Annotated in this window: 48 protein-coding genes, 2 pseudogenes and 1 riboswitch (1 of these 51 running past the window's edge); of the genes and pseudogenes, 36 read left to right on the top strand and 14 right to left on the bottom strand. The window is 37.7% G+C overall.

From position 1 onward, the window contains the following. The 10 genes and pseudogenes from Q1A47_RS02760 to Q1A47_RS02715 form a co-directional block, all read left to right on the top strand. A protein-coding gene (locus Q1A47_RS02760; RefSeq protein ID WP_026682313.1) for a carbohydrate ABC transporter permease crosses the window boundary here: on the top strand, positions 1 to 703 show its 3' portion. It extends 119 nt beyond the left edge of the window; only the last 703 of its 822 coding nucleotides appear in the window; its start codon lies beyond the left edge, outside the window; its stop codon occupies positions 701 to 703. 81 nt (positions 704 to 784) lie between these two features. Further along, positions 785 to 1,867, top strand: a complete 1,083-nt coding sequence (locus tag Q1A47_RS02755; RefSeq protein WP_166530122.1) for a Gfo/Idh/MocA family protein — start codon at positions 785 to 787, stop codon at positions 1,865 to 1,867. A 15-nt stretch (positions 1,868 to 1,882) separates the two neighbouring features. After that, on the top strand, positions 1,883 to 2,899 hold the full coding sequence (locus Q1A47_RS02750; RefSeq protein WP_246484635.1) for a Gfo/Idh/MocA family protein: 1,017 nt from the start codon (positions 1,883 to 1,885) through the stop codon (positions 2,897 to 2,899). 51 nt (positions 2,900 to 2,950) lie between these two features. Further along, positions 2,951 to 3,673 (top strand): ThuA domain-containing protein, encoded by a 723-nt coding sequence (locus tag Q1A47_RS02745; RefSeq protein ID WP_166530123.1) that lies wholly within the window; start codon positions 2,951 to 2,953, stop codon positions 3,671 to 3,673. 7 nt (positions 3,674 to 3,680) lie between these two features. Beyond that, positions 3,681 to 4,637 (top strand): annotated as a pseudogene (locus tag Q1A47_RS02740) (Gfo/Idh/MocA family oxidoreductase). Between the two features lie 21 nt (positions 4,638 to 4,658). Beyond that, positions 4,659 to 5,699: a Gfo/Idh/MocA family protein gene (locus Q1A47_RS02735; RefSeq protein WP_166530124.1), complete on the top strand. Its 1,041-nt coding sequence runs from the start codon at positions 4,659 to 4,661 to the stop codon at positions 5,697 to 5,699. 18 nt (positions 5,700 to 5,717) lie between these two features. Further along, on the top strand, positions 5,718 to 6,686 hold the full coding sequence (locus Q1A47_RS02730; RefSeq protein WP_166530125.1) for a sugar phosphate isomerase/epimerase: 969 nt from the start codon (positions 5,718 to 5,720) through the stop codon (positions 6,684 to 6,686). Positions 6,687 to 6,903: 217 nt separating this feature from the next. Continuing rightward, positions 6,904 to 7,161 (top strand): hypothetical protein, encoded by a 258-nt coding sequence (locus tag Q1A47_RS02725; RefSeq protein WP_051388398.1) that lies wholly within the window; start codon positions 6,904 to 6,906, stop codon positions 7,159 to 7,161. A 392-nt stretch (positions 7,162 to 7,553) separates the two neighbouring features. Then, complete coding sequence (locus Q1A47_RS02720) at positions 7,554 to 8,741, top strand: pyridoxal phosphate-dependent aminotransferase (RefSeq protein WP_121603840.1); 1,188 nt, start codon at positions 7,554 to 7,556, stop codon at positions 8,739 to 8,741. A 199-nt stretch (positions 8,742 to 8,940) separates the two neighbouring features. Further along, positions 8,941 to 9,135: an alpha/beta-type small acid-soluble spore protein gene (locus Q1A47_RS02715; RefSeq protein ID WP_026682321.1), complete on the top strand. Its 195-nt coding sequence runs from the start codon at positions 8,941 to 8,943 to the stop codon at positions 9,133 to 9,135. Positions 9,136 to 9,228: 93 nt separating this feature from the next. On the opposite strand, the gene Q1A47_RS02710 is transcribed toward Q1A47_RS02715, so the two are convergent. Then, the gene (locus Q1A47_RS02710) at positions 9,229 to 9,630 is read right to left on the bottom strand and encodes a secondary thiamine-phosphate synthase enzyme YjbQ (RefSeq protein WP_026682093.1); all 402 of its coding nucleotides are present in this window, start codon (positions 9,628 to 9,630) and stop codon (positions 9,229 to 9,231) included. Positions 9,631 to 10,050: 420 nt separating this feature from the next. After that, on the bottom strand, positions 10,051 to 10,776 hold the full coding sequence (locus Q1A47_RS02705) for a GntR family transcriptional regulator (RefSeq protein WP_026682092.1): 726 nt from the start codon (positions 10,774 to 10,776) through the stop codon (positions 10,051 to 10,053). A gap of 903 nt (positions 10,777 to 11,679) precedes the next feature. Between Q1A47_RS02705 and Q1A47_RS02700 the strand changes: the two genes are divergently transcribed. The 5 genes from Q1A47_RS02700 to Q1A47_RS02680 all read left to right on the top strand — a co-directional run bounded on the left by Q1A47_RS02700 (position 11,680) and on the right by Q1A47_RS02680 (position 18,155). Beyond that, entirely contained in the window at positions 11,680 to 12,960 is a 1,281-nt protein-coding gene (locus Q1A47_RS02700; protein ID WP_051388370.1) for an ABC transporter substrate-binding protein, read from the top strand. Between the two features lie 324 nt (positions 12,961 to 13,284). Continuing rightward, a complete protein-coding gene (locus Q1A47_RS02695) occupies positions 13,285 to 14,151 on the top strand; it encodes a carbohydrate ABC transporter permease (RefSeq protein ID WP_026682090.1) in 867 nt (288 codons plus the stop codon). Between the two features lie 70 nt (positions 14,152 to 14,221). Next, on the top strand, positions 14,222 to 15,103 hold the full coding sequence (locus Q1A47_RS02690; RefSeq protein ID WP_026682089.1) for a carbohydrate ABC transporter permease: 882 nt from the start codon (positions 14,222 to 14,224) through the stop codon (positions 15,101 to 15,103). Between the two features lie 98 nt (positions 15,104 to 15,201). After that, entirely contained in the window at positions 15,202 to 17,100 is a 1,899-nt protein-coding gene (locus Q1A47_RS02685; protein ID WP_026682088.1) for a beta-N-acetylhexosaminidase, read from the top strand. A 20-nt stretch (positions 17,101 to 17,120) separates the two neighbouring features. Beyond that, positions 17,121 to 18,155 (top strand): lactonase family protein, encoded by a 1,035-nt coding sequence (locus Q1A47_RS02680; RefSeq protein WP_051388369.1) that lies wholly within the window; start codon positions 17,121 to 17,123, stop codon positions 18,153 to 18,155. Positions 18,156 to 18,630: 475 nt separating this feature from the next. Here Q1A47_RS02680 and Q1A47_RS02675 read toward each other — a convergent pair whose 3' ends face one another. Next, positions 18,631 to 19,284, bottom strand: coding sequence for a hypothetical protein (locus tag Q1A47_RS02675; protein ID WP_026682087.1), 654 nt, complete (start codon positions 19,282 to 19,284; stop codon positions 18,631 to 18,633). A gap of 248 nt (positions 19,285 to 19,532) precedes the next feature. Beyond that, positions 19,533 to 20,378, bottom strand: coding sequence for a lytic polysaccharide monooxygenase (locus tag Q1A47_RS02670; RefSeq protein ID WP_166530126.1), 846 nt, complete (start codon positions 20,376 to 20,378; stop codon positions 19,533 to 19,535). 414 nt (positions 20,379 to 20,792) lie between these two features. Between Q1A47_RS02670 and Q1A47_RS02665 the strand changes: the two genes are divergently transcribed. The 4 genes from Q1A47_RS02665 to Q1A47_RS02650 all read left to right on the top strand — a co-directional run bounded on the left by Q1A47_RS02665 (position 20,793) and on the right by Q1A47_RS02650 (position 25,271). Further along, complete coding sequence (locus Q1A47_RS02665; RefSeq protein WP_026682086.1) at positions 20,793 to 21,728, top strand: sugar ABC transporter permease; 936 nt, start codon at positions 20,793 to 20,795, stop codon at positions 21,726 to 21,728. Positions 21,729 to 21,756: 28 nt separating this feature from the next. Continuing rightward, a complete protein-coding gene (locus tag Q1A47_RS02660; protein WP_026682085.1) occupies positions 21,757 to 22,656 on the top strand; it encodes a carbohydrate ABC transporter permease in 900 nt (299 codons plus the stop codon). Positions 22,657 to 22,719: 63 nt separating this feature from the next. Beyond that, positions 22,720 to 24,357 carry an extracellular solute-binding protein gene (locus Q1A47_RS02655; RefSeq protein ID WP_299630337.1) on the top strand — a complete coding sequence of 546 codons (1,638 nt, stop codon included), beginning with the start codon at positions 22,720 to 22,722 and terminating at the stop codon, positions 24,355 to 24,357. Positions 24,358 to 24,575: 218 nt separating this feature from the next. Then, complete coding sequence (locus Q1A47_RS02650; protein ID WP_166530127.1) at positions 24,576 to 25,271, top strand: YesL family protein; 696 nt, start codon at positions 24,576 to 24,578, stop codon at positions 25,269 to 25,271. Between the two features lie 83 nt (positions 25,272 to 25,354). On the opposite strand, the gene Q1A47_RS02645 is transcribed toward Q1A47_RS02650, so the two are convergent. The 6 genes from Q1A47_RS02645 to Q1A47_RS02620 form a co-directional block, all read right to left on the bottom strand. Continuing rightward, positions 25,355 to 26,371 carry a sugar kinase gene (locus Q1A47_RS02645; RefSeq protein WP_166530142.1) on the bottom strand — a complete coding sequence of 339 codons (1,017 nt, stop codon included), beginning with the start codon at positions 26,369 to 26,371 and terminating at the stop codon, positions 25,355 to 25,357. Further along, the gene (locus tag Q1A47_RS02640; protein ID WP_026682081.1) at positions 26,364 to 27,119 is read right to left on the bottom strand and encodes a 2-dehydro-3-deoxy-phosphogluconate aldolase; all 756 of its coding nucleotides are present in this window, start codon (positions 27,117 to 27,119) and stop codon (positions 26,364 to 26,366) included. The genes Q1A47_RS02645 and Q1A47_RS02640 overlap by 8 nt, the downstream gene beginning before the upstream one ends. Before the next feature lies 1 nt (position 27,120). Next, positions 27,121 to 28,224, bottom strand: coding sequence for a DgaE family pyridoxal phosphate-dependent ammonia lyase (locus Q1A47_RS02635; protein ID WP_026682080.1), 1,104 nt, complete (start codon positions 28,222 to 28,224; stop codon positions 27,121 to 27,123). Continuing rightward, positions 28,202 to 29,302, bottom strand: a complete 1,101-nt coding sequence (locus tag Q1A47_RS02630; protein ID WP_026682079.1) for an amidohydrolase/deacetylase family metallohydrolase — start codon at positions 29,300 to 29,302, stop codon at positions 28,202 to 28,204. The genes Q1A47_RS02635 and Q1A47_RS02630 overlap by 23 nt, the downstream gene beginning before the upstream one ends. 343 nt (positions 29,303 to 29,645) lie before the next feature. Next, a complete protein-coding gene (locus Q1A47_RS02625; RefSeq protein WP_026682078.1) occupies positions 29,646 to 30,710 on the bottom strand; it encodes a LysM peptidoglycan-binding domain-containing protein in 1,065 nt (354 codons plus the stop codon). A gap of 416 nt (positions 30,711 to 31,126) precedes the next feature. Continuing rightward, positions 31,127 to 31,297, bottom strand: a complete 171-nt coding sequence (locus Q1A47_RS02620) for a hypothetical protein (protein ID WP_299630317.1) — start codon at positions 31,295 to 31,297, stop codon at positions 31,127 to 31,129. Positions 31,298 to 31,362: 65 nt separating this feature from the next. On the opposite strand from Q1A47_RS02620, the gene Q1A47_RS02615 reads away from it, so the two are divergent. The 9 genes from Q1A47_RS02615 to Q1A47_RS02575 all read left to right on the top strand — a co-directional run bounded on the left by Q1A47_RS02615 (position 31,363) and on the right by Q1A47_RS02575 (position 43,672). Continuing rightward, a complete protein-coding gene (locus Q1A47_RS02615; RefSeq protein WP_166530128.1) occupies positions 31,363 to 32,022 on the top strand; it encodes a response regulator transcription factor in 660 nt (219 codons plus the stop codon). A gap of 240 nt (positions 32,023 to 32,262) precedes the next feature. Further along, positions 32,263 to 32,781, top strand: a complete 519-nt coding sequence (locus Q1A47_RS02610; protein WP_205389020.1) for a LuxR C-terminal-related transcriptional regulator — start codon at positions 32,263 to 32,265, stop codon at positions 32,779 to 32,781. 324 nt (positions 32,782 to 33,105) lie between these two features. Next, positions 33,106 to 33,435 carry a DUF3870 domain-containing protein gene (locus Q1A47_RS02605; RefSeq protein ID WP_166530130.1) on the top strand — a complete coding sequence of 110 codons (330 nt, stop codon included), beginning with the start codon at positions 33,106 to 33,108 and terminating at the stop codon, positions 33,433 to 33,435. 213 nt (positions 33,436 to 33,648) lie between these two features. Beyond that, positions 33,649 to 34,809, top strand: coding sequence for a DUF819 domain-containing protein (locus tag Q1A47_RS02600; RefSeq protein WP_166530131.1), 1,161 nt, complete (start codon positions 33,649 to 33,651; stop codon positions 34,807 to 34,809). A 100-nt stretch (positions 34,810 to 34,909) separates the two neighbouring features. After that, on the top strand, positions 34,910 to 35,980 hold the full coding sequence (locus Q1A47_RS02595; RefSeq protein ID WP_166530132.1) for a dipeptide epimerase: 1,071 nt from the start codon (positions 34,910 to 34,912) through the stop codon (positions 35,978 to 35,980). A 30-nt stretch (positions 35,981 to 36,010) separates the two neighbouring features. Next, positions 36,011 to 37,057: a C40 family peptidase gene (locus Q1A47_RS02590; protein ID WP_240455780.1), complete on the top strand. Its 1,047-nt coding sequence runs from the start codon at positions 36,011 to 36,013 to the stop codon at positions 37,055 to 37,057. A 532-nt stretch (positions 37,058 to 37,589) separates the two neighbouring features. Next, on the top strand, positions 37,590 to 40,871 hold the full coding sequence (locus Q1A47_RS02585) for a TIM-barrel domain-containing protein (protein WP_166530133.1): 3,282 nt from the start codon (positions 37,590 to 37,592) through the stop codon (positions 40,869 to 40,871). A 268-nt stretch (positions 40,872 to 41,139) separates the two neighbouring features. Continuing rightward, complete coding sequence (gene codB, locus Q1A47_RS02580; RefSeq protein ID WP_026682443.1) at positions 41,140 to 42,405, top strand: cytosine permease; 1,266 nt, start codon at positions 41,140 to 41,142, stop codon at positions 42,403 to 42,405. Position 42,406: 1 nt separating this feature from the next. Further along, positions 42,407 to 43,672: a cytosine deaminase gene (locus Q1A47_RS02575; RefSeq protein WP_166530134.1), complete on the top strand. Its 1,266-nt coding sequence runs from the start codon at positions 42,407 to 42,409 to the stop codon at positions 43,670 to 43,672. Between the two features lie 109 nt (positions 43,673 to 43,781). On the opposite strand, the pseudogene Q1A47_RS02570 reads toward Q1A47_RS02575, so the two are convergent. Continuing rightward, positions 43,782 to 44,078, bottom strand: a pseudogene (locus Q1A47_RS02570) (IS3 family transposase); the annotation flags it as partial. 387 nt (positions 44,079 to 44,465) lie between these two features. Between Q1A47_RS02570 and Q1A47_RS02565 the strand changes: the two are divergent. The 6 genes from Q1A47_RS02565 (at position 44,466) to Q1A47_RS02540 (ending at position 50,066) form a co-directional block, all read left to right on the top strand. Then, a complete protein-coding gene (locus Q1A47_RS02565) occupies positions 44,466 to 46,016 on the top strand; it encodes a BCCT family transporter (protein WP_026682441.1) in 1,551 nt (516 codons plus the stop codon). 143 nt (positions 46,017 to 46,159) lie between these two features. After that, positions 46,160 to 46,271, top strand: a riboswitch (TPP riboswitch). 101 nt (positions 46,272 to 46,372) lie between these two features. Next, positions 46,373 to 46,987 (top strand): thiamine phosphate synthase, encoded by a 615-nt coding sequence (locus tag Q1A47_RS02560; RefSeq protein ID WP_026682440.1) that lies wholly within the window; start codon positions 46,373 to 46,375, stop codon positions 46,985 to 46,987. After that, complete coding sequence (gene thiO, locus Q1A47_RS02555; protein ID WP_121603824.1) at positions 46,971 to 48,122, top strand: glycine oxidase ThiO; 1,152 nt, start codon at positions 46,971 to 46,973, stop codon at positions 48,120 to 48,122. The genes Q1A47_RS02560 and thiO overlap by 17 nt, the downstream gene beginning before the upstream one ends. Then, positions 48,082 to 48,282 carry a sulfur carrier protein ThiS gene (gene thiS / locus Q1A47_RS02550; RefSeq protein WP_166530136.1) on the top strand — a complete coding sequence of 67 codons (201 nt, stop codon included), beginning with the start codon at positions 48,082 to 48,084 and terminating at the stop codon, positions 48,280 to 48,282. The genes thiO and thiS overlap by 41 nt, the downstream gene beginning before the upstream one ends. 3 nt (positions 48,283 to 48,285) lie before the next feature. Further along, a complete protein-coding gene (locus tag Q1A47_RS02545; protein WP_121603822.1) occupies positions 48,286 to 49,050 on the top strand; it encodes a thiazole synthase in 765 nt (254 codons plus the stop codon). Further along, positions 49,050 to 50,066, top strand: coding sequence for a ThiF family adenylyltransferase (locus tag Q1A47_RS02540; protein WP_166530143.1), 1,017 nt, complete (start codon positions 49,050 to 49,052; stop codon positions 50,064 to 50,066). The genes Q1A47_RS02545 and Q1A47_RS02540 overlap by 1 nt, the downstream gene beginning before the upstream one ends. 367 nt (positions 50,067 to 50,433) lie before the next feature. Here the strand turns inward: Q1A47_RS02540 and Q1A47_RS02535 are convergent, their stop codons facing one another. From Q1A47_RS02535 to Q1A47_RS02525, 3 genes are all read right to left on the bottom strand, one after another. Further along, complete coding sequence (locus Q1A47_RS02535; RefSeq protein ID WP_026682436.1) at positions 50,434 to 51,156, bottom strand: 3-ketoacyl-ACP reductase; 723 nt, start codon at positions 51,154 to 51,156, stop codon at positions 50,434 to 50,436. Positions 51,157 to 51,420: 264 nt separating this feature from the next. Continuing rightward, positions 51,421 to 52,617 carry a cytochrome P450 gene (locus tag Q1A47_RS02530; RefSeq protein ID WP_026682435.1) on the bottom strand — a complete coding sequence of 399 codons (1,197 nt, stop codon included), beginning with the start codon at positions 52,615 to 52,617 and terminating at the stop codon, positions 51,421 to 51,423. A gap of 77 nt (positions 52,618 to 52,694) precedes the next feature. Continuing rightward, positions 52,695 to 54,089, bottom strand: a complete 1,395-nt coding sequence (locus Q1A47_RS02525) for a hypothetical protein (RefSeq protein ID WP_166530137.1) — start codon at positions 54,087 to 54,089, stop codon at positions 52,695 to 52,697. A gap of 450 nt (positions 54,090 to 54,539) precedes the next feature. Here Q1A47_RS02525 and hpaB point away from each other — a divergent pair, with 450 nt between their 5' ends. Together hpaB and Q1A47_RS02515 are read left to right on the top strand one after the other, a co-directional pair. Continuing rightward, positions 54,540 to 56,012, top strand: coding sequence for a 4-hydroxyphenylacetate 3-monooxygenase, oxygenase component (gene hpaB, locus Q1A47_RS02520; protein ID WP_166530138.1), 1,473 nt, complete (start codon positions 54,540 to 54,542; stop codon positions 56,010 to 56,012). Between the two features lie 529 nt (positions 56,013 to 56,541). Then, on the top strand, positions 56,542 to 57,426 hold the full coding sequence (locus tag Q1A47_RS02515; protein ID WP_166530139.1) for an aminoglycoside phosphotransferase family protein: 885 nt from the start codon (positions 56,542 to 56,544) through the stop codon (positions 57,424 to 57,426). Positions 57,427 to 57,671: the final 245 nt, after the last annotated feature.

Here is a 57,671-nt window from a genome sequence, read left to right as displayed (position 1 = left end):
CTCATTTAAATGGTTTACTACTGATCCATCACTATCATCGTACGAGGCTGCATTGACGAATCGACCGTTATTACGCTATATGCTAAATAGTTTTGTGGTATCGATACTAACTACTTTATTATCCTTGGTATTTGCATCCTTTACCGCCTATGCAGTAACACGATTACCAATTAAAGGTAAGGGATTAATTTTAGGGCTTGTATTGGCGGCATCAATGTTTCCGCAAATAGCGATCATTTCACCAATGTTTAATTTGGTTACAGGTTTAGGATTACGTAATAGCTATCTAGGGCTAGTTATACCGTATATTACGATAAGCCTACCACTATCCATTTGGATTTTATCGACTTTTTTCCAGAAAATACCTTATGAGTTAGAAGAGTCAGCCAAGCTGGACGGTGCTAGCCCATTCCAGACGTTTCGAAAGATAATCTTTCCTTTAGCAGCTCCTGGTGTATTTACAACGGGTATTTTAGTTTTTATTGCTGCATGGAATGAATACTTATTTGCATTAACTATAAATAGTGATGATGTATGGCGTACAGTTCCAGTTGGGATATCCATGTACCAGAGTCAATTCTCTATTCCGTGGGGGGATATTTCAGCAGCTACTGTTATTGTTACCATACCAATTGTAATAATTGTGCTCCTTTTCCAAAGAAGAATCGTTTCCGGGTTAACATCTGGTTCGGTAAAAGAATAAACAGTGTAATGTCAATATAGAAACAATCATTTACTAGGCAATATACATGGAATTCGCTACTAAATATAAAGGGTGATCAATATGATGGAAAAACTACGTGTTGCAATAATCGGCTGTGGAGGAATTGCTTTTGGTAAGCACTTACCAAGTCTATCAAGAATTAGTGAGGTTGAATTAATAGCATTTTGCGATTCAAAAAAGGAAAAAGCCCAGAAGGCGGCCGATCAGTATGGCGTTGCTAATGCCATGATATATGAGCATTATAAGGAGCTTTTAGCTAACGAATCTATCGACGTCGTTCATGTGTGTACACCGAATATCTCTCATGCAGAAATTACGATAGCTGCTTTAAATGCTGGGAAGCATGTCATGTGTGAAAAACCAATGGCAAAGTCAACGGAGGAAGCAAAAGCAATGTTGGCTACTGCAGAGAAGTCAAATAAAAAACTTACGATTGGCTATAACAATCGTTTTCGTCAGGATAGTCAGTATTTGCGACAGGTTTGTCAGCGTGGCGATTTAGGGAACATCTATTTTGCAAAAGCACATGCAATTCGCAGGCGTGCTGTTCCAACCTGGGGCGTGTTTTTAGATGGTGAAAAGCAGGGTGGTGGACCATTAATTGATATTGGTACACATGCATTGGATTTAACCCTTTGGATGATGGACAATTATGAACCTAAAGCTGTAATGGGAGCAACACATCATCAGTTAGGTAAGAAAGAAAATGCAGCTAATCCTTGGGGGGCATGGGATCCAAAAGACTTTACAGTTGAGGATTCAGCGTTTGGATTTATTACGATGAAGAATGGAGCTACAATCATTCTGGAATCTAGCTGGGCACTAAATTCATTAGACGTTGATGAAGCCAAATGTTCATTAAGTGGAACGGATGGTGGTGCAGACATGAAGGATGGATTACGTATTAATGGAGAAGAATTTGGTAAGTTGTATACAACAAATGTAGATTTAGATGCTGGAGGTGTCGCTTTCTATGATGGAGAAACAGAAAGTGCAGCTGATTTAGAAGCACGCCTTTGGATTGATGCAATTATGCAGGATAACGAACCGATTGTAAAACCGAAGGAAGCTTTAGTGGTAACCCAAATACTAGAAGCAATCTATCAATCTGCCAAAACTGGTAAGGCTGTATATTTTGATTAATAGTGAAGGAGGTAGATGACAATCATCCAAGTAGCATTATTGAGTAGATGGCATGTTCACGCGGACGACTACGCGCGTGAAGCAAAGGATAATAAAGCATTAAATATTCAAATGGTCTGGGATGAAGATACAGCAAGAGGTGAGCAATGGGCAAGGGAGTTAGGTGTACCATTCGAAGCGGATTTGGATTGTGTCTGTGCAAATCCATCCATTGATGCTGTTATCGTAACGACACCGACTCATAGACATAAAGAAATACTTATAAAGGCAGCTAAGCATAAAAAGCATATATTTACTGAAAAAGTACTAGCATTAACGGTAAAAGACTGTGAAGCAATTCTAGAAGCTGTCGAAGAGCAAGGCGTTGAAGTGATGCTTTCACTTCCTAGACTTGTAGAAAAAGAGTTTTTGTATGCTGAGAAAGCGCTTGAGCAAGGCTGGCTTGGGAAGCTATCAATGATTCGCTGTCGTCTTGCACATAATGGTGGTGTTATTTATGAAGGAGAAGATCGTGGCTGGCTCCCAGAACGATTTTTCAGAAAGGAACAGACAGGTGGAGGGGCTTTAATAGATCTCGGAGCACATCCCATTTATTTAATGAATCGTTTAGCAGGAGAGGCAGAAGCTCTTTATGCACGTTTACAACAGCAGGAGAGTGATCAAGTGGATGATACAGCTGTCGTCACGGTCGAGTATACGTCTGGAGCATTGGGAGTTATTGAAACGAGTTTTCTTTCACATGGCAGCCCATTTCAATTGGAATTATATGGTACAGAGGGAACTTTACTGGCAGAAGAGGGAGAAGTGAAAATAAAAAGCATGCATGTAAATGAAAATAATTGGACGTTAATGGATGAGCCAATGACTGATAAGCCAAGACCATTGGAGCAATGGGTACAAGCAATTAAAGAACAAAAACAACCAAGCATTACGAAGGATGATTTTATAAAACTTACGTTAATAAATGAAGCATCTGTTCGATCACATCAAGAAGGAAGGCGAATTATAATTAACAAAATGTTAACAAAATAATGGTGACATAAGAATTAAAAAACTTAATAGGCGAAGGGGATATACTACAAGATGAAAATCACAGTTTGGAACGAATTTCGTCATGAACAGGAAAATCCAATAGTTGAAGCGATTTACCCCAAGGGTATTCATCATACTATTGCCCGGTTTTTAACGGAAGCAGGTTTTAAGACACAAACAGCTACACTAGATCAACCAGAACATGGCTTAACAAATGAAGTACTAGACAAAACGGATGTTTTGGTCTGGTGGGGACATAAAGCACATGAGGAGGTTGAAGAAGCGATTGCAGAACAGGTAAAGACACGTGTTCTAGAGGGAATGGGGCTAATTGTTTTACATTCCGGACATTTTTCAAAGGTATTTAAAAAGCTAATGGGAACAACTTGTGATTTGAAATGGCGTGAAGCAGATGATAAAGAGCGGCTTTGGGTAGTAGATCCAAGTCATTCAATTACGGAGGGTGTTGGCGAATATGTAGAACTCGAGAAGGAAGAAATGTATGGAGAGCACTTCGATATACCTGCGCCAGATGAATTGGTTTTTGTCAGCTGGTTTGAGGGAGGAGAGGTTTTCCGTAGTGGGGCTACATTTAAACGAGGGCAAGGGAAAATCTTCTACTTTCGACCAGGACACGAAACGTATCCAACCTATCATAATCAAGAAATCCAACGAATTATTACTAATGGTGTGAAATGGGCCGCGAGTCCCAAAAGTAAAAAGCCAACGTATGGTAATAAACAACCGTTAGAAGAAATTTCCAAGAAAGGATAGATTGGAAATGGCATCGTTACGTGTTGCGGTGATTGGCTGTGGAAGTATTGCTAGACATAGACATTTAGTAGAATATCAAGCCAACGATCAAATCGAAATTGTTGCTGTCTGTGATATCATTCATGAGCGAGTTCAAGAGATAGCAATAGACTTTCAAGCGAATGCTTATACAAATTACCAAGAACTGTTGGAGAAAGAGAAGCCCTGTATCTATTGCAGCTTTGGAGGCTGTCATGTGTTATGTGAGAAGCCAATGGCAACAAGCCGAGAAGAGGCGCAATAAATGATTGCTACTGCGAGTAAATATGGTAAAAAGTTAATGATTGGTCATAATCAACGATTTGTACCTTCTCACCAGAAAGCAAAAGAAATTATTGAAAACGGTGAGTTAGGAAAGATATATAGCTTCCGAACGACATTTGATCATGGCGGACCAGAAGGTTGGAGTATCGATGGGAAAGCGAGCTGGTTCTTCCAAAAAGATCAAGCTTTCATTGGAGCAATGGGTGTACATAAGGCAGATTTAATTCGTTATCTTCTTGGCGAAGAAATTAGAGAAGTAGCTGCCTTTGTGGAGACAAATGCTAAAACGGAGACGGATGTTGATGATAATTCTGTATGTATTCTAAAAACGGAAAGCGGCATTATCGGAACAGCAAGCTGGGCTTTATGTTTCAAAAGAGGATAATGCGACAACGTTTTATGGTGAAAAAGGCATCATGCGTTTAGAAGCTGATTCGAACTATTGTTTTATTGTACATTATGTAAATGGAGAAGTAACCAAGCATGATTTGGGTGTATTCAATCTAATGAAGCAGGTGGGCAAACCTCAACTCATGTAATGGATCACTTTGTAGGTTCGATTCTTAATGACACAGAACCTCTTATTAATGGCGAAGAAGGACTCAAGTCACTTGACGTAATGTTGACAGCTTTAGAATCTAGTAAAACCAAACAATATTAGAAAAATATAGGAAGGTAAGTTATGGATAAATTACAAGTAGGTTTGATTGGTGTAGGCGGAATCGCCCAAAGTAGACATATTCCAGCGTTTCAAGAATTACAAGAAAGCGTGGAGTTGGTTGCCGTACAAGATGTTAATCAAGAGCGAGCTTTAGAAGTAGCAGCAGCTTATTCGATACCACAAACGTTTGCGCAATATCATGAATTATTCACTGTTGTGGATGCAGTTGTCATTTGTACACCGAATAAGTTTCATGCAGAAATTGCAGTGGCCGCATTGGAAGCAGGTGTTCATGTACTATGTGAAAAGCCGATGGCGATGACGACGGCTGAGTGTGAGCGAATGGTAGAAGCTGCAGATAAAGCAGATAAACAGTTGGCCATCGCTTATCATTATCGGCATACAGATTCAGCACAGCTTGCGAAACAGGCAGTTTTACAGCAGCAAATTGGCGATCCATTGGTAACAAGGGTTCAAGCATTGCGAAGAAGAAAGGTACCTGGTTGGGGGGTTTTTACCAACAAAGAATTACAAGGTGGAGGTAGCTTAATTGATTATGGCTGTCATTTGCTAGATTTAGCAATCTGGTTATTAGGAGATCCGAGGCCTGTCGAGGTTATGGGTACAACATACAATCGATTAAGTAAACTACCGAATCAACTTAACGATTGGGGCAGCTTTGATCATGAAACCTTTAATGTCGATGACCATGTATCTGGCTATATTACCTTTGAAAATGGCATTTCCATGTTATTAGAGTGTTCATGGTCAGCCAATATTAAAGAAGATACAAAGCATCTAAGTATTTCTGGAGTAGATGGGGGGCTAAGTGTCTATCCGTTTGAATTGTATCAACCAAGGCTTGGAACATTTATGAAGAGCGATGCTGAGGTAGAACATAATGAAACTAAGGCTGGCTTTGCTCAAGCAGAAAACTTCGTTAATAGCTGCTTAGGGAAAGCGGAATTAGTAGTAATACCTGAACAGGCATTAAAGGTAACGAAAATTATCGATGCTATTTATCAAAGTAGTAAAACTGGAAGCAGCGTGAAATTAACATAAGAAAGGGTGGAGTGACAAATGAAACTAGGCGTATTTACTGTATTATTTGCAGAAAAATCGTTTGTAGAAATGCTTGATTATGTCGAAGCATCAGGGCTTGAAGCAGTTGAAATTGGAACAGGCGGCAACCCTGGAGCAGCACATTGTAATGTCGACGAACTATTAGCAAGTGAAGAGAAACGAAAAGCATACTTAGATAAAATTCATTCAAGAGGTTTAACGATTAGTGCATTTAGTTGTCACGATAATCCAGTCTCTCCAAATAAGAATTATGCACAATCCTCTCATAATACCTTTATGAAAACGGTGAAATTAGCGGAGCTTATGAATGTGCCAGTTGTTAATACGTTCTCTGGCACACCAGGTTCCAACGAGGAATCGAAATATCCGAATTGGCCCGTTACACCATGGCCAAACGAATATTCAGATATACTCAAATGGCAATGGGAGAAAAAATTGATTCCTTACTGGAAAGAAGCAGGTCAATTTGCCAAGGATCATGGTGTGAAAATCGGCCTTGAATTACATGCAGGCTTTCTAGTGCATACTCCGTATACGATGCTTAAATTAAGAGAAGCGACAAACGATGCTGTCGGTGCTAATCTAGATCCAAGCCATTTGTGGTGGCAAGGAATCGATCCTGTTGCTGCAATAAAAATTTTAGGAAAAGAAAATGCAATTCATCACTTTCATGCAAAAGATACGTATATTGATCAAGATAATGTTAATATGTATGGGCTTACCGATATGCAGCCATACGCAAGTGTCCAAAGTCGTGCCTGGACTTTTCGCTCTGTCGGCTATGGTCATAGTGAAAAAGAATGGTCCGACATCATTAGTGCGTTACGTACGTATGGGTATGATTATGTAATTAGCATTGAGCATGAAGATCCAATCATGTCCATTGATGAAGGCTTTCAAGCAGCTGTAAAGAACTTAAAAAGGGTAACGATTAAAGAAGCGCCCACCGAGATGTGGTGGGTGTAGTGCGAACAGCCTCACAGCATAGTTGCTGTGGGGTTGTTTGTAGTTGAATAATGATGAAGTTCACAGGGAAAACGCCGAAGTTCACAATTTGAATATTTTTTTCAAAAAGGTAGAATGAAGGTAATACACTGTTGTTTACCCCACATATAACTGACAGTAGGATTCCTAATAATTGAAGTTTCACATCTAATCGTTGTAAAAGAAGGGGGAAATGAAGATGATAGCTGATGGTTTATGGAGTATCATTCCATTTGTAATGCTGATAGCAGGTTTCGTTATTATAAGAAATCGTAAGAGGGCAGGAGTGACAGGGATGAAGACTGCTCTTACGCCTATTTGCTTGTTATTATCCGCATGTATCAATTATGTAGCATACGTGTTTCAGCTAATGGGGATTGCTAGCTGGGGAATTTCCATACTTTTATTAGTACTTGCCGCTTATTTTACGAAACACTTACCAAATGTCCAAACATAAAGAGAAAAAACTAATTGTAATTTGTCATCGGTTAAAACAATATCCGTGAGCTAGGTACTAAATAGATTTAAGCTTTGCTAATGTTTGCAAATCGAGATTAAATTTTTTCTCAAAAAGAAGCCAATGGTCATAAGGATGAAAATGGGTAAAATGATATCTCTTAATATGGTAAGAAATTCTCCCATGCTACTAGCCTCCAATTGCTGCTCATTTAGGAATTATATGTATGAACAAGATTAGTTTTCTCCAACGATAACCTTTCCTGACAATACAAAGAGTTTAAAACATATTTTCTTACTTTTTTATTCTAGTTGTCAATCTATTTTGAAAGATCTTTACAATTCTTCGTACAATAGCTAACATGTATAAAATAGTATGTTCATGCTGAGGGGATGAAGAACGTGCAAAGCTTTACTTATTCAAATACATTAAAACGGTTGCCGCGTCAATTCTTTGCCCATCTTGTGCAGAAGGTTGAGCGGTTAACAGAACAAGGTCATGATGTAATTAATCTAGGTCAAGGAAACCCAGATTTACCTACTCCTATTCATGTTGTCAAGGAATTACAAGAGGCAGCTGAAAATCCTTTGTATCATCAATATTCACCATTTAGAGGCCAATTTTTTCTAAAAGAAGCTATTTCCCAATATTATAGACGTGAATATAATATAAACCTTGACCCAAATACTGAAGTAGCTATTTTGTTTGGGGCTAAAGCTGGTCTAGTAGAAATAAGCCAATGTCTACTTAATCCTGGTGATTTAGCTTTACTACCAGATCCAGGTTATCCAGATTATATGTCAGGTATAGCATTAGCTGATGCAAAGATAGCGTTAATGCCATTACTAGTAGAGAACCATTTTCTACCGGATTATTCTAAAATTTGCAGGAGGAAATGGGAACAGGCAAAGCTGATGTTTTTAAATTATCCGAATAACCCAACGGCAGCACTCGCTAGCAAAGCATTTTTTGATGAAACAGTTGCTGTTGCAAAAAGATACCATACATGTGTTGTTCACGATTTTGCCTATGGAGCAATGGGATTTGATGGGAAAAAGCCTCAAAGCTTCCTGCAATCTAAAGGAGCAAAGGATGTTGGCATAGAAGTGTATACCTTGTCAAAGACGTATAACATGGCAGGATGGCGAGTAGGCTTTGCTGTTGGAAATCATTCTGTTGTCGAAGGTCTTAATCTCATTCAAGATCATTTGTATGTCAGTATATTTGGTGCAATACAGAAAGCTGCTGAAGAAGCATTGCTTGGAGATCAGTCTGCAGTAGTCAAGCTTGTCAAAACGTATGAACATCGTCGAAATGTCTTTGTAAGCAAACTCCAAGAGATTGGTTGGAGGGTAGAACCTTCGAAAGGAACCTTTTTCGCCTGGTTACCCGTTCCAGAGGGCTTTACATCCGAGTCTTTTGCCGATCTCTTGTTAGAAGAGGCGCATGTTGCGGTAGCTCCAGGGAACGGTTTTGGAAATAGAGGAGAAGGTTATATTCGGGTTGGATTGCTTGTAACTGAGCAACGTCTGGTAGAAGCCGTGGAGAGAATTGGTAAACTCAAACTATTTACAAAGTAGGATTGACAAACAGAGCCAATTTATAATTATTGAGCTTTGTTAAGCAATGGGAGATGACGGCAAAGTAGAACCTTAAAAAAGTAGTAAAACGAACGGAGGTATGGGAAAAGTTAAAAAATGTGTAATTTCCTAAAAAAATCACATAGTAAGAGAGAACAGTCTTATACTGTTCTACTACTTTCCCTAGGAGTGAATTCCAATGGCAGAAAATCGTAATAAGCTAGTAGTACCAAGTGCACAAAATGCGGTGGATGCGTTGAAATATGAAATCGCAAATGAGCAGCATGTTGAGCTTGGAGCTGACACAACTGCACGTGAGAATGGATCCGTAGGGGGCGAAATGGTGAAGCGAATGATAAAAATCGCTGAACAAGATCTCGCTAATCGAAAGTAGTTATATGAAAAAAGGAGGACACTTTTAAGGTCCTCCTTTTTCAGCTTTGGTTTTCTTATGGTACTCCTTAATTATAAGTCATAAGTGTCCTATTCAGCAGGAGATTACCTTTGCATGTAATCTTCTTTGGCGAGGACCATCAAATTCACAAAAATAAACTCCTTGCCATGTACCAAGGACAAGGTCTCCATTTTCAATAATTAGTGTTTGTGCGTGCCCTAAAGTACTTGTTTTTAAATGAGCAGCAGTATTTCCTTCAACATGTTTATCTTGAACGTGATTCCATGGATAAATTTCATCCAAGCGCATTAGCATATCCGACTTCACATCTGGGTCTGCATTTTCATTTACTGTAATTCCGGCTGTTGTATGCATGGACTGTACAACTAAAATTCCATCTCTTATATTATTTTCACCAACCCAGCTTTTTAATTGGGCAGTAATATCGATCATCTCCGAATGTTTTTTGGAAGCAATAGAAAATATTGTATTCATGATACATCATCCTTTCCTTCTTGTTTATAAGTATTATTACGTGAATAGAAGAGGAAAATGAAATAAAAAAAGCGGAAGCACCCGATTAGAAATGTAGTGACCGGAGCGAGTCAACGGAAATAAAGGAATCACGGTGAGCTTGCGAGCCGATGATGACTTATCATAGGACGATTCATGAATTTGCATCGTATCTGGGTGCTGAGCTGGACGCGGGTCAATACGCCCATAATTATCCACATGGGCAAATTTTATTTGAGTTCCTAGACTATAAAAAATATCTTGATAAAATCCGTCGCAGTCATGCCTTATTAGAAAGAATTTAGTGGTCGATATAGAACAGCCCTTTCTGAAGATGAACAAAAGACTACTCTACGTAGACTCCTCGAAAAGAAAGAACGCTTTGTCTGTTCCTCTATAAAACTAATGTCTAACGAGATCAATCATAAATTTGTATCGATCTGCACGGTAAGAGGACTTCACAACTTCTAATGTATGCTTGTTCTCTAAATTAGTCGTTCGTTGCATTAAAAGAATAGGTGCGTTTTTTTCTATTTGTAAATGCGTTACTTCCTCCTCTGTGGCAATAGCTGCTTCGATGACTTGAAAACCGTCCGTGATTTTTAATTGTAAGTTATTCTCAATATACTGATATAGTGAATGCTGAACAATATCTTCCGTAATACCCATTACTAAATTTGCTGGGATATAGGTACGCTCTAATGCCATCGGAATATCTTCAGCTAGCCGAATTCGTTTGATTTCATAGACAGGTGCATATTCCGGAATATTCAACTGTGATGCAAGTTCATTGTTGGCAGGAACAATTTCAAAATGAAGAAGCTTACTGCTCGTTTGCATGCCTCTTGCTCGCATTTCCTCCGTAAAACTCGTAAGGCCATGAAGCTTTTGTTCAAATTTTGGACCCATGACAAAAGTGCCCTTACCTTTAATTCGATAAAGAAGCTGATCATTTACGAGATTAGTAATGGCCTGTCTTACTGTCATTCGACTAATATTATATGTTTCAGCAAATTCACGTTCGGACGGTAGTACATCACCTGGTTTTAAATCATTATTTTCAATTTGTTGCTTAATATATTCCTCCAACTGATGATAGATCGGGATGGGGGAGTTTTTATTAATCATTTTAAGATCTCCTTGAAATCTATATTTACATTTAATATTGAATATATGTAAACAAGTATGGTTTTATTAGGGTTTTCCTCCATTTTGGAGAGTGTCCTAAGCGAGCTATATTGGACGCTCTTTTAACGGAAGTTATTTTTCATGTTTCTTTAGATGGGTAATGTTACTTAGCTTTTTAGGCATATATTTTTAGAATAGCACCCAATTATATAGTTGTCTAGCGAAGTTGTTGTTTTTAATAGAAAATTATAAATAATTAAAGCGTTTATAAAAATATATTGGTATATGTACCTATATAAATAATTTAGGACGTAGTGAATCAAGTCAATGGAGGCAAAATTTCTTCATATATACGGAATTTCTGCACTCATTTTTACGGAAAATCATAAATTCAGTTGACGATTACTATTCATTGGAGTCCTTTATCATGGGTAATAGTTACTGCAAAACTAAAAATTGTACGGAACCAATTTTGCATCGACTTTCAAGAGTTCGCTTTACATAAAGCAGTTAGTTGTTTTGATTAGGTATTGAGCTGGTAATTAAGCTGATCATAATAAATGGTGCTAGTAAAATGATATAACAAACTTATTTGAATAGATGATAACGATTATTTTTTATCCCGCATATAACTGGCAGTAAGCCCCTCGCTTCAAGCAATAAAGAGAAAGCAATCTGGATAAGTGTGGGGTGGACTGCCAGTAAATGTCCGATTGGTTTCAGGGCCTTAGGCCATACCCTCGTGGTACTAACCATCCGTAGAAGATAAATAAGACTCTCAACTAATTGAAATTCCACTTTATAAATATTGACATTTTTCAGAAAACTGGTACTATCGGTATAGACAACTAAATGTTACTTTAGTTGTATTATTTGTAATAACAAAACAAGGGGGAAATCATGTTGGAAAAAAGGAGTATTTGTTTTTTACTATTTGTTATGTCAATCTGCGTACTACTTCTTGCTGCTTGTACCGGTGATGAAAATACTGATTCATCAGGGGAATCAAACGGTAAAGAAGCCAACGCAGAGGAAGATGTTGAATTAAGAGTTGTTACTACAATGGCAGGTACCGATCCAGCAGGAGAAGTATTCGAGAAGCTTTTAGAAGAGTTTAAAGCTGATAATGAGCATGTTTCGATTATTAATGAATCGCAATCTGCTGATGCAGGAACGATACGTACTAAAGTAAATACTGATTTTACGTCAAATAATGAACCAGATCTTATGTTTTATTTTAATACAGTAGATGCTGAAGGAATTATTGAAGCTGGTAAAGTAGTGAATTTGGAAGAGGCTGAAGGTGTTGATCTTTCAAATTATGATTCCATGCTAGAACAGCAACGTCGTGAAGATGGGAATATTTACGCTGCACCACAAACTGGATTTTATGAAGGATTATTTGTAAATAAGAAGTTATTTGAGGAACATGGTGTTGAACTACCAACCACATGGGAGAAATATGAAGAGGCAATTAAGAAATTTGCAGAGACAGATATTATTCCAGTAGCCGCATCTACCGAAGATTCTTATTATGTAGTTGAACATTATGCACTAGCAGCAGGTGGAATTGAAAATTATAACGCGAGCTTGGCTGATCAAAATGTTGCATGGGCAGAAGGCTTGGATAAGATTGGGGAACATGCTGAAATGGGAGCATTCCCAGAGGACGCAGGTACAATTGACTTATCCATCGCTGCCAGCCTATTTCATCAGGAACAAGCTGCGATGCTTTTCGAAGGATCATGGGCTTGGGGGGCAATGCCTGAGGAGATTGCTGAAAATATAGCTGTATTACCAATGCCGGTATATGGTGATGGAGGCTCTACTGGTGATGTTGTAGGTGGTGCTTCACAGGGATGGTTCATCAGTACCAAGGCTTATGAAGATGATAAAAAGCGTGATGCAGTTGTTGAGCTTTTTAACTTCTTAACATCTGAGGAAAATATTGTACGAATTGCAGAAGCTACTGGACAGGTTCCTGCGAAGGGAGCATTAACAGATCTACCAGAAAATATCGCTGCAGGTCATAAAATGGTAGAGGAGGCGAATGCAGTTGCTTCACCAATTAATGATAGGATTTTACCTGAAGCATTTACGCATATTCGTACAAGTGTACCACAAATTGTTAGCGGTGAGAAAACAGGTAAACACGTTCTGGAGGAGGCTGCTGCTCTAGAGTAAATAATCAAAATGTTTGAATAGAAGCAGCAACTGTTTAGTTCCAGTAGTAAGTGGATATATACTGACGATAAAGAAAGCGCTGTCTGTGGAAAGGGAGTATATTTCAAATGGCCAGGAAGAGGGTCTGGGGCGAAGCAAAAATAGTTAACCCAAAAGCCGAATTTTGATACGAAACGCAGTATTTTGCTGGAGCCATGATAGAACCTGTTTCAAGTAAACAAATAATCCGAATTGATTCAGGTGAAATCGTTCGGATTATTATGTGAATAAAAAACACATTTGTCTCAGCCTCCTCCTGCAAATAAAATCAAAAAGGGGTTTATTATGAAGGGTGATAGATTAGTTATATTTCTTTTTTTAGCACCTGCTTTTTTAATTTCAGCAATCTTTTTGTATTATCCTTTTTTTGAAAATATTGTTCAAAGTTTTTATAACACCGATGGTTTTTTTAATTCTAAATTTATCGGTTGGGATAACTACAAAAGACTTTTTGAAGATGAGATTGCAATTGGTGCAACGTTAAATTCATTAGAATTAATGCTGTATGTAGCTGTTTTCCAGGTAGGTATTGCTTTGGTATTAGCTGTAATGGTTGACTCCATAAAACACGGTGTTCGTTTCTTTCGTACAACCTTCTTCTTTCCAATCGTTATTTCTGGTGCTGCTATCGGGCTACTATTCACATTAATTTATAATCATCGAAATGGATTACTTAATGAAATATTAGTGAGATTAGGGTTTGATAGAGTGCTTTGGCTTACAGAACAATCTTCGCTTTATATGGTTGCTATTCCTACAATTTGGAGTTATGTAGGGTTTTACTTTTTAATCATATTAACAGCAATTGAAAAAATTCCAGATGATTACTACGAAGCAGCGAAGCTGGAAGGTATAACAGGTTTTCAACGAATGACCAAATTAACGATTCCACTTATCGTCAGTGACTTAAAAACATGTCTAGTACTAGCGATTACAGGTGCTCTGAAGATATTTGAACTAGTTTATATTATTACAAGAGGAGGACCAGCAAGATCCTCCGAGGTACTGGGTACATATATGTATCAAAAAGCCTTTAATGATGGTGCAATTGGTTACGGAGCAACATTAGCGGTGCTGATGGTCGTAATTGGGCTTTCTCTAGCATTTTTAACAAACAAGCTTTTGGGTAATAAAGATGAAGTAACATATTAAAGATGCTTAACAGGTATAAATTAGCAATGATTTTTTGAACCTTATTAATTAGAAAAAGAGGTGAAAAGATTTGCGTACAGAAGTTAATAGACTTACATTTTGGGAAAAATTTCAAGGTCGATTCTTTTCAAAATCGAAGTATGGAAAACTTTTTATATACACCATTCTTATTATATGGTCGATTTCAACCATCTTCCCACTAGTCTGGGTATTTTTAAACTCCTTTAAACCATCAAGAGAAATCATTACAGATACATTTAAACTACCAACTGATCCAACATTGCAGAATTATATCAATGCATTTGATACAATAGATATCGGTAGAAGTTATCTGAATAGTTTTATTATGTCTGGTTCAGTTGTTTTTTTTGTATTATTCTTTGGTGGATTAGCAGCCTTCGTAATGGCTCGATTAAGCTTCCGGTTACGCGGGGCATTACAGACGATATTAGTTATGAGTCTATTAATTCCAGCATTTGCAACTATCGTGCCCGTTTATCGGATGATGATAGATTTAGAGCTTGTTAATACGCACTTGGCATTGATTATTCCGCAAACAGCAGGAAATCTTCCGTTTGCTATCTTGGTCATTAGTGGCTATATGGCTACCATACCTAAAGAATTAGAAGAAGCTTCATTAATGGATGGTTGCAGTCGCTGGAAGATGTTTACGAAAGTGTTCTTACCTGTTTCGCTCCCGATATTTGGTACAGTAGGGACCTTCGTCTTTTTATGGTCATACAATGATTTGTTCACATCTCTTGTATTAGTTGAACAAGAACATGTTCGGCCAATTGTTGTATTGCTATCACATGTTAGCTCTCAGTATGGGACAGATTATGGATTAATGACAGCTGCTATAGCTATGACAGTAGTCCCAGTCATTATCTTTTACTTATTTGCACAAAAAACAATTGAAAAAGGTGCAACCTCAGGTGCAGTAAAAGGATAAACGTAGGATTACACGGACACTTTGGCACATATAATCTCTAACTAAGTTATAAATTTAGATGTTAGCATATTCTATAATGGAAATTGGAGGAATTAGTTATGAAGCTAATGCTGAAAGGCGCTACAAATAATCTGTTATCTGCAATAAAAGAATTACAATCAGATTTGAATTTTGAATTAGCAGAAGATGGTATCCCTATTTTAATTAAACAAGCTGATAAAGGGTTGTCAGTTTCATTAAAGAATGGTCAAGGGGAAATTGTCTATGATAAGAAAGCGGCTTTCTTCAGAGGATTAGGCTTGTTGTTAGAGAACTATGCTCGGTCAAAAACATTCCATATTGAAGAGGATGCACAGTTTGAAACTATTGGTCCAATGTTTGACCTATCACGAAACGCAGTAATGAAACCAGAACGATTTGAGGATATGCTTCGTAAGCTAGCACTAATGGGCTTTAATTCTGCAATGCTATACATGGAGGATGTATATGAAATTGAAAGCCAACCATATTTCGGCTATATGAGGGGAAGGTATTCTCTAGATCAATTAAACCAGCTGGATGATTATGCCCATCAATTTGGTATTGAGCTTATACCATGTATTCAAACACTTGCTCATTTAGAGGAATTTTTAAAATGGAGTGATGCAAGTGGATTAAAGGATACGCGCGGTGTACTGTTAGTTGAAAGTGAAGCTACCTATACATTTGTTAGAGACATGATAGAGTCAGTAACGAAGCCTTTCCGAAGTAAGCGAATTCATATTGGTATGGATGAAGCAGAAGAACTTGGGAGAGGCGTGTATCTAAATAAATTCGGACATAAAGATAGATTGGAATTAATGACTAGTCACCTGAATAGAGTGCTTGAAATTGTGGACGAAAATGGACTGATGCCAATGATGTGGAGTGATATGTTCATGAAGCTTGCCTCTAAAACGGGGGATGCCCATTATGATTTAATGACTGAAATTCCTGATGAAATAATTGAAGCAACACCGAAGAATGTTACCCTCATGTATTGGGATTATGCACATACGAAGAAGGAAGAATATCTGGCAATGATGAAAAAGCACAAAGCATTCGGAAGGAAGCCTGCCTTTGCAGGTGGAATATGGGTTTGGAATACATTTGCCACAAATTATGGCTTGTCTCTTGGGGCAAGTGATGCGGCATTACAGGCTTGTAAACAAGAGGGTATTCAAGACGTATTTGTAACGCTATGGGGAGATGACGGTTATGAAAATAATTATTTTTCAGCAATGTTAGGGTTACAATTATATGCTGAGCATGCGTATGCACGAACGTTGGATAGAAGCAAGCTTCATGATCGGGTGAAGTTTTGCACCGGTATTGATGCAGAGACTTACCTACTATTAAATGAGCTTGATGCCATACCTGGTGTAGATTCAAATAATAAGGAACAAACGAATCCATCAAAATTTTTACTATGGCAAGATGTATTATTGGGTTTATTTGATAAACATGTGGAAGGACTTGATTTATATTCCCACTACAAAGCATTAGCAAACAAGATACGTGTATCAAGAGATGGAAATAATGCGTTGGATTATATTTTTGATGTCCCAGAAAAGTTGGCTGAATTGTTGAGTGTGAAAGCAACGATCGGTGTACAATTAAAAGCAGCCTATGATAGAGGGGATAACAAAGAATTAAAGCATATTGCAGATCAGGTACTTCCTGAAATAATAGATAAAGCAGAGGTGTTACGTTTGGCCCATCGTAAACAATGGCTACATATGCATAAGCCGTTTGGCTGGGAAGTAATTGATATTCGCTACGGTGGCTTAAAGTCAAGGCTGGAAACTGCTATTTATCGAATTAATGAGTATGTAAGTGGAGAAATCGATTTTATTGACGAATTGGAACAAAAAAGATTGTATTATCATGACATTGAAAACTCTACAGGCTTAGGATGGTCAAGTTATTATTATCGGATGGCATCACCTAATGTATTCTTTCACGTACTGCCAATTTAAGGATAGAAGGAGGGATACATATGGAAACTAGTTCTCGAGCTTATCACGTATATGTAGGTACTTATGGCACTGAACATGATCATTCCTTACACGTACTATCCCTGCAAACAAGTAATCTAAATTTAAGATATTTGTCAGCTGTTAAAGGGATAAGGAATCCTTCCTACCTTACTGTAAATAGCACGCAAGATGTAGTATATGCTTGCAGTGAAGTAGAGGATGGTGAAGTGGTTTCGTATCGTATAAATGAAGCTGATCATAAGCTAACCGAACAAAGCAGACAGAAAACAGCTGGAAATGGTCCGTGTTATGTAACATTGAGTACAGACGAAACGCATTTATTAACCGTGAATTATGGTGAAGGAACTACTACTGTACATCAGGTATTAAAAGATGGCTCGCTGGGTCTTTTAACGGATAAAGTAGTCTATAAGCAAGGTTCCCATCCGCATACCATTATGTCTATTCCGAAGTCGAAGAAATATGTTGTAACGGATTTAGGTCTAGATAGGCTCTATCTCTATGAATTTAATGAACAGCAAGGTAAACTGATACTACTATATGATTTAAAAGCCAATGCTAAATCAGGGCCGAGACATATAGCGATTGCGGACAGTCATCGGAAAATATATGTTGTCAATGAATTTAATTCAAAAGTTGCGGTCTATCAATATGATGCTTCCATTACTAAGCTAGAGCTTATCCAAGAAGTTCGGACGATTCCGAAAAGCTTTGAAGGTGTTAATTATGCTGCAGATATTCACATTTCTCATGATATGTCCTATTTATATGTTTCTAATCGCGGTCATCACAGTATTGGTATTTGTAAAATAGATAGTAACGGATTATTAACAGATGCTATCTGTGTATCCTCAATAGGTGAATGGCCTCGTAATTTTACATTGATACCGAATGAAAATTTGCTCTTGGTAGCAAATGAGCATTCTAATACAATCGTACTTATGAAGCTCGGGAGAGATGGAATTCCAACGTATACAGGAATTGAGTATCCGATTAAATCACCAGTTTGTTTGAAAGCTTTACCTACTATTTAAGATGCGAACTTAAAGAAAAGAGAAGAGGATATAAAAACTTCGAGCTACTATCCGAGGATACGGGTTTAACCTCTGGATAGTAGCTCTTCGTAAGTGCTTTGTTAGACAAAGTTAAATGGAATCATGTAATTTGCATAGCTTTAGAGCATGATTTAGCATAAATGAAGAGATTGAGAGATAGCGAGACAAATAATATTAAAACCTATACTTTCTAATTGACGGCGATCTCTTGGCTCAGCTAACATTGCTACCATGATGCACTTAGACGAATGCGGCCTTGGATTCACAAATTATTCCTACTCTATACCGCATAACTGGCAGTAATCCCGTACCTCAAGGAATAAAGTGAAAGCAATATGGATAAGAGGTGGTATCCACTGCCAGTAAATGTCCGATTGGTTTCAGGGCCTTTAGGTCATACCCTTGTGGTACTAACCATCCGTGGGAGTAACAAAACCCACCACGGATGGAAGCTTCACTTTATCTTATCTAATTGCTTAATGAAAGCTTTGGCATTTTTACTGTTCTGAGCATCCTTACGTATTACTGCAATTTTGGTGTTTTTTTGAATGGCTAAATTGGTGAACAATGAATGGTTGGTTACATCTATGCCATATGGGTGTTCTTTCGTATCATTCTCCTTTTGATAAAATAATAGTTGGGCAGATGCTGAAAGCTCTAATTGATCTAGAGAAAGAAACGGTCCATCTTCTACAAAACGATGAAAGTAATTGAGGTCAAATATGTAAATATCTGGTTTATTTGCTTCGATTGCAATCTGACCTTTTTGGAAGTTTGCCATGTCTTCTGCTGAATTTACTTCCTTTGGTGTTTGCACTAGGTTAATATGTATGCTTTCCCAATTAGGGAATATATGTTGAATTTCGTGCTTTAGGGGAGAAAGGTTCTCTTCTTGATAGCTTCCAAAGAACATGATGTCTATATCTGCTGGTAGTTGATCTGCTGCATTCGATTTGGCAATCTGCTTTTCTATAATAGTGTAGCCTAATGAACTTATAAGAAGGAGTAAGAATACAGAAAATATGGTGTGGTATTTATAATGATACAGAAAGTTTTCCATACGTTCGCTAACTGTTTCTCGTGTTGGGTCTTGTTTCTTGTTATTCATAAGCAACGATCCTTTTTTTAATAGATTGCTGTGCTAGTTGCTCCTGTGATATTATTTCAATCATTGTAACATCGTTTATTTTCTTTATTTCTTCACATACTTAGGAAAATGATGAATGTCAGTTTATCTGGGACTTCCCTCACTCGTACTAAGGAAGGAAATTGTCTCCAGATAACTAAAAGCAACATTCATCTGTCTTGAAAAGACCCTCCTTCCACATGAAGAAGAGCCTATTTTCAGTTCTTATCCTATTTTAAAATTGTTCCTAATGAATAGAAATAAGGGAGAAAATTGCTGTTGTTGTTAGTTGATGCAGTACCTTGACTAACTAGCTTCCAAACTCCAGCTTCACCAGGTGTTTCACCACGTGTCCACCACTTCGCCTCGTAAATAGCACCGTTATAGGTAACTTGATCACCACCTAAATAAGCAGTATTAGGATCCCAAGCTGGAATATCACCCGGATCAGGATTATTTGGGTCACCTGGTTCAACATAATCCCCGTCAAAATTTGCATCAATTACATTATAAAAAGCATTTGCTGTGTCGGCCACTTCCCAATAGGCTAAAATAACATGATATCCAGTGCGATCTGGAATTACACAATCATGATTAACGGTAATTGGCGGGCGTTCTCCATTATCATTAATAGAACAGAATAGCTCAAAGTCAGAACGCTCTAAAGGGTCATTTGGGTCCCAACCTTCTTTCGTAATATAGTAATCCCACTTATCTGTTGCATGTGCTGCTGTTAACGTCCACTCAAAAGTAAATGGACCGCTCGTCATAGGAACCTTTGCCCATCGATCCTCTGTTTGCGCATCTAGCTCATAAAAAATGTTTGCACTAGCAATTTTTCCGTCAGGTGGTCCTCCTTCTGGAAAATTCCCAGGTGCTTCAAGGCTTTGTGGTTCATAGATAATTGCTCCACAATCGTAATTGGCTCCGTCTGCGCATAATAAATTTCTGCTTTCTGGATTGTTTACATATCCATGAGCAGAGACAGAGCTGGCAAATGCAATGGAGCAAATTAACATAACGAATGCCCCAAATGTAAGCTTAATCGATTTCGGAATAAATGTGAGCGAATTCATTATACTCCTCCTAAAACTGATTTATGCGAAAAGTATATTGGGAATTTGGAATGAATATTGCTTTGAAAGGTATAGACAACTGTAACTTAATAAAGCAGTACTACTCCCCCTTCCTTTATACAATTGTTATAACTTTTCGCTAATATAGATTATACATCACTACAAATAAATATCAACAGAAAATTAAGAATTAACCGATAATTAGTAAATTATACCCTGCTTATGTAAAAAAATTATATAAAATAGTGATTATATACCAACTTTTAGTAAATGGATTTGTATTATAGTTGTTATATTTTTAAAAGAAATAATAAAAAAAATATTGAAAATATTAAAAAATACTGGTATAGTCATCTTATCAAATGATAGCGCTTTCTTTAATTAGGGGGGATGTTCTACGTGCGAGCTGAGAGTATGCATAGGAGGCAATTTAAAGGAAACCAGCGCCTTGTAACTCGATACTTTAGGCAATTTGATCTGCAAATGATGGTTATTCCGGGGCTATTGTTTATCTTTATTTTTAATTATATTCCGATGTATGGAGTGTTAATGGCTTTTCAAGATTATAATATCTTTGAAGGAATGGCTGGCAGTGAATGGGTAGGATTTAAGCATTTTGAACGCTTTTTTGAGGATCCGCGTTTTCTGGAAATCATGAGAAATACTATCGTTCTCAGTGTTCTTAAAATACTTATCTGTTTCCCTGCACCAATTATTCTAGCATTAATGTTAAATGAAGTAAGACATATGATGTTTAAGCGGGCAGTACAAACCATCACCTACCTTCCACACTTCTTATCATGGGTTATTGTTGCTGGGTTCGCTACTTCTATATTAGCAACAGATAATGGAAGTTTAAACATGGCACTAGAAAAAATAAACCTCATTGATAAACCAATCAACTTTCTATCTATCCCAGAGTATTTTTGGACAATCATTATAAGCACTAATTTATGGAAGTCCATTGGCTTCGCTTCCATTGTCTATTTAGCTGCAGTTGCTGGAGTTGATCAGCAATTATATGAGGCTGCTTCCTTAGATGGAGCTAGCAAATGGAAGCAGATTTTCTTAATAACGATACCATCCATTATGCCAGTAATTGTAATCTTCTTTATTTTAGAAATAGGTAACCTATTAAATGCTGGATTTGAAGATTTATTGCTACTAGGTTCGAATCCCGTCTTACGAGAAGTATCTGATGTTATTGATACATATGTATATCGGGTTGGAATTAGTGATGGTCTCTATTCCTATGCTGCTGCAATAGGATTATTTAAAGCTGTAATTAGTGTTGGATTATTAACATTAGCAAATCAACTTGCACGTAAGAGTGGTAACAGTCTATGGTAAGCGCAAGTGGAAAGTGGGAGCATACAGCATGTTGAAATTAACGTTTGGTGATCGTTTTATGGTAATAATGATATATATTTTTTTAACATTACTAGCTTTTGTGACGTTTTATCCATTTTGGAATTCATTAGTTATTTCTTTCAATAATGGTCAGGACACTATGCTAGGAGGAGTAACTTTTTGGCCTCGTGATTTTACTTTAGATAATTATGAAATTGTCTTTCAGGATAAACGGTTGGTGAATGCGTTTATGATCTCTGTGGCTAGAACTGTTGTTGGTACGATATTATCTGTGCTTGCAACAGCTATGCTAGCTTATGGACTTTCCAAAAAGGAACTAGTAGGAAGAAAATATTTTATGGTTTTTTGTATTGTAACGATGTTTTTTAGCGGTGGTTTAATACCAACATTTTTACTAGTGAGAGGCATTGGTCTTATGGATTCGTTTTGGGTAATGATTATTCCATCATTAATATTAGTTTGGAATATGATTATCTTTAGGACCTTTTTTCAACAGTTACCGAAGGGTTTAGAGGAATCTGCGAAAATAGATGGAGCTGGATATTGGGGAATATTCTTCCGCATCGTACTGCCTTTATCTGGGCCTGTAATTGCTACTTTGTCCTTATTTACGGCAGTTTTTCATTGGAATGATTGGTTTTTTCCGAGTATCTATATTACGTCAGAGAATTTGATTCCAATTCAAACGTTATTACAAAAAGTATTAAATTCAAATACTGTTAGTTCGCAAATGAGTCAAATAGATGCAGGTGCAGCTGCACATATGGGTAAGGCAGCTAACACGGTAACAGGTAAATCCTTGTCAATGGCAGTAATGATGGTAGCTACTTTACCGATTATCATGGTTTATCCATTTGTGCAAAAGTATTTCGTTAAAGGTGTTTTGATAGGGTCATTAAAGGAATAGGGAACATCTTATTTAAAGCATTTGCTTTGAAGATAAATTTTTGTAAATAAGGAGGATGAAAAAGTGATATCATCAAGAAAAATTTGGATTATGATAATGGTATTATGCTTTGTACCTATCATTATATCGGGCTGTAAAGACAAAGAATCTAATGTCGAAGCCGATACAGGAGGGAAAGAAAAACACGGAAACGATGAATTATTTAAGTTAGGTGAAGAACCATTGGAAATTACGATGTTTGGTAATTATGATTGGTATACGATGCCACCCTGGGGAGAAGATGTAGCGACAAAATGGATTAAAGAAGATAAAAAGGTGGATATAACTGCGATTGATGGTGGGGGAAATGCGGCACAGCGACTTAGTACGATGATAGCAAGTAATGACCTTCCAGATTTTATATGGTTGGATAAAGGAACAGATGTAGAACGATTACGTAAAGGAGGAGCTCTGGTTCCACTCGATCCTTACTTAGATAAATATACAAATTTGCAAGAGTGGTTCGGAGAATCTGGTATCAACATGCTTCGTTCTGAAGATGGAAAATTATATCAATATCCAAATTGGTATAATGCAAAACCATTTGGTAATGCGGGTTATGTAGTTAATAAAGGGATTTATGAAGAACTAGGCTCGCCACCTCTTGAAACGACAGAAGATTTATATAATTATTTAAAGCAAGTAAAAGAAAATTATCCAAATATAACACCATTCGAAACGGATGTAGAAGGACAGGGAATTAATGTTTTATATTCAGCATTTGCAGAAAATCAGTCTCCAGCTAATATTAGAATAAATGCTGTTCCTGAGGGAGATAAGCTAACATCTATTTTTACGAATGAGGAATATGTCGAATCACTACAATACGCCAGTAAGCTTTATCGGGAAGGACTTATTACACAAGATGCATTAACACAGGATCGCGACATGGTTACAGAGAAAGTATCGAGTGGTAGAGTTGCTGTATATGCATCTGCTAGTCCTACGGATTTAGCGCGGCCTGGTCATTACAATTTACAGGAAGAAGACTCGGATGATGGCTATTTTATGGTTTGGCCGATCGCAAAAGCGGGGTTGAACAAAGATAATATCTATCCGGGGGCTTATGACATGATGGGATGGAATGTAAGTGTCATTACGAAAAGTGCTGAAGATCCAGAAGCAGTATTTGCGTTTTTGGATTGGTTAACAGGACCAGAAGGGCAATCAGTGCTTATTTTTGGACCAGAAGGAAAGTACTGGGATGGTTTTGATGAAGAAGGATACCCTCAATTTACAGAAAAGTATGTAAGTGACCCAGAAGGTGCTGGGAAAATAGAAGAAGATACATTAAACTTCCAATGGAATGGAAATTCAAATTTTCTAGACACCGCAAAAGCTAAGTTTACAGAGACATTACCTCAGGAAGATCGTAATTGGACGACGCATTGGCAAAATGAAATTACGTGGAAAACACAATATGATGCAACTGCTTATTTAGGAATTGATCCATTACCGGAAACCACCGAGGGCCAGATTCAACAAAGTGTTGGGGAAATTGCTGAAGTGGCAAGAGCGGAAGCACTAAATGCGAAAAGTGATGAAGAAGTTATCAAGATATTGGAAGAGGCAGAGAAGAGTGCACAAAGCGTAGGTTATGCTGATTTACTAGCATACAAGACTAAGGAATGGCAAAAAAACTTAGAAACACTAGGCAAATAACATATTATGTAGCTGTCATTATGCAAAGGGGAACCAATCGGATATTTACTGGCAGTTATATGCGGGATAAATTACTTGATTGCTATCGGAAGTTATTATAGAACTTCTAGTCCACGGGTTAAATGCTTCGTTGATTGCAGATAGGTAATATTTAGTTGAGATAGGAGCTGACTCCTTTGGTGCCAGCTCCTATAAGAATAAACGGAGTGTGAAGAAACATGATGCTAACTGGAAGGCTAGAATCGCTTTATAATATATTTGACTGGCTGATGAAGTTCATGACAACGAATATCATATGGGTTCTCTTTAATTTTCCAATTGCCTACGCTATCTTAAGTATGGTTTTTGCGAAGACACAAGAGGAGGTATATTTGCTAGCTATTACAATATTGGCTCTGTTCCCTTTTGTTTTTTTTCCAGCAACTACTGCAATGTTTGCCGTAGTAAGGGAATGGGTGATGAAACGAGAAAAGAAAGGATTCATAAGAGCATACTGGAATTTTTATAAGGAAAATTATATTCGTAGTCTTTTAGGTGGTGTGTTCTTTACAATTACTTGGGTTGTGTGGTTACTTAACTATCATTTAGCAGCGGTTGAAATTGGATCTGGCTTATTTTATTTTTTCATAGCCATTACTATTTTTATTGTTGCTTTTACTAGTTATTTTTTTGCTGATACCGTTCATTTTGAAGTGAGCATCATTTATTCAATTCGTAAAGCATTATTTATGGCGATTTTCCATTTACCCTATACAATAGCAGCTGCAGGAGCTGTTAGTATTTTATTGTATATCATCTATCAAATTCATCCATTATTTTTAGTACTCTTCTCAGGGCCTGCTATTGCGTACGTATATTTCTTTGCTTTTTATCAAATATTTTTAAAAGCACAGGCGGCAACCGAAAGTCAATAAAATACGAATATCGTTTCAATAGAACTAGTATTTTTAATACGTATTCATTTCTCATTTGTTACTAGTCTTTATTCTTACTATTATCATCGTCTTACGTCTGTACTACACGTTTTCATTGCTTGGAGTACTTCTTTTTCTGTTGCTCTTGGTGTATCGCCAACAGTTGTATGAGCAAGAATCGCTGATGCTACTGCAAAATCTACAATGTCCTGATTACTAAAATCTTCGATTAAGCCGTGAATAATCCCACTAGCAAAGGCATCACCAGTTCCAATTCGATCTAAAACGGAAAATGTCCGTTTATTAGAGAACGTAAACCTTTCTTCCTTATATAAAAAACCCATTAAACGATGCGTTTGATTATCAAGAATATTGCGATGTGTTCCAGCGATAATAGGAATATTATACAAATTAGCAACTTTTGGAATGAGGTCCATAAGTTGATTACGTTCACTTTTCTTTTCTGTATACATGCCTAATGTATGCAGGGCATCCTTTTCGTTCATTATCACGATATCAGCAAGTTCAAATATTTCTTCATAATGGCTGCGAGCCTGATGATGGCCATTCTTTCCCCATAGTGAAGGACGGAAATTACAATCAAAAATGATGGTTCCGCCTGCTTTTTTTAATGCATGTGCAAAGGTTTTTAATTGCTGTCTAACAAGATCATTCATCGCTAATGTAATCCCACAAAAATGAACGATATCAATTTGTTCAGCAAGCTTCTCAAAACGATAGAAATCGTGAGTCGCTGTATTAAAGCTACTCTCCATACGATTAGAATAGGTTACTCTGCTTGGCCTAACACCAAAGCCATTTTCTAAAAAGTACATACCAAGCGATTGACCATGTCGTATAATAAAGGAGGAATCTATACCTAATTTTTGCAAAAAGGATTGGGCTGCATCTCCTAGGGGAGTAACAGGTAACGTGGTTACGATTGAACCTCTATGTCCAAAACATGTAAGAGCTCCGGTAATATTGACACCTGTACCAGAAAAGCTATAGTTTAATGAATCTGCTTGTGAGAGTAATTTGTAATCAGGAACCTGCAATCGCATCATGACTTCACCAAATGCGGCAATATGCTTAATCATATGTATCAACTAATTTCTTCATGATGTCAGTTAACGCATAAATATCTTCAATATTTGTTTCACCAGTCTGTTTACTAATAATGGAAGAGTATACATGAGGAATAATTTTAGGAACATTTGCCGCTAATGCGATTTCCAAAATGGTGTTAAAGTTTTCTTTATTTATTCCACCAGTAGGCTCTAATCCAAAATCTTCCTCCCCACATGCCTTGGCAACAGCCTTGTATGCCTCAATCGTTGTAAGTCCTTTCATAGGAAAGAATTTAATAGCATTTCCTCCCATATCGCGAATTAGAGCAATTGCAGATTTGATAGGTACAATAGCTTGCTCCTCTATAGTAGCACTAATTGCTCCAGTGGAAATCTTAACGAGGTTTGGATCCTCCGTAGGAGATACTAAACTATTAATCCAGCTATTACGTTCACCTAAATTAGCTCTTGTTGCTCCAACAGCAGGGAATACTTGATTAATGTGGTCACAAGCATAATGCTTTACAATTTCAGCAACAACAGAAGCTTGTTTATTATCTCCCGCTCCTAGTCCAATAGATATGGCTCCGTCTATCGCTTCTCCATAAGCTTGCATAGCTGCAATAGCATTATCGATTGTTTGATAATCTTTTGATAGTACTCCAATTAAAACATGTCCTTCAGCAGCTTGGAAAACTGCTTTGGCATTTTCGGGGCTATTGGCTAAAACATTCAATGCGACACGCTGCTTATAAAACCGTTTTTCGATGGCTAGCATGTTACATCCCTCCTACGTATGTTTTAATACTTTCTTTAATAATATGGATATCATCATTCTTTAATGAACGTGGGTCGATATCAAAAAAACCTTGGTTCGCCCCATAATCTCTTGTATAGATAGCTATATTGCCATTACGAAGCTGTTGGGTTAATTTTTTTGCAGAGATCGAAGCAATATTGGCATCAATCTGAATTCGTGCTCGATATATAGCTCGACCTGCTTCATCTTGAACAACCGTTACAGTTATACCGGAAATATGATTTAAGTCTTCTAATTCTGTTAAGACTTCTTTTTGCAGTAGACTATTATCAGGCTTATTCGCATATTCATCAAGCGCTTTAAGTAAACCAAAAATAGACTCTTTACCTACTTTCATACTTCGGCCAATTCCATGCAATTGTACCTTTATCCATTCGATGTATTTTCTTCTACCGGCGACAATACCGGAGGTTGGCCCTTCGATTGCTTTTGATCCACTGTAAATAACAACATCAGCGTAGTTTATATACTTTTGCAACGCTCCTTCAGCCGCAGCATCTACAATGAAAGGGATTTGCTTCTCTTGAGCGACTTGATAAGCCTCCTCAACGGAAAGTATGTTTTTTTGTACGGCATGATGTGATTGAACATATAGAATAGCTGCTGTTTTTGATGAAATGGCTTCACGGATATGCTCTGCCTTACCTTCATTAGCATATCCAGCTTCAACAACTGTACCACCACCTAAGTAAACCATTGTTTCGATAGGGGCTCCATAGTGTACATTATGACCTTTTAACAAGATAACCTCATTCTTCTCAATTGGTTCCTGATGTAGGCGATCGCTTTTACGACGGTTCCCCTCAGTTATTAGTCCAGCAACAGACAATACAATTCCGCTAGATGCCGAATTAACTATTACAGCAGCTTCAGAGGCTAAGTGATTGGCAACGTAGTCACCAGATTTATTCACTAAATCTGCCATTTCAACGTAATTTTGTCCTCCTTGCTTCATAGCTTCCATAACGGAATCTGTCGGAGCGGATACTCCAAGAATACTCATTCGACCACTTGCATTAATGACACGCTTTAAACCATAGTTAGCATGTAAGGTACGTTCCATTCTTAAACACTCCTTTAGCCTTAATATGTTTGGTAGCTATTTGTTCCTCGCCTTCCGAGTCAATTAGCTTTACAGGGCTATTCTCTATTGAAAATAAAGTTAAATTAGCTGGTTCTCCTTCTTGAATTCTTCCGAGTTTTGGCATCTTTAACCAATTAGCAGCATTGATCGTTACGCCAGCAATTACCTCCTCTATTGAATAACCAAGATAGAGGAATTTAGATAGTGTTTTAGACATACTATATACTGGTCCATTCAGTCGATTGTTTCGATAAATATCCGTACTAATTGTGTCGAATTTTAATCCTTGTCTTTTTGCTGCTTCGGCTACTTGAAATGAAAAACTTGCTGAACCGTGTCCAACATCTAAATGAATGCCTTTATTAACTGCTTTCGTAACAAATGAATGGATGTGCTCGTTATTATCAAATAGACGATTTGCCTTTCCGTGCAAAAAATGTGTGACGATGTCTTCCTTTTCTAATAAATCGAAAATTTGTTCTATATAAGGAGGACTTGAACCGATATGAACCATTAACGAGCGTTTCGTGATGAGAGATAAACGACGAGCCAATTGTAGAGGCTTAATTCCTTGTTCACCTACAACGCTTTTACTCATTCTTGCCTTTAGACCGACGATAAAGTCAGGAAATTGTTCCACTGCCTTAACCACTTTATCACTATTAATCCAGCTTAGATTAGATAATTCGTCTATTCGTTTTAGACCAATGCTAGAGATGTTCAAAAAAGCAAGTAGATTTGTTTTACACTGCTTGGATAGCTCGTGGAGGTCTGCAATGCGGTCCGCTCCGCAACTACCTGCATCTACAACAGTTGTTACTCCTTGCTTGATGCCGATTTCATCGACATCATCCCCATAAGGATCAAATTCAGGAAAGGCGTGTACATGCAAGTCAATCCAGCCACTTGAGACGTATAGACCAGTGCAATCAATTACATGCTCTCCATTTAAAGTTTTGGGCTCAGAAATAGCTTTTATTGTTCCATCTTCAATAAAAAAGTCGTATTTTTGATGATTTAAACGTGACACATTATGTAATACATAGGTGTTACACATAGCAGACATCCTTTTTCAGTAATTTCATTGTTTTCAGTATATCATTTAACTGGTATAGTTATCTATATTTTACGAAATTTTGCTGAATAATTATTGATAAATGCGAATGAGAAATAAGAAAATAGAAACTTACATGAAGAAAGTATTGGCTGGGCATGGTGAGTCTATTACTGGATTGAGCAGAGAATTATCGTGAAAAATGGTAATCAAGGGTTGAGGCATCGTAATGGTGTAAATAAACTATTACTTTGATAAAATCGTAACAACAAAAAATCCTTATGTCGCTGGCTTGCGATGTAAGGATTTTGTTAGCTGTATTAACGAAAAATGACTAGCTACACTATTAATAAAAGCGTTTAAAACTATCAAAATGTTTTTTCCAGTAGGAGTTATTTAAACTGCTTATTTGCACTCCACTTGAACCAGCATGAATGAAGGTGTTATTCCCCAAATAAATGCCTAGGTGAGATATGCCAGGACGATAGGTTCCTGCAAAAAAGACAAGATCCCCTACTTGAGGCTTTGTAACATAATGGGAGCGATTAAAATAACCATCACTGGAAAGTCGATTTATACTCATGCCGCCTTTTTTGTACACGTAATGAATAAAACCACTACAATCAAATCCTGATGGTGTCGATCCTCCCCAAACATACTTTACTCCCTGCATACTCTTTGCCGTTTGAATAACCTTTTCTACATTATATTGAACATTGTTAGATGGTTTTTCATTGGTATTTCCGTTTGAATTAGTGTTTGAGCTACTACCTATACTCAATTTTTGACCGATAAAAATTAAGTCAGAGTTTAAGTTATTCCACTTTTTTAAATTAGCTACACTAACCTTATATTGAAGAGCTATCCGTGATAAAGTATCACCTGATTTTACGATATATACCTTTGTTGAACCTGTTTGATTCGAACTGTTATTAGAAGAACTAGAACCTGAATTAGATCCAGTAGAACTCGATCCGTTTGAACTATTTTTTGAAACAGCAAGTACATTACCTGGATAAATTAATGTTGAATTAAGGTTGTTCCACTTCATAAGGTTGCTCAACGAGATATTATACTTAATGGCAATTCCGCTCAGCGTGTCTCCGCTTTTAACCGTATACGTTTTAGAGCTATTCGAATTATTATTAGTTGGTTTTGAAGAACTGGAGCTAGAACCGGACGTGTTGTTATTCTCTGTTTCTATGATTTGATTGGGGTAGATCGTATCTCCTGATAGTTTGTTTATCGATTTTAATTTGGCAACATTTGTATTATACTTTTGGGCTATTGTCCATAAGGACTCGCCGCTTTTAACTTTATGAGACGCTGCTTCTACCTCTTCCGCTGCAAATATTGCCGAGGCTATTGCTGCACTTGCAGTAACGGACATGATTATTTTTTTATTGCTCATTATAGGTCCTCCCTCACATAAACGTGCTAATATATAGAACTATTATCTCTATTATCGGAAGAAATTGGATGAAGTTTAGGGAAAATGGATGTTTTTTAGAATAAAATTTTCGTGTCTTTTTATCTATGAAAAATCCTGGAAAATCAGGGTTTTGTTGAAATTTGCTTCATGTTGATAAAAATTATGCGATTTATTAGTTCTTTTTAACTGTAAATTAAGGTGTTTTCAGATTACCAAATTTAAACTATTTAACCATTGAATTGAAATATAACTATGATTATATAGTAGTGTTTGGTATAATTAATAGTACTTTAGAAATGATACAAAAGAACTATTTAATATTTAAAAACATACTAGCTATGTTTAATTGGTTAGTAAAGATAAATTGGTTACTGACTAATCAGTACCGTTTTATTTCACTTTATCCCGCATATAACTGGCAGTAAGCTCCCCACTTCAAGGAATAAAGAGAAACCAGTATTGCTAAGTGGGGAATCAACTGCCGGTAAATGTCCGATTGGTTCAGAGGCCTTTAGGTCATACCCTTGTGGTACTAACCATCCGTGGGATAAACAAAAACCCCCCACGGATGGAAGTTTCACTTTATTCACTTGATGTAAGGGGAGAAATTAGAGATAGAGGGGTCATATGAATGATAAAGGTGATGATTGTAGATGACCAAAGGTTATTTATCGATGGGCTTCGAGCATTAATTAGTAATGAAATAGATATAGAGGTTATCGCTACTGCTGTCAGTGTTAATCAAGCAATAGAGAAAATGGTAGAGAATACTCCTGATATTATACTTATGGATGTGCAAACTCCCTACAAGCAGACCGCTAGGGCAATTGTAAAAATGATAGAGAAATATTCAGGAATCAAGGTAATTGTTTTAACTACAATTATAGATGAGGATCTAATCATTTCATCTATTAATGCAGGCTGTAAAGGTTATTTATTAAAAAACCATGATTCAAAGCATTTACTTAGAGCTATAAGAGATGTTTATCATAATGAAGTTGTCTTTTCAGGAAAAATCTCACAGATATTGGCAAGAAAGATTATAGAGACAAAGTATGATAACAGAGAACTACTTAATAAAGCGTTTTTAAATCGAAACATCCATTTATCGAATAGAGAACTAGATATAGCTTGTCTATTAACAGAGAATATGTCTAATAAACGTATTGCCCAAAGGCTTTTTCTCAGTGAAGGGACAGTGAAAAATTATATCAGTGGAATTTACACTACGTTTCAAATTCATAACCGCAAAGAACTTGTTAGCTATTTTCAACGTTTATTACAAAAATAGACGAAAAAATATGACTATTTAATAGAAAAGTAACTAAAAATATGACCATGTATTTAGTATGATGTATGTAATTCGAAAACTCAATGCTTTAAAAGCAGGAATGAAGGTCATACTATGATAAAAATCGTTTGCATCCCAAATAGTGACTTTATGAAAAACATTGCACGAACTCTTCGCACAACAAAGGGTATAAAGGTTATCGACGACGTAAGCAGGTCTGGAAGGAAATTAAACAATACGGTGGCATTGATTGATTTAGATAGATACGAAACTGACAATTTATTATCATTAATTAAAGATTTATCAGATAGAGAGATTAGAGTAATTGGTTTTATAGATGCCTGTTTAGGAGTAACTAATTTAAAGTTCATTGATGCTGGAGTAAATAGTATATTTGTAAAGTATGATTCAGTTACTGATAATATTGCAAAGGTAATTGAAAGTTTAAATAGAACTAATTATTATTTACCGAATAAGCTGATTTCGCCATTACTGCATGCTATTGAAGAAAGAAAAAGAGCAAACCAAGAGGCATTTGCTTATCGTATTGAAAAGTCTGGTTTTTCTATGACTAGAAAACAAATAGATATAGCATATTTATTAAGAAAGGGTTTTAGTAATAAAGAGATCGCATTATTCCTTGGAATATCAGAAGGGGCAACGAAAGTACATATTAGTAGAATATACGCTAAAATGGGCAATTCAACAAGAAATGAAGTAATTGATATATTTGATCGTTTAATGACTAGGCGTGGTTAAATGTCTTTTTATCCCGCATATAACTGGCAGTAAGATTCCCAATTCAAGCAATAAGGAGAAACCAAAATTGGTAAAAGGGGAATCAACTGCCAGTAAATGTCCGATTGGTTCACCTAACCATCCGTGGGGATAACAAAGCTCCCACGGATGGAAGTTTCACTTTATGTAAGAGTTATGGTAAGAATGATCGTATTTGACGTAAATTTTCAAAAATATTATAATGTTACTATATTTAAAAGAAAGCGTATGCATGATATAAGTTACTGCAAGTTTCCCTTGTTGGCCCCTTATATCATCTGCAGCATCCTAAAGGGGATTCTTTCATTGTATAATGACAATACCATCTATGTAATTGGCGATGCAAAGGCACCGCAGAACAACCCAATTACGAAAAAGTACAGTCAATTTTTTCTGGCATTAGTGATTGATGCGACTACTGATGAGATTATTGATAGCGAATGCTCCTCAACGATACAATTAACCAATGCGTTTGTAAGATCATTATTTATTGGTCGAATGGTGGGTGATAAGGGTATTGAGGAAGCGATTCGCAAGCGATATCAAGGTTCATCGCAAAAGGCGCTAGTTGTCGCCTATCATGATGCAAGATATAAATATAGCCAAGCGAAAGCTGCTTTGACTACAGAAGCCTAGTCGAAATCCAGCCTGACATTATTTGTTAGGCTGGATTTTTTATTTGGTCTGAAAATTAAGGTAATTGCATCTTGGATGGAGAATTATACAGGGAAAGTAATTGCTATGGAATACGTGAGCACCTTTTGTGGCAAAGGGGGAGAGGCAACAATCCGATGTTTCCATGTATAAAACGTAAGAAAGATATTATTTGATAATTAGGGGGAAAACAACATGATTACAGATGGTTTCTTTTATATTGCTGTCTTGGTAGCGTTAGCTGCACTGATGGTTGGAATAGAGAATAAATTTAGCTCGAACCGCTTTTTAAAATTCATCCCAGGTATTGTACTAATTTATATTGGGGCGGCCTTTTTGCAGACAATTGGTTTATTTGATAATGAAGCTACAGCACCTGCATATTCTATTGTGAAGAATGCTCTGCTTCCTGCAATGTTAATGATGATGCTATTGAAATGTGATATTCGCAGTATCATTAAACTTGGCCCACGCATGCTCGGTGGATATTTTGTTGCGGTAATTAGTATCATTCTTGGTTTTGCCATTGTGTACTTGATATTTAATCACTTTTATGTAGCGGATACATGGCGTGCTTTTGGAGCACTTGCAGGTAGTTGGACTGGTGGGAGCGCTAATATGGTGGCTCTTCAAGACATTCTACAGGTTCCAGAAAATATTTTTGGTTATGTGTTAATGATGGATACGATCAATTATGCAGTATGGGTCATGTTTATGTTCTGGTTGGTTCCGTTCGCAGGTGCGTTTAATCGTTGGACGAAAGCAGATACAACGATTATGGATAATGGCTTAGCAGAGGATGCAGGCAAAATGAATGATATGCAAGGTACGGAATTTAAGCATATGATGTACTTGCTTGGGATTGGTCTACTTGTCTCTGCGTTAGCAACGTTAGCTGGAAATCATTTACCAGCTTTAGGAGATGTGTTCAGTTCGACTACATGGACAATTCTAATTGCTTCTGTTATTGGATTAATACTTGGGCAAACACGTATATCTAAAATTCCAGGCGCATTAGATGTTTCCAATGTAATGTTGTATATTATCGTGGCATTAATCGCTTCGCAATCTGATTTCTCACAGATTGCCCAAGCTCCTATTTATCTGATTTCTGGTTTTTTAATTATGCTCATTCATTTAGTGATTATGCTGTTACTAGGAAAGCTGTTCAAATACGATTTATTTACACTAGGGATTGCCAGCTTAGCAAATATAGGAGGAATGGCCTCAGCACCGATGCTTGCTGCTTCCTATAGTCGTAGTTTAATCCCAGTAGGTGTAGTTATGGCATTAATTGGTTCCTTCCTCGGTACGTATTTTGGCATGTTTATAGGGAAAATACTTGAAATATTGTAAAGCTGCTATTCTTTAAGAAAATGGCATAAGATATCAGTAGATTCACAGAACAATAGAAAGATAGATCAATGTTTAAAAGTAGAAAAAGGAGGAAATTGTGTTGCTTATTGAGGATATACAGGTATCATACCGAAAAATCCCGTTGCACACCCCGTTTAAAACGGCATTGCGGACGGCAACTGAAATTGAAAGTATAACGATAATTATTCATTTAGAAAATGGCATGGTAGGTAAAGGAGAAGCAGCACCGACTTGGGTGATCACCGGTGATTCTGCACAAAGCATTCAAGCAGCTTTAGAAGGACCAATTAAACAGGCTATCTTGCATCAAGACCTTTCTCATTTCCAAACGCTGCTGGCAGCGGTCCAGAATAGTTGTATAGGAAATACGAGTGCCAAGGCAGCGGCTGATATGGCACTTTATGATGCATATAGCAAATGGTTGAATATCCCACTATATCAATTATTAGGTGATAATCAATCACTTCATACATCAATGACGGTTGGTGTCGATGATCCAGCGAAGATGGCAGCTGATGCCAAAAAATGGGTCGAAGCTGGTTATTCTCGTTTGAAAATTAAAGTAGGCTCAAAGCCAGAACTAGATATCGCAAGGGTTTCTGCGATAAGAGAAGCTATCCCTACGGATGTGTTGCTCAGGCTAGATGCGAATCAAGGCTGGCGACCGAAACAAGCTGTCCAGTTAATTAAAGAGATGGAACGAATGGATTCGGGAATAGAGTTTATTGAACAGCCAGTAAAAGCCAAGGATCTAGAAGGGCTAAAGTTTGTTACAGACCATGTGCAGACGGCAATTATGGCAGATGAGAGTATCTTTTCTCCGTTAGATGCATTTACGATTGTCAGTGGTCATTATGTGGATTTGTTAAATATTAAGTTAATGAAATGCGGTGGGATTCGGAATGCGCTAAGCATCGCTAATTTAGCTATGGTGCATCGAATTCCATGTATGATTGGCAGCATGATGGAATCTAGTTATTCTGTTGGAGCAGCAGCACACTTTGCCGCAGCGCATCCAAATGTACTCTACTATGACCTGGATGCTCCACTATGGTTAGTAGAACAGCCTACGGTAATTGATTATCAAGGTGAGAAATTACATCTATCATCTGCTGCTGGCATTGGCACAGTGAATCAACCGAAAGATTAACATGGAAAAATCATAGAAGGAGGCAAATTCATGTTTGTAAAATGGATGAAAATACTAGGAATGGCGTTAATTGGATGTATCTTAGTAAAACCAATCATATCACAGGCGGCAGGCAATTCTGAGGAGCATGTATTTGAAGCCGAAGAAGATATGATTGCTTATATAGATGTTGCAGTCGCTACGCTTTGGACTGAGCCTAATATCTTACGGGAAGTGGATCAACCATCTGCGAGCAATCCAGTAGCTATTTGGAAATGGAAAGAAGATATGACGTATGAACAAGAATTGCAGTTGTCTGGTGATGGGATGCTGGAGACGCAGGCTCTGTATGGGAATAAAGTCACTATTCTTGAAACAGAAGGAGAGTGGGTGAAGGTTGCTGTTGATGGACAACCTACACCAAAAGAGGAATTAGGTTACAGCGGTTGGATGCCAGCTTCACAGCTCACCTATACAACGAAGTTCGCTAATAAAACTGATGATCCATTTGTTATGGTAGACGCACCAACTAGTTATTTATATCATACACCAGCTTTCCGCCATCAAGGAATGGAGATTAGCTATAATACACGCTTACCTTATCTAGGTGAATCCAAGCATGCATATCGTGTGATGCTACCATCTGGAAGTCATGCATGGGTGAAGAAAGCAGATGCCAAAACCTATGAATCTCAAAAAGCTATTCCGACGCCAACGGGACAAGCGTTAGTAGAGGCAGGGAAGCAATTCTTGGGCCTGCATTATCTGTGGGCAGGTATGAGTGGATTCGGATTTGACTGCTCTGGATTTACATTTACCCTGTATCAATCTCACGGGATAACGATTCCACGTGATTCCAGTATTCAAGCAACACATGGTGAGCCGGTGGCATATGAAGATATTCAGCCTGGAGACCTCTTGTTTTTTGCCCATGATCAGGGCAAGGGAAGTGTCCATCATGTTGCGATGTATGCTGGTGACGGTAAGATGATTCATTCACCAAATTCAAAAAAAGATGTGGAAATCATTCCAGTGACAACAAAAGGGTATTATGAGGAGCTTTCAGGTATTCGTAGGTATTTGTCGAAAACAGACTAAAGTGTTAGAAAGGATGGGTAAATAACCTGAACGCTTATCTCTAAAGTTACAAAAGATAAGCTTTAAAGTATTGGAAGTATACTCATGAGCAATTAGCTAATGGAAATAGGACAGAGGAAAGCTAGTTGTGATAACGAATTAGAGAGACTATTGCATATTTGTGCAATAGTCTTTTTACTTTCCTAAACAATTAAAAAGTAAACGTTTTGTATGATCAAATCAGTCATCCACTTCTCTTTTCTATGTATGGTTAAAACGTAAGTACTAAATTAATAGAGATAGTCTAATAGTAGTGTGTTTATTTTGAATAAAAATACCCTTTTAAATATTAAGGAAAGAATCTATACTCTAAACAACTGGTTATAACCACATGATTTTTAAATCTAATGGGAAGCCAGAAGAATGGAAGGATTACTTTGGCTAGTATTACTTCAATAACGTAATCGACTACGAAGGAGGGGTCATTTTTTAAAAGCTAGTTTTATAGCTAGGAAGAGAGAATAATTTTAAACGATAGGAAGTGATTAATAAAGTGGAGAAACTTTTAAAATTGCTCGTCTCTAACGCTGTTATCATAGTTGCGCTTACAATGTTGGCATCAGCTAGTTTTGCGCAGGAGGAGCAAAAACATGAAACTGTAATTGGGAATCTTACAGACTTCTCTGTGGAAGAGAACACCTATACGTTATCCGCTGGTGATGCAAAGGTTCGTGTTGTTTTTTACAAGGATGATATGTTCCGGATTTGGTTGGCTCAAGATGGAGAATTTACGGATCCGGCTGGAGAAGCTATCATCGTAAAACATGAATTTCCAGAGTTAACAACGAATTGGTCTAATGAAGGAGATTACTATCGTATTGATACCAAAGATGTGACATTGCGTGTTTATAAACAGCCATTGCGGTTTGAGCTATATGAATCAGACAATAAAACCGTTGTATGGAAGGAAATGAAAGGGTTATCATGGGATGATGAAGAAACGAGCCAAACATTAAAACGTGCTGAAGAAGAACAGTTCTTTGGTGGTGGTATGCAAAATGGTCGATTTACTCATAGAGATGAAACGATAGAAATATCCACCTCTTATAATTGGGAAGATGGTGGACATCCGAATGCTGTTCCATTTTATATGAGTACAAGTGGTTATGGCGTTTTTCGAAACACCTTTTCTCCTGGATCTTATTCCTTTAACGACCCAGTAAAGACAATACACAAAGAAAAAAGATTTGACTCCTATTATTTTTATGGACCTGATTTAAAAGAGATTCTGGACGGTTATACTGAGCTTACTGGTCGACCTTTTATGCCGCCATTATATGGTCTGGAGCTTGGCGATGCAGATTGCTATAATGACGAAGGGCAAACGACTATAGACTCTCTAGAGGTGGCAAATGGGTATCTACAATACGACATGCCTGTAGGCTGGATGCTTGTTAATGATGGGTATGGCTGTGGCTATGAAGGTCTGGTGGAAGTAGGTCAAGAATTAAGAGACCGGAATATTGAACTTGGGCTATGGACAGAAGACGGCTTGCCAGATCAGGAATATGAAGTTAGTGAAGCAGGAGTCCGTGTTAGAAAATTAGATGTTGCTTGGGTTGGACCAGGTTATCGATTTGCATTAAACGCTGCAAAAGAAGCCTATCAAGGCATCGAAGAAAATAGTAACGCACGGGGCTTTACCTGGATGGTTGAAGGTTGGTCCGGGGCTCAACGTTATGCTGTTCAGTGGACTGGTGATCAAACAGGATCATGGGAAAACATTCGCTTTCATATTCCAACAATTGCTGGTTCCGGATTATCTGGGCAAGCATTCACAACAGGAGATATTGATGGGATTTTTGGTGGAAGTGCAGAGACATACGTAAGAGACTTACAGTGGAAAGTATTTAATCCAGTATTAATGAGCATGTCAGGCTGGGCGGATACAGATAAACAGCCATGGAGGTATGGAGAACCGTATACCTCCATAAACCGAAAATACTTAAAGCTAAGACAACAGCTTTTGCCTTATATATATACCTATGCGGCAGAGGCACATCAAAGCGGCGTGCCTTTAGCTCGCTCCATGGTGTTAGAATATCCTGACGACCCTGTAACTTGGAATAAAACGACACAATATCAATACTTGTTTGGCGAATCCATGCTTGTTGCTCCGGTATATGAAGATACAGAAACACGAGATGGGATTTATTTACCAAAAGGGAAATGGCTAGACTATTGGAGTGGTAAAGTTTATAACGGACCACGTATCGTGAACGATTATGATGCACCATTAGATAAACTTCCGCTGTTTGTTAAAGCTGGTGCGATTATTCCGATGTGGCCAGAAAATAATTCCTTTAAAGAATTAGCCAATGATCATCGAGTGATACTCGATATTTATCCCCATGGCGAAAGTAGTTTCTCCTTATATGAGGATGATGGTATTAGTCGGGAGTATCAAGATGGAGCCTCGGCTAAACAATTAATTACAACCAACGCACCGAAGAATGGTAAAGGTAATATTGAGATTACAGTTGGTTCCAGCGATGGCGAATATGATGGAAAACCAGAAAGCAGACCGTATACCTTTACTGTTCATACAGGTGAAAAACCTGCAAATGTAGGGATCGGAAAAGGCAAGAAATTAATGGAATATGATTCGAAGGAAGATTTTGCAAAGGCAAGTGAAGGTTGGTACTATGATGCGGAAGATCGTAACGGTATTGTACACATAAAGACCAAACCAATGTCAACGAGTGAATCCTTCACAATGACAATACATGGATCCAGTAGTGTAGGAGATGACGAAGGTGATCCTGCAGCATTATTTCGCTTGGAAGTACCGGATGAGAAAAAAGCTGGAGATCCCATTACTGTGACAGCAAGCTTTCTGAATGGTTCGACCAAAAAAATGAAAGATGTGCTACTTTCATTAGAAGTACCTAATGGGTGGGAAGTAGATGGATCGACAAACGCTTTGTTTAATAAGCTGGATAAGGATAAAGAGGTCACTGCCACATTCACATTAATACCTCCAGAGCATACAGGCGAAGGTGAATATGATATAGTAGCCCATTCGACATTTAAACAGAGTGGAGATGATTATACCACTAATGCTTATTCGAACGTGTCTATTATGGATCCATATAAACTTAAACAATCGGAGATGACTGCAACTGCAACGAGCGAACAATCAGGTTCGGACCCAGCCGAAAATGCTATTGATGGAAACCAAAACACGATGTGGCATACGGATTGGTCTGGAGATGATAAGTTGCCACAATCTATCACCCTAGACCTTGGGGGCAAGCACGAAATTAATGAAGTTACCTATTTACCTAGACAGTCTGGGACTAATGGAATTATTACTAAATACAAGCTGTATACTAGTACCGATGGTGAAAATTTTAGAGAAATAGCAAATGGAGAGTGGAGTAACGATAAAGCGGAAAAAAGTATTCGTTTTGATTCAATAGAAGCGTCGCATATTAAATTAGAAGCAATTGAAGGTGTTGGAGGATTTGCTTCCGCAGCAGAACTAAATGTTTTTGTTTCAAAACGGCATCAAGATACGAGTACACAATCATTGTTGAAGTCGCTTCGTGATAATCGTGATAAAGTGTACACGGCAGATGCTTTCCATGAATTAGAATTACATTTGATAGCAGTGAGTCGTTATGAAAATAAACAAAAAGCAAAAAAAGTAGTGAAACACATGAAGGGGTGGAAAAGTCTACTTGATCAACAATTAGAAAAAGATGTAATATCTGATAAAGCTTTTGATAGCTTTCAAAAACAAGCTGATAAGCTAATTAAAAAGTGGAAGTAAATTTCACCTTGACGATCCATCTAAAATTCTGTAATAATAGAGTTAATTAAATATGGTACCTTTAATTCAGTCCAGAGAGGCTGACAAGGACAGCGGATATGTGTAGGGATATGTATTGATTTAACAATTATCCATAGTAAAGCTAGCAATGTTTTTGGATGTGGATAGTCCCTTTGAACATAGGCTTCTTGTCGCAAGCGACTGGAAGCCTATTTTTTTACACCATATTCTCTTCTTGGGTTGGTACCACAACCAGGAGGAAAGATAGATGAAAAAAATGGACGTAGAGTTTTCATTAGAAGCAGTGCCGTTGCACAAACGCAATGGATTTTTTAAAACGCTTGTGGTCATGCTTGGATTGACCTTCTTTTCAGCAAGTATGATGTCTGGGGGAGAATTGGGACAAGGACTAACATTTGTACAATTTATTGGCATTGTGCTTGTGGGTAATTTAATTCTTGGTGGGTACACGGGGGCATTGGCGTATATAGCTGCAAAGACTGGATTATCTACACACTTACTTGCTCGATATGCATTTGGAGAAAAAGGATCGTTTCTTCCCTCATTTCTGCTTGCTTTTACGCAAATTGGCTGGTTTGGAGTTGGCACCGCGATGTTTGCAGTGCCGGTCCAAAAAGTAACCGGTATAGATATCTATCTGCTGATTGCCATAGCAGGTATGGCTATGACATTTACTGCTTTTTTTGGCATGAAGGCTCTCGCTATCATTAGTTTTATTGCAGTACCATTAATTACGATATTAGGAAGTACATCTGTTTTTAAAGCAGCTGACAGTATAGGTGGTATGCAAGGATTATTGAATTATCAGCCAGAAGAAGCAATTAGTCTAGCAGCTGCTTTAACCATTTGTATTGGTTCATTTATTAGTGCAGGGACACTAACTCCAGATTTTACTCGATTTGCTCGTAAAAAACGATCAGCAGTTGTGACAACAGTCATTGCCTTTTTTATCGGAAATACACTGATGTTTGTTTTTGGAGCGATTGGTTCCATTGCAACAGGGTATGCAGATATTTCGGAAGTGATGTTTATGCAACAGCTCATTTTACCTGCAATTGTCGTATTGGGTTTAAATATTTGGACGACCAACGACAATGCGCTGTATGCTTCTGGACTTGGATTATCAAATATTACGAAGCTACCAAAGCAAAAACTTGTCATCTTTAACGGAATCATTGGAACATTAGCTGCGATGTGGCTATATAACAACTTTGTTGGATTTTTAACGTTATTAGGTTCTGCGCTACCACCAATAGGAGCAATCATTCTTGCAGATTTCTTTATCCTTCACCGGGGAAATTACCAGGCCTTTAGAAGCATGACGTTTCAAGCGATTAACTGGGTTGCGATAGTTGCGTGGGGAGCAGGGATTGCCGCAGCTATATTTATACCAGGTATTGCTCCACTTAATGCGCTAATTGGTTCAGCAGTCGTTCATGTAGTGGGGATGAGACTAGTCCAACTAAAGGAAAAACAGGTGATGACATCTAATGTAGAGAAGGTGAGTAATTAAAATGATTATTAAAAATGCTTCCTTACGAGGAAAAGCTGGAAAATGGGATATTACTATTAAGGATAAAATAATTACGTCTGTTACGCCTGCTAATACAAAAAGGAATGGGACAGATGCGATTGATGTAAAAGGTTCACTTGTGTTACCTCCATTTATTGAGCCTCATATTCATCTCGATACGACGCTTACTGCAGGAGAACCAGCATGGAATCAAAGTGGAACATTATTCGAGGGGATACAACGTTGGTCAGAACGGAAAGCTTCCTTAACGAAAAAGGATGTAAAAACCCGTGCTAAGAAAGCATTGACATGGCAAATTGCTCAAGGAATTCAACATGTACGTACACATGTTGATGTTACTGATCCGAAATTAATAGCTTTACAAGCATTATTAGAAGTTAAAGAAGAAATGGCACCTTATGTAGATTTACAGTTGGTAGCTTTTCCTCAAGAGGGAATCCTGTCCTATCCAAATGGTAAAGAATTAGTAGAAGAAGCATTAAAGTTAGGTGCGGACGTGGTTGGTGGAATCCCCCACTTTGAATTTACCCGTGAGTATGGTGTGGATTCGATGAAGATCGCTTTCGACCTAGCAGAAAGGTATGATCGTCTTGTTGATATTCACTGTGATGAGATTGATGACGAGCAATCACGTTTTGTAGAAGTAGTGGCTACAGAGGCATATGAACGCGGATTAGGTTCCAGGGTAACGGCCAGTCATACAACGGCTATGGGCTCCTATAATGATGCATATGCGTATAAGCTGTTTCGTTTATTAAGACTTTCAAATATCAATTTCATTTCCAATCCACTCGTTAATATCCATTTACAGGGACGATTTGATTCCTATCCGAAGCGACGTGGTTTAACGCGTGTGAAAGAATTACTAGAAGCAGAAAGGAATGTCTGCTTCGGACATGATGATATCTTTGATCCGTGGTATCCACTTGGTACAGGAAATATGTTGCAGGTGCTCCATATGGGCATTCATGCTTCTCAATTAATGGGTTATGAACAAATTATTAATGCTATCGATCTCATTACAACAAACAGTGCAAAAACAATGAATATCGAAGAACATTATGGAATTGAAGCTGGAAAACCAGCAAACATAATCGTCTTGGATGCTGAAGATGAATACGAAGCTATTCGTAAACAAGCTTCCGTACTCTATTCAGTTCGTAATGGAATGATAATTGCTGAAACAAAACCAAGCGAATCACATGTTCATTTATTAGAAACAGCAAAGGTGGACTTTCAGAAATAGACTTAAAAGAGACTGATACAAAAGAATAAAGAAACAATTAAAAACGGACGATAATTAGTTAAATGAAGTGCCCCCTGTCAAGTAGACAGTGGAAATAATAAAAACTGACTTAAGCGGTTTTAGCTCTAAATTCGATAGGGCTAAGGCCGTTTAGTCGTTTTTGATATCTATCATAATTATAGAAATGTATATAGTCCTCTATGGATGCAGATAATTCTTCAAAGGACTCATATTTATTTAAATAATACTTCTCGCTTTTCAGTGTTCCCCAAAAAGATTCCATCGGCCCATTATCAATACATCGTCCGACTCGTGACATACTTTGCTTCATGTTTGCGGCATCTATCTTTTGCTTAAACATTTTAGATGTATACTGATACCCCCGATCGCTATGAATAAGCGGGCGATCTTGCAGATTTATTATATATAACTGGTAGTAAGCCTCTCACTTCAACCCAATAAAGTGAAATCAATGTTGGTAAATGGGAGACTGCCAATATTGGTTCAAAGGCATTTAGGTCACACCCTTGTGGTAGGGAGAAACCAAAACCCTCATTGATTAAAGTTTCACTTTATGGAAAAATTATAATCAAAAGTTAGTAAGACTGCATTCTTCCTTTGGTAATTTATTAAACTTGACAGGTTTTCGGAAAAAATGTATCCTTTAACGCTGTATGTTAATTTAAAAATGCTTATTAAATCTCACATACAACTGACTAAATAAGTGAAAAGCAAACAGGTCAGTATATGGTTATGTGAGATTTTTTTGTATAGAATTGAGAGGAGCAGATTGTTGAAGAATAGAAAGAAGCAAGATCAAACCATAGATAAGCCAGTTCTTTTTCTAAGTGGAGGGGCGCTACTTGCCTTTGTAATTCTTGCATTAATAAACCAGGAAATGGTCACCTATGTAGTTAATACGATGTTTAATTGGTCGGTAACCTATTTCGGCTCGATATATCAAGTTCTAATGGTAGGAACTCTAGTCATTGCATTAATACTTGGGTATTCAAAGTTTGGGAAAATTCGTTTAGGAAAATTAGAAAAGCCTGAGATTGGAACGTTCAAGTGGATTTCGATTATTATGTGTACGCTGCTAGCGGCAGGTGGTGTTTTTTGGGCAGCGGCAGAACCGTTGAGCCATTTTTTAACCATCCCACCACATTTCTCAGGAATTGAGGCTGGGACTACAGAAGCAGTAGTACCTGCACTTGCAGCAAGTTTTGTCGATTGGGGTTTTGTCTCATGGGCAATTTTAGGAACATTAGGTACGATTGTATTCATGTATTCCCATTATCATCGAAATGCACCATTAAAGCCAAGATCGATGCTTTATCCGATCTTTGGCGATAAGATTATGAAAAAAAGTGCACTTGGTACGTTTGTTGATGCCTTTTCGATTGTGTCAGTGGCAGCTGGTACGATTGGTCCAATTGGATTCCTTGGATTACAAGCAGGTTATGGATTAAGTGCATTGTTCGGTGTACCAAATAATTTATTTGTACAATGTCTTATTGTTATCGTTATTGTTCTAGCAGCTGGGATTTCTGCTGCGACAGGAATTCATAAAGGAATCCAAATTTTAAGCAGCTATAATATTATTCTCGCAGTTTGTTTAATGGTTGCTGTGATTATTCTAGGTCCAGCATTATTTATTTTTGATTCCTATTTGCAATCATTTGGATTATATGTCCAAGACTTCCTAACCTTAAACACCTTCCGTGGAGATGGAGCTTGGCTTGGCTTATGGACCGTTTTTTTCTTTGCTTGGTTCATTGGCTATGGTCCAATGATGGCGATGTTTGTTAGTCGTATTTCTCGTGGTCGCACAATTCGAGAGCTTGTAACTGCTGTTGCGGTAATTGCACCTGTGGTAACGACGTTCTGGTTTACAGTTGTTGGTGGCACAGGGATTTTTGCTGAAATGAATAACCCTGGTGCCGTATCTGAAGCTTTAAATAGTGCTGGACCTCCAGCAGCTATGATTGCTATCGCAGAACAATTGCCACTTGGTACGATTATCGGTTTCTTCTTTTTAGTAGCAACTATTGTGTTTGTATTAACGACAACCGATTCGATGTCATTAACCATCTCGATGGCGATTACAGGTAATGGAGACCCATCGAAATTCCTGCGTGTGTTCTGGGCAATTCTTATGGGACTTGTCGCAACTGTACTCATCACTATTGGCGAGGATAGTGTTGGATCGCTACAATCCTTTATTGTGGTGACGGCTGTTCCTGTATCGTTACTCATGTTAACCACATTTTGGACCGCGCCACGCGCAACTCGTGAACTTGCAAAAGAACAAAAGATTGATGAAGTTAAACGCTATACCAAATAAAAGAGATGTTAAGGGGCTGGCTCATTAGGTCAGCTCTTTTGTTAGTAGAGAATGGCAAAAAAATAGAAAATTGTTCATTTTTGGTAGACGAATAGTCCAAAATCATGTATTTTATAGACAAATGCATATTGAATAATTAAATTACGCTTCACTAGGGGTGCCTTTACGTAATGGCTGAGATCTATGTGTGACATGGAGACCCTTTGAACCTGAACTGGAGTAAGAACCAGCGGAGGAAAGTGACAGGAGTAGTGTGTATCAGCGACATATACCTTTTTTAGGATATCGTTATAGATTCATGCCACTTTTCCTTTGCTGGAAAAGTGGCATTTTTTTGTAGAAAAGGAGAGGAAGTGATGAAACTAATTGCGGTGACTACCGGTGAACAGGAGGAGAAATACCTTATCCAGACAATAGCGAGTATTATTCCCTATCTTGATGCTGTCATTCTACGAGAAAAACAAATGACCGAGCAGGACTATTCTTTGTTCATTCAACGTGTGCTTGCACAAGGAGTTCCGGAAGAAAAACTAATTATTCATGGCCATACAACACTACCTGGTGAAACGAATGTGAAGACACTTCACCTTTCAGAAAAGCGAATACAAGAGGTACACGATCTCCGAAAACAATCCCCCGGTTTACAAGTAGGGGTATCGACGCACTCCAACGAAGTAGCTAAGAGAGCGGAGCAGCTAGGTGCTACGTATATTTTGTATGGTCATGTCTTTTCGACAGCGAGCAAGAAAGGGGTGAAACCAAAAGGAGTAGAGAAATTAGCAGCAGTTGCAAAAGAGGTGAGCATTCCCGTTTATGCAATCGGTGGAATCACAAGCGCAAAGGTAACGGATATTTATCAAGCGAAGGCAAGTGGGATTGCTGTAATGTCAGGTGTTTTTAGTCAAAATAATCCACTGCAGGCAGTGCAATCGTTTCGAAAGGAGGTGAATCGATATGAAGAGACACGTTGATGTAGTGGTTATAGGTGGAGGCGTTATTGGGCAATCCATTGCTTACTATTTAAGTAAAAGTAGGGTTGTAACGACGGTAATTGAACAAGGTAGAAGTGGAAGAAAAGCTACACAAGCTGCTGCGGGCATGCTTGGTGTACACACAGAAAATGATCAGGAAGGTACGTATTATCAATTTTGCCAAGCAAGTAGAAATATGTATGCATCTCTAAGCAAAGAACTATTTTCGTTATCAGGGATTGATATTCAGCTTTCCACCAACGGTATACTCGAGATAGCTACGAATGAAGAACAGAAGCAAAGACTGCGAGCAAAACAAAATGCATTTGAAGGCTTAGAATGGTTGGATGCGGAAGGGATTAGGAAACGAACATCAGCTTTATCCCAGGCAGTAGGGGGATTATATATGCGGCGAGATGGACATGTAGAACCATTGAAAGTGTGTGAAGCTTTTAAACAGGCATCTTTATCAATGGGAGGTCAGTTGATCGAGAATTGTCAAGTTGGAGAAATAGTCCATGACCATGATGTTTTTCATATTCAAATCGATAACGATGTTATCTCAGCTGATCATGTTGTTGTAGCGGCAGGTGTAAAAAGTGGGAGGTGGTTTGAAGCGACAGGATTAATGAATCCAATGGTCCCAACAAAAGGAGAATGCTTTGCCATAAAGCCAAGCATTCAATCTATTCAGCAGACGTTATTCTTTCACAATCTGTATTTGGTACCAAAACGAGACGGACGCTATATTATTGGTGCAACTAGCTATCATGATGATAGCAATAGTTATACGTCAACAGGTGGCATTTTTGAATTAATGAATCACTTATTGAAGTTGTTCCCATCGTTTAAGCAGGAAGAACTGCATAGCTGTTGGACTGGTGTTCGTCCGGGCACCAAAGATGGTAAGCCAATTATTGGAGAACATCCTGAGATTCCCCATTTGTATTTTGCAACCGGACATTATCGAAATGGTATTCTTCTTGCTCCTGCTACAGGGAAACTAGTTAGTGATATGGTCTTAAAGCGTTATGTACCATCATCGATCCAGCGTCTTTTTACACCAAATCGTTTCAGGAAAGAGGGGATCACATATGCAGATACACGTGAACGGACGTCAGGTGGAGGTAGCTAAGAATTCAACTATTGGCGAGTTACTAAAAAGCTTTAACATTCAAGCGAAACTCGCGGTAGTCGAACAGAATCAACAAATTATTAATAAAACAGTGTATGACGAAACAATATTAACTAATGGGGATACTATTGAAATTGTTCATTTTGTAGGAGGAGGATAAGTCATGTTAACAATTGGCGGAAAATCATTTCATTCCCGACTGATGCTAGGTACTGGAAAGTACCCGACATTTCAAAGTCAAAAGAAGGCGGTGATAGCATCCAAAACAGAAATATTAACCTTTGCCGTCAGGAGAATGAACATATTTGATGAAAACGAGCCGAATCTGTTAGAAGAATTAGATTTGCAGCAATATGATTTACTACCAAATACTGCTGGCGCTAAGACAGCAAATGAGGCGGTAAGAATTGCCCGTTTAGCTAAGGCTACAGGTTTATGTGACATGATTAAAGTGGAAGTTATCGGTTGTGAGAAAACCTTGCTGCCTGATCCTTTTGAAACGATGAAAGCTTCAGTACAACTGCTAGAGGAGGGCTTCACTGTATTAACCTATACCTCTGATGATGTTGTATTAGCAAAACGATTGGAAGAAGCAGGTGTACATGCAATTATGCCAGGGGCTTCACCAATTGGATCGGGTCAAGGCATTATTAATACAATGAATTTGCAATTTATTATCGAACAATCCGACATCCCCGTAATTGTCGATGCAGGGATTGGTTCTCCGAGTGATGCCGCTTATGCCATGGAGCTTGGAGCAGATGGGGTTTTATTAAATACAGCTGTATCTGGCGCAAAAGATCCAATTCAAATGGCGGAAGCGATGAGGTTGGCTGTACAATCTGGACGATTAGGATATAAAGCAGGCCGTATTCCCAAACGAATGTACGGAATGAAGAGTAGTCCAGAGACGGCGATGATTGAATGATAACAGGACGGTATGCTCGCCAGGAACGCTTTGCCCCAATTGGACAGACTGGCCAGCGCCAATTAGTGACCAAACATGTTGTCGTAATTGGCGCTGGAGCATTAGGAAGTGCAAATGCGGAAATGCTTGTTCGAGCAGGAATAGGTAAGCTGACGCTGGTTGATCGCGATTATATCGAACTTAGTAATCTTCAGCGTCAGCAGCTTTATACAGAAGATGATGCGAGACAGAATCGAACGAAGGCAAAAGCAGCTCAACGAAGATTAAAAGCGATTAATCCGGAAGTGGAGATTACGGGAATTGTAGAAGAGTTTTCTGAGGAGAATGGAGAGAAAATAGTACAAGATGCCGATTTTGTTATTGATGGAACAGATAATTTTCAAACGCGTTTTGTAATGAATGATGTGTTAGCAAAACATCGTAAACCTTGGGCATATGGTGGCTGCTTACAGAGTACTGCCATCGCACTTACCATTATTCCTGGAAAAACTCCTTGTTTACAATGTTTAATTGATCACCTTCCTCAGGAAGGGAAAACCTGTGATACGGTTGGAATTATTTCTCCTGCGGTACAGGTGACAGCTGCCTATCAGACAACGGAGTGCTTAAAATACTTAACAGATAATGGTACATCTCCGGAGTTAGTACAAGTCGATATATGGGGACGGTCATATAGTGCGATTAATGTAAGTAGGTTAGTAGATCCCATTTGTTCATCTTGTTCTCAATCAGCAATTTATCCTTATTTAACCAAGGAAAGAGGGTTGAAAACGGCTATGCTTTGTGGAAGAGATACGGTACAAGTAAGACCAGGAGAAAAAGGGAGCTTATCAGTTTCTAATTTAGTGAAAGAGATCGGTAACCTTACAGATAAAATTAGAGATAATGGTGAAGTCCTCATTTTTGAAATTGACGATGTTCGTTTTGTCGTGTTTCAAGATGGCAGAACCTTAATACATGGCGTTAGCGATGTGAATACTGCCAAGCAATTATATCAGCGCTATATTGGCGCGTAGTTTTTAAGGTGGTACACTGGATGAAGTTTTTTCTCTATAAAGTAGAATATGACGGCGGAAGCCAGTGGAGGGAATAAAAGGAAATATTATAAGACAGGTGATCAAGCAAACGTTGGTCATAGTATTATCCGATTATAGCTAGTATTAGGAAGAGGATCGTGAAGCGTTATGGAATGGGGCTACTACTGTTCCATCTGCTATCCACAGATCTTCTGTCATGAAATAATGATACATGGTTTAATATTGCTATGTAGATAGTTGAAGGGTGAGGTTACTAATCTAATACACTTATAAAGTAAGTGAAAGCAGAAGACCAAGGGATGGGGCTTCTGCTTTGTTAATTTTAAAAGTGGACCTATAACTTATCTTAAAATGGGTTTGTTGCCCATTGTAAAGATTGTTTAATGAAAATACGAGGATGTAGTTTTAGTTGAGCGACCATATATTCCGCTAGATCTTCAGGCTGCATATACTTATCCTCATTTTTTTCTGCTAATTGGTCTCCGAAGGCAAGTTCTGTAGCAACAAGACTTGGATTCATCGTGAACACGCGAATATTGTTTTTACGAACTTCCTGCATTAGTGCTTCTGTCATACCTTGAATAGCAAATTTAGATCCACTATAGGAGGTAGAACCTGCTGTGCCTTTTAGTCCATTACTAGAAGAAATAGTAATAATGTCTCCTTGATTCTTTTCAACCATTTGTGGCAAGACAGCACGTGTAACGTGGTATGTTCCAAAAACATTAACCTCGAAAGTATGCTTCCATGTTACTGGATCCATCTCTAGAAAAGCACCGTATGCTCCAATACCAGCATTATTTATAAGTATATCTGCTGAGCCAATTTCTTTTTGTAAGTAATCAATCGCTTGCTCAACTTCTTCTAGATTAGCTATATCAGCAGTAGCAAAGCTTGCTTTAACACCATGGGCTGCTGCTTCCTTTGCAACTTCTTCTAGCTTGCTTTTTGTGCGGGCGATTAGGCCAACATGGACTCCCTCTTTTGCTAATACGAGAGCAGTAGTTCGTCCAATACCACTACTAGCACCTGTAATGTAGGCAACTTTACCTTTGATAACTTGTCCCATATGAAACATCCTTTCAATAGCGATCTACGTTAAGTATAAGTTTTATAAGGAATAGATTCAAAGATAACTTATTACATCATTATCGGTGAGAAATGGATCCAATTTAAATGCTCCCTACAAAGAGGGAATTAACAGGAAAAAGATTAATAAAAGCATGATTATAAAAAAACGTTGGTGAGAGGGAAAATGCTGTACTTCGCTTTCCCCCTCACTCGATTGCCTCCCATACGTTTTATCCTTTTTCACTACGAAACGCTAATTACTTTAATGATTAAGAAGGATGGGTAGTCTTTTCACACCGCGTACAATCATGCCTGTTCTCCATACTAAATCTTGTTTGGTAATATTCAAGGCAGCGTGCGGATAACGTTTAAAGAAGCTAGAAATCGCAATTTCACCTTCTAAACGAGCAAGCGGAGCACCTAAGCATGCGTGAATTCCCTTACCAAATGCTAAATGCTTACTTTTTTCTCGCGTAATATCTAGAATTTCTGGATCTTTGAATTGCTCTGGATCGTGATTGGCAGAATTAAGGGAAATGATGACTAGATCCCCTTTTTTCATAGATTGTCCTTTAAATAGGATATCTTCTCCAGCCCAACGCGATGTACTGTATTCAACCGGACCATTAAATCGCAGTGTTTCTTCCAATGCATTGGTGATTAATGTTGGCTGCTTTTTTAATAATTCTAGCTGCTCAGGGTGTTCTAATAAATTCATAATGCTATTCCCAATAAAATTAACGGTTGTCTCGTGTCCTGCAATTATTAATAATGATACAACACCGTATAACTCTTTTTCAGTAAGTTGGTTCCCTTCTGCCTCCGTAATGACCAACTTACTAATTAAATCTTCACCAGGATTTACACGTACGATAGCAAACCGTTCCTTTAAATAGTGGATGAAATTATCCATGTGCTGTTCCATATCCTCTTGTACCATGGCACCATTTGTTCCTTCAATTAAGACATTTGACCAAATGCGAAATTTATCACGATCTTCTGTTGGAATTCCTAACATTTCACAAATAACGATGATTGGTAGTGGGAAAGCAAGTGAATCGATTACGTCAACAGACTGGTGATTAGCCATTTCGTCAAGGAGATGGTCTGTTATTTCTTGAATACGACCTCTCATTCCTACAATCATTTGTGGAGTAAATGCCTTAGAAACAAGACCACGTAAGCGTCTGTGATCAGGCATATCTGCAAACAACATATTTTCATCTAAAACGGTATAATAATTTAATTCATCTTCATGTATCAGTTTTCTAAAATCTTTAATAAATCGTTGGTCCTTTAATGCTGCTAACGCATCTTCATATCTCGTAATAAACCATGCATACTGACCATCTGGAAGTCGTATTTGGGTAATTGGCTCTTCCTTTCTTAATTGATTATAAGTTGGATAAGGATTAGCAATGAATGGCTTTGTAAATAACGTATCGCTCACAGATTTCATTTGAACCGCTCCTTTTGCAGAAAAATAGGTTATCGAGTTTCTTTTATTTGATCAGACATAATTTCTACATATTGGAATTAAGAAGATCTTTTTACCATATCAATATAAAGCTGTTGATATGCTTTATGTTCTGCTTCCATACCTAACTCAGAATAGAGAATGGATAACCATTCTACTGGTTTAGGGTCATCAGGATATAGTTCCATATCCCAACTCATGCATTCAATAGCTAATTCTTGCTGTTTAAAATAATGATAGAGTTCACCCAGACGTCGCTGTTGATTAGGGTCTTCAGCAAGTTCATTTATTTCATGAACCAGATTAATAATCCGCTTTGCAAATGGTTTCGTCATAAATGGCTCTAGCCATTTTAAAATATCGGGAAGGGGTAGTTCAGAGAGTAATCGGCAGATAGCTTGATGTAACATCCTATCTGCCTGCTTCCTATCTATCGTATGTAATGTGAGAATGAGCTGCTGGAGTTCTTTAGAATTCAGTGAGACGGGATTGACGGTAATTTGTTCGATTGTATTTACTAACGATTTGGATTGGGTAGGTTCCAAGGAGAGGCTGTGCTTGCTTTGCAAAACCATTAATTTTTGTACGTTTTTTGTTGATAAATATACATTCAATAAGTCTTTGAGGAATGTATCTAAGGTAAGTCCGCGTGTATATAAATCTTCCAAAACCTCTATTAAAGAGATAGCAGGGTAGTGTTGGTCTAACGTGGCTTTTAATTCCTGATAATCGGCATTACGCTGTGTATAGACAGCTTGGCTTATATGGATAGCGGCTAAATCCATCCATCGTTCCTGCTGCTTATATATGTGTGCAAGCTTTTGAAAATCTTCGTATTTATGGTCATAACAAATTTCTTCTACATAAATGGGGTCTTTCATAAGCGTTTTCTCATCTTTATGTTTGTATAGTTCCTCGTACTTTGCAAATGTTAAATCACTGGAAAACGTATCAACTAATCGGTGATTAGGAGCAAAGCCTCTAAGGATCCTAAAAATACGGTAACAAGATAGTAATTTTCCATCTCGTCGCTCTTTATAAAAGCATTTTTCAATAAAATTTGCTAGCTTTTCTTTTTTTATAAAGGATTCGAAGTAGGTAGTGATTAATGCAGTTTCCTGAAGTGTGTATTCATTTAATAGTTTTTGAAAAAGGGAACTATATTTTCGTTTCTTAAATTGGGAATAAGGTGAGATTTGTAATTCGATAAATGGATGTGGAGAAGAAAGTACGAGTCCGTATTGGAAAGCTTTCCTTAGGTGAGATGTTTTTCGGGTGGTCCTTGAGCTGTCATACGTTAAATACTTATCGTTATGGAAAAATAAATAATATCGTTGCTGCTGGAGGTCAGTGGCTTCTATAACCTTACTTTGTTTATAAATGGCCATTCGATTAACATCAAGTTTTAACGTATGCTGATTCAATTTCTTTAAAAATATAGTTTGATTTCGCATGCTTATCCTCCTCTAAAAGAAACTTATGTATATATATTAAGTATGTCTAAGATAAATGATTTGATCAAGAAAAACAATTTTAAATGGTGTCCTTTCATTATAGATGAAATAGTTTTAATTTGCATGCTTTGATTTTTTAACATAATTTGGGCTGCCTAATATATTGGTATATAGATGTTTTTATCCCGCTTATAACTGGCAGTAAGCCCCCCACCTCAAGGAATAAAGTGAAAGCAATATAGATAAGAAGGGGTTCAACTGCCAGTAAATGTCCGATTGGTTCGGGCCTACATGGAAGTAGGTCACAAAGGCGTTGCCACAGGACGTGGCGAATGAAGCCTTTGTACGTATTTGTTTCAGTAAAAGCCGGATGGAAGTTTCACTTTAAGAAAGAAAATCTTTTTAAATGATACGATGCATTTAATTTGGAAATTGTAAGGGGTGTAACAAATGCCTGCCATTTCAGGTGACGATTATATAAAGCGGATTGATCAGTTGAACACAGAAATTTGGTATAACGGGGGGAAAATAAATGGGAGGATTTCTCAGCATCCAGCTTTTAAAGGCGCGATTCAAAGTCAAGCCATGCTCTATGATTTGCAGCTGAGGGATGATTATATTGAAGAAATGACCTATCATTCACCTCATACAGGTGATCGTATTGGAACTTCTTATATACAGCCTAGGACGATACAGGAATTAAAGAAACGTAGTCGTATGATACAAATATGGGCAAAAATACATGGTGGAATGATGGGTAGGAGTCCAGATTATATGAACACCGTATTAATGGCCTTCGCTTCTTCTGCAAGGTTATTGGAAGGAAAAGCAAATTGCTTTCCGAAGCGGCTTGTTCAATTTTATGAAAGGGCTAGGGAAGAAGATATGTCGTTTACACATACCTTTATTAACCCACAATTCAATCGGTCAAAGTATTATATAGAAGATAGCGAAGAACCAATTGCTGCCAAAATTGTAGATGAAACAGAAGCAGGTTTAATTATAAAAGGTGCCCGGCTTTTGGCAACACAGGGCGGAATGACAGATGAGCTGCTTGTTTTTTCAGCTGGAAGAATATTTGAAGAAGATAATGCATACTTTTTATCTGTTCCTAGTGATGCTAATGGGCTAAAATTCATTTGTCGCGAATCATTCTGTAAGGGAGATTCCTCTTTTAATTATCCATTAAGTTCTCGATTTGAAGAAATGGATACGATGATTGTATTTGATAATGTTTTCATACCATGGGAGCGGGTCTTTTTTTATAAAAACATCGAGGTAGGTAATCGTTTTCAACGAGAAAGTGCGTTTTTGCCTTTTAGTCTGCATCAAGTGATTAATAGGCAGGTTGTAAAGCTAGAATTCGTTTTGGGTATTGCTGAGGAGATTATCGAGTCAATCCATACTGGTACGTACGAGAATGTACAAGAGAAGATGGCAGAAATCATTGTCGGTTTAGAGACAATAAAAGCATTGTTAATTAAATCAGAGGTGAATGCGACACTGGATGAGTTTGGACTGATGCGACCGGAATTAGCTTCGTTACAGGCAGCAAGTAGCGCATTTCCCAAAATTTACCCACGGGCAGTGGAAATCATTCAATTACTTGCTGCTAGCGGATTAATGACTATACCTACAGAGGAAGATTTTAATTCGTCTATACGGATGGATTTGGATCAATATTTGCAGAGTGCAACAAAAGATGCAGTGGAAAGGGTGAAGTTATTTCGATTAGCATGGGATTTGACAATGAGCCCATTTGGTTCCAGACAAACACAATATGAGCGATTTTTCTTTGGTGTTCCTAATGTATTAGCAAGTGAATTATACCATGGTTATAATAAGAAAAAATATCAGGAGTTTATTAAAGCATTTATAGATCAAACATTCACATCGGAAAATGAAAGCAAAAGTAGTAGATAGCATAACTAAATATTAGTTGCTGAGATTTCACTCTGTATCGCACATTGTGGGGGGGCAGACCCGAGAGACTATTTCTCTGACATTATTTTACTTAACGATTTAGGCGAGATTATCACCCTGCAAAATAGAAGCTAAGGCTTATCTAGGATTGCGCGCATTACTGAAATAAGTGAAGTCTATGAACTGGGTACCTATCGATCGATGCTACCTTTTGTTGACCGAAACCAACATCAGATTAAGGGGCAGTTTGTGAAGTATGAGAGGTGATTAAAAAAAGTGTGGATATAATAAATGCTTAGTAGTGCATTATTTTTTTGCGGAGTAAGGGTAAAACCCACTTATTTGTTCAACTAGTAATCAGTGGGGGATAAACAATAATTGATAAACAAAAAACCCCCACTGATTGAAGCTTTACTTTATCTAAAAGTTTCTCTTTTCATATGTATACATTTAGTCTATAATTTACAGGATATTTGCATAATTATGTCGAATATTAATGCGTAAATTTTAGATTAAGGTGGTGAATGGTATGGATCAACTAATAGATAAGATACCTTTTGTTAATCACGATTCAAGAATAAAGAAAATTAAGAAGGGTTTTTCAGCTGATAAAAAATTTGTAGTTGATAATCGCTATCTTATCCGAGTTTTTTCAAGTGAACAGGAAGCGAGTAGGGAAAAGGAATTTAAGACAATCATGCGCTTACAAACTTATTCCAAGTATGTCCCTGAAGTAGTTGAATTTGGCTCTATAACGGATACGGATTATTCATATATGATACTTACTTATATTACCGGTAAGGATGGAGAAGCTGTCTTACAATGTTTAACAGAAGATGAACAGTACGAAGCGGGAATTCAAGCTGGTATGGAATTAAAGAAGCTGCACGCCTTTCCAGCCCCAGAAAATATACCATCATGGTACGAAATTAAAAGACGAAAAAGTAATAAATATCTGTCAGAATTGGAGGCTATCGATGTTGATGTAAACATGAAAAGGATGCTTCGGTCGTATATTAAGGAAAATGAGCAATTATTATACAATAGGCCAAATACATTTCAGCATGATGACTTTCATCCTGCTAATCTATTGATCAACGAAGGCAGATTTGCAGGAATAATTGATTTTCAGAGAATAGACTGGGGTGATCCTATTCATGATCTCCAAAAACTCGGCTTTTTTTCTAATCGAGTAAGCAATGCGTTTACAAGGGGAATTGTTGATGGTTATAACGAAAATGATGTTTCTATAAAGTTTTGGGAACTATATGCATTATATAGTGCCATGCATATTGTATCCTCGCTTGTGTGGGGAAGGAAAATGGGCAACTATCAGACCATGCTGACCTATTCGCTAGATGTTATTAGAGATCATAAAAACTTTACAACGTGTATCCCAGCTTGGTACCGCTGATCTTCATTCATAATTGATGGAACTATTAAATGAATGTGTTCGTATATAAATGATAAATATAAATAAGGAGTTAGCTATGAAACGAACGGTAGAATTTATATTAGGTTTAATTGCTGTTGCGATGGTATAGATGAAGTTATTAACATAATTTAGCTATATAGGCTAGATCATTAGCGTTGCACAAAAAATTTTAAAAATAGTCAAGTGCGCAAAACTGGAATATTTATCAAAAATATACCAATTAA

It is taken from the genome of uncultured Virgibacillus sp. (genome assembly GCF_947495635.1).
GTDB lineage: Bacteria > Bacillota > Bacilli > Bacillales > Amphibacillaceae > Virgibacillus > Virgibacillus salarius.
Note: the sequence above shows the minus strand (reverse complement) of the source record. Positions and strands in the feature narration are given on the sequence as shown.

Excerpts from the sequence above, each read along its gene's own strand:
- Q1A47_RS02755 (WP_166530122.1), top strand. The coding sequence starts at position 785 with ATGATGGAAAAACTACGTGTTGCAATAATCGGCTGTGGAGGAATTGCT.
- Q1A47_RS02750 (WP_246484635.1), top strand. The coding sequence starts at position 1,883 with ATGACAATCATCCAAGTAGCATTATTGAGTAGATGGCATGTTCACGCG.
- Q1A47_RS02745 (WP_166530123.1), top strand. The coding sequence starts at position 2,951 with ATGAAAATCACAGTTTGGAACGAATTTCGTCATGAACAGGAAAATCCA.
- Q1A47_RS02735 (WP_166530124.1), top strand. The coding sequence starts at position 4,659 with ATGGATAAATTACAAGTAGGTTTGATTGGTGTAGGCGGAATCGCCCAA.
- Q1A47_RS02730 (WP_166530125.1), top strand. The coding sequence starts at position 5,718 with ATGAAACTAGGCGTATTTACTGTATTATTTGCAGAAAAATCGTTTGTA.
- Q1A47_RS02725 (WP_051388398.1), top strand. The coding sequence starts at position 6,904 with ATGATAGCTGATGGTTTATGGAGTATCATTCCATTTGTAATGCTGATA.
- Q1A47_RS02720 (WP_121603840.1), top strand. The coding sequence starts at position 7,554 with ATGAAGAACGTGCAAAGCTTTACTTATTCAAATACATTAAAACGGTTG.
- Q1A47_RS02715 (WP_026682321.1), top strand. The coding sequence starts at position 8,941 with ATGGCAGAAAATCGTAATAAGCTAGTAGTACCAAGTGCACAAAATGCG.
- Q1A47_RS02710 (WP_026682093.1), bottom strand. The coding sequence starts at position 9,630 with ATGAATACAATATTTTCTATTGCTTCCAAAAAACATTCGGAGATGATC.
- Q1A47_RS02705 (WP_026682092.1), bottom strand. The coding sequence starts at position 10,776 with ATGATTAATAAAAACTCCCCCATCCCGATCTATCATCAGTTGGAGGAA.
- Q1A47_RS02695 (WP_026682090.1), top strand. The coding sequence starts at position 13,285 with ATGAAGGGTGATAGATTAGTTATATTTCTTTTTTTAGCACCTGCTTTT.
- Q1A47_RS02685 (WP_026682088.1), top strand. The coding sequence starts at position 15,202 with ATGAAGCTAATGCTGAAAGGCGCTACAAATAATCTGTTATCTGCAATA.
- Q1A47_RS02680 (WP_051388369.1), top strand. The coding sequence starts at position 17,121 with ATGGAAACTAGTTCTCGAGCTTATCACGTATATGTAGGTACTTATGGC.
- Q1A47_RS02675 (WP_026682087.1), bottom strand. The coding sequence starts at position 19,284 with ATGAATAACAAGAAACAAGACCCAACACGAGAAACAGTTAGCGAACGT.
- Q1A47_RS02670 (WP_166530126.1), bottom strand. The coding sequence starts at position 20,378 with ATGAATTCGCTCACATTTATTCCGAAATCGATTAAGCTTACATTTGGG.
- Q1A47_RS02665 (WP_026682086.1), top strand. The coding sequence starts at position 20,793 with ATGCATAGGAGGCAATTTAAAGGAAACCAGCGCCTTGTAACTCGATAC.
- Q1A47_RS02660 (WP_026682085.1), top strand. The coding sequence starts at position 21,757 with ATGTTGAAATTAACGTTTGGTGATCGTTTTATGGTAATAATGATATAT.
- Q1A47_RS02650 (WP_166530127.1), top strand. The coding sequence starts at position 24,576 with ATGATGCTAACTGGAAGGCTAGAATCGCTTTATAATATATTTGACTGG.
- Q1A47_RS02645 (WP_166530142.1), bottom strand. The coding sequence starts at position 26,371 with ATGATTAAGCATATTGCCGCATTTGGTGAAGTCATGATGCGATTGCAG.
- Q1A47_RS02640 (WP_026682081.1), bottom strand. The coding sequence starts at position 27,119 with ATGCTAGCCATCGAAAAACGGTTTTATAAGCAGCGTGTCGCATTGAAT.
- Q1A47_RS02635 (WP_026682080.1), bottom strand. The coding sequence starts at position 28,224 with ATGGAACGTACCTTACATGCTAACTATGGTTTAAAGCGTGTCATTAAT.
- Q1A47_RS02630 (WP_026682079.1), bottom strand. The coding sequence starts at position 29,302 with ATGTGTAACACCTATGTATTACATAATGTGTCACGTTTAAATCATCAA.
- Q1A47_RS02625 (WP_026682078.1), bottom strand. The coding sequence starts at position 30,710 with ATGAGCAATAAAAAAATAATCATGTCCGTTACTGCAAGTGCAGCAATA.
- Q1A47_RS02615 (WP_166530128.1), top strand. The coding sequence starts at position 31,363 with ATGATAAAGGTGATGATTGTAGATGACCAAAGGTTATTTATCGATGGG.
- Q1A47_RS02600 (WP_166530131.1), top strand. The coding sequence starts at position 33,649 with ATGATTACAGATGGTTTCTTTTATATTGCTGTCTTGGTAGCGTTAGCT.
- Q1A47_RS02590 (WP_240455780.1), top strand. The coding sequence starts at position 36,011 with ATGTTTGTAAAATGGATGAAAATACTAGGAATGGCGTTAATTGGATGT.
- codB (WP_026682443.1), top strand. The coding sequence starts at position 41,140 with ATGAAAAAAATGGACGTAGAGTTTTCATTAGAAGCAGTGCCGTTGCAC.
- Q1A47_RS02575 (WP_166530134.1), top strand. The coding sequence starts at position 42,407 with ATGATTATTAAAAATGCTTCCTTACGAGGAAAAGCTGGAAAATGGGAT.
- Q1A47_RS02560 (WP_026682440.1), top strand. The coding sequence starts at position 46,373 with ATGAAACTAATTGCGGTGACTACCGGTGAACAGGAGGAGAAATACCTT.
- thiO (WP_121603824.1), top strand. The coding sequence starts at position 46,971 with ATGAAGAGACACGTTGATGTAGTGGTTATAGGTGGAGGCGTTATTGGG.
- thiS (WP_166530136.1), top strand. The coding sequence starts at position 48,082 with ATGCAGATACACGTGAACGGACGTCAGGTGGAGGTAGCTAAGAATTCA.
- Q1A47_RS02545 (WP_121603822.1), top strand. The coding sequence starts at position 48,286 with ATGTTAACAATTGGCGGAAAATCATTTCATTCCCGACTGATGCTAGGT.
- Q1A47_RS02535 (WP_026682436.1), bottom strand. The coding sequence starts at position 51,156 with ATGGGACAAGTTATCAAAGGTAAAGTTGCCTACATTACAGGTGCTAGT.
- Q1A47_RS02530 (WP_026682435.1), bottom strand. The coding sequence starts at position 52,617 with ATGAAATCTGTGAGCGATACGTTATTTACAAAGCCATTCATTGCTAAT.
- Q1A47_RS02525 (WP_166530137.1), bottom strand. The coding sequence starts at position 54,089 with ATGCGAAATCAAACTATATTTTTAAAGAAATTGAATCAGCATACGTTA.
- hpaB (WP_166530138.1), top strand. The coding sequence starts at position 54,540 with ATGCCTGCCATTTCAGGTGACGATTATATAAAGCGGATTGATCAGTTG.
- Q1A47_RS02515 (WP_166530139.1), top strand. The coding sequence starts at position 56,542 with ATGGATCAACTAATAGATAAGATACCTTTTGTTAATCACGATTCAAGA.